Genomic DNA, 57,671 nt, shown 5'->3' with positions numbered 1-57,671 from the left:
TCCCTCCGCATCCGCGTACACCAGCTCGCCCGGCTCCACCGCTTCGGCTTCGGTCTCCCCGAAGGGGATGAACCGGTCTCCGGCACGGCTGAAGCGCACCTCCAGGTCGCCCTCCACCGTGTCCAGGTCGTGGGCCCCCATAGGCACCAGATACCGCAGGCAAAGGGCGTTCACCACGTTTACCACCGGATTGACGTCCGGAAGCTCTCCCCCCTTCACCACCCGGTTCACCAGCGCCTCGATGGAGCTGGGGAACCTGTTGGGGTTAAGACCCAGCTGCCGAAAGGCCTCCCGGTAGGGGACGAGCCCGGGGTGCTCCTTGGGTCTGACGTCCGCCATGCGGACCCGCACCTCTTCGGCGGCCAGCCGCAGCAGGGCCACCGACCTCTCGCCCAGACCGTCCTGATTTATCCCTTCCCCTACTACCACGCCGAAGCATACGGTCGGCAGGGCGGCAAACACTTCCTCGACTATCCGGAAGCGCAAAGTTCACCCTCTCCCTTGGCCCATCTCCTGCAGGCATTCTTCCACCAGGGCGATAAACTCGGGATGTACGTCCACCACCGTGATCTCGAGATCCGTGACCGGGCCCAGGATGCGGGCAAAGGCCCGGGCCACCTCCTCCCGCGGCACCCCGCCCACCCCGGTGGCCAGGGCGGGAAGGGCGATACTGCGCACCCCGTACTGACGGGCCTTTTCCAGCAGGCTCAACAGGCACTTCTCTACCACCGCCAGGCTGGAGCGCTCGGCCGGCCGCTTCATGGTCACGGCGTGGAAGATGTAGCGCGCCCGCAACCGGCCGGCCCCGGTAACGTATACCTCTCCCGGCTGCGGGTCCTCCCGACGGCAGACGGCTATGGCCTCATCCTCGATCTCCCGGCCTCCGGTCCGGCGCAGGGCCCCGGCCACCCCGCCGCCCATGGGCCCCAAACCGTTGGCCGCGTTCACCAACACGTCGGCCTCAACCCGGGTAAGGTCTCCCACCAGGCACTTCATCCCCGCACCTCCTCAAGCCACTCCTTCTTCGGTCACGATCCTGGCGACCAACTCGGCGGGTATGCGCTCAAACCCTTTCTCCAGGACCACTTCGCCCGCACTCCGCTTGAAACCGTCCGCCGCCACCACCAGCGGCACTCCCCGGGCTGCGGCCCGCCGGGCCAGGGAAAGGCTGGGTGCCCCGTTTACCACCGAACCGTCGGGCAGCAGGGCATCCGCTCCCAGCAGCACCATTTCCGCCCCGGCCAGGCAGGCCTCCAGCTCACCGACTCCGAAGACCTGAGCCGAGACTCCCTCTTCTTTCAGAAGCTCGGCCAGCCGCACCCCGTGGCCCTCGCAGTCGGCGACCCGGACGGCAAACTCCCGGCCCTCCTGCCGGGCCCGGCCGGCCGCCTCGATCAGGGCCCGGGCCACGGTGGCACTGAAGCTCGCCGTAGCCACCACCCGGCTGCGGCCCACCACCTCGGCGGCACGCCGGGCCGATCTGACCCGGCAATCCTCCATCTCCTGCGCCAGATCGCGCGTCACCCCGGCGGCCGCCGCCTGGACCTCCTCCGCCTTCGCCGCCCCGCCGGTCCGACGCCGCAATTCCTCCAGCCAGCGCCGCGCCGCCGCCCCCAAAGGCACCATGCTGGGGCGGACCTCTTCCAGGCTCCGGCCAACGCCCTCAAGCTCCTCCCATAGAGACGCCAGGGAAGAGGCGGTACTCAGGACTGCGGCCCGGTCCAGCACTTCCAGGGCCCGGCGGGCCAGGTAGGCGGCGCCGTGCTCGCGGTCTGCCCGGAGGGCCCGAAGGCCGTCCAGCACCTCTGCCCCGTGCGCTACCCGCTCCCAGGTCTGGACCAGTTGCGGCACCGTGTCGTAGGTGCGGATCTCTTCCGGCCGCACCCAGCGCATTTCCGTATGCTCCCAGTCCAGCCGTATCCGCTCCGGCTCCTTAACGGCCAGAAGAAAGGGATGTACCAGCCAGCGACGGCCCGGGCCGGGATCCTCCACCGGCAGAGGCCGGCCTTCAAAGTACGGCCCTATCTGCCCGCGGGAGAGCCCGGTTTCCTCGGCCAACTCCTTCCAAACCTGCTCCCGGGGACCGAGCCCGGGCTCCACCGAACCGCTTATTCCCGCCCACCGCCCCCGGTAGCTGCCCACCGCCTGGCTGCGGCGGAAAAGCGCCACCCGGCCTTCGTACTCCAGGAAGGCCGTAACTACCTCCCGAGGCTGCACTCCCCTTCCCTCCCGGTCAGGACGGCCCCGCCCGGCCGCGGCCCTCCAGATAGGCCACCAGCCAGGCCAGCGCCGCCAGGGCCGCCGCCTGGCGGTTCTGGTGCCGGTCGCCTTCCAGCCGCAGTTCCTGCACCTGGGTGCCCTCCGGGGTGGCCATGCCCAGGTAAAACAGGCCCACCGGTTTGGTCTCCGTGGCTCCGGCAGGCCCGGCAATGCCGGTATCCGCCAGCCCGATATCCGCCCGCAGCAGCCGGCGGACTCCTTCGGCCATCTCTCGCCCTACCTGCGGGCTTACCGCCCCCTGCTCGGCCAGGACTACCGGGCTGACCCCCAGCACCCCCACTTTCACGTCGTTGGCGTAGGCCACCACTCCCCCCCGGAAGTAATCGGAACTACCGGGGACCTCGGTGATGAGGGCGGCGATGAGGCCGCCGGTGGCGGATTCCGCCGTGGCCACGGCAAGCCCCTGCTCCCGCAGGAGACGGCCTGCAGTTTGGGCCAGGGCCAGCGGCGCCACCAACTCTTCGGCTACGGTCATGGTTGTGCTCTCCCCGCCGTGGAATTTCGGTTCAATAGTTTCTCCCTCACCCAAACCATCTCCTGCCCCGGCCGCATCTGTTGGCCGGCTGCACCCCTGCGGCCCGGGTTCCTCCCCGAAGCCCGCCCGCTTCGCCAACCCGCAAATTTCGACAAAGTGGCGAACCGCCGGACCTCTTTCGTCGTCTTACTAAATAGGGGAGGGTTCAGGGCATGACCGGGCAAGGAGCAGGACTATCGGGAGCGTCGGCAGAACCCACGCCGGGAAGCGGCCACCGTTGGGCTCCGGTTTTCGCCCTCGTCGGCCTGATCTTGCTGCTGGTTCTGCCCCTGCCGGCGGGCGCTCCCGGTCTCACCTGGGCCCCGGGCGGCCCGTATTCAAGGGAAACCAACTTTGCCCCCCGCCCCGTGCTGTTTCCCGCCGCCTTCGCGCCCGGACCCGCCGCAACTCGAGGCAGTAATCCCCTGCCGGTGGCCCTCGATGCGGCCGGCAACTACCGCCTGCACCTGCTCCCGAGCGACGAGATACCCGGGCCCGTACTGCCCGGCCTGGCCCTGGCCGCCGAAGGCTCGCAGGCGCCGCCGTCCCCGCCACCCCCGGCAGAACCCGCACCGGCGCCCGTTCGCAAGGTCTTCACCCGCGAGAAGGTCGTCGCCCTCACCTTCGACGACGGTCCTCACCACTTGACCGAAGCCTATCTGGCCGTGCTGTCCCGGGCCGGGGTGCGCGCCACCTTCTTCCTGGTGGGCAGCCGCGTCTCCCGCTATCCGGAACTGGCGAAGCGGATCGCGGAGGCGGGCCACGAAGTGGCCAACCATTCCCTGTACCACGCCCGGGCGGGCGCCAGAACCCAGGAACTCCTCCGCGCGGAGCTCGACGAGGCGAACCTCCTGCTGGAGAAAACCGCCGGCGCAAGGCCGGCTCTGTTCCGGCCGCCCTACGGCGAGAAACCGGAAACCCTGCTGCAGGCGGCCGCGGCCGCCGGCCTGACTACCGTGGCCTGGAGCGTGGACCCTCGCGACTGGGATGACCCGCCCCCCGGGGTCATAGTAGACCGGGTCCTGGAAGAAATACATCCCGGAGCCATCGTCATCCTGCACGAGGGGCATCCGCATACCCTGGAGGCGCTGCCGCAGCTGCTGGGCGCCCTCGGCCAACACGGCTACAGGTTCCTCACCGTTTCCGAACTCATAGCTCTGGGCTCGGCACCGCCTTCCCGGCCCTGAGCCGGGACCGGCACCCGGCGCCGCGCAAGGCCGGCGGCGCGGGCCCCCGCTGCTTCTCAGAGCCCCAGGCGTCGCACCATCCGACACAGCCGGTACAGGCGCCAGGCGTCCGCGCCTGCGGCACTCAACAGCCTCTGCCGCAGGTCGGCCAGCTCCTGCTCCTCCACCTTGGGGTCGGACAGGTAAAGCGACAGCAGCCCCACCACCAGGGTTCGGTGAAACCCCGGGTCCGGCAGTCTGGCCACGCGCCGGCCGGCCTCTTGGGCCAGGTAGAGCAGGCGGTTGGCGGCCTCGCCCCGGTGGCCGTAGCAGGCAACGAAGTTGAGGTCGCCTCCCAACTGGTCCTCGTGCTGATCGATGAGGTAGTCCAGAAGAATGTGCAGGGCGCATACCCAGGGGAAGTAAGCCCCCAGGAAAAGCTCCACCTGCTCCCGGGACGGCGAGGGCCGGCTGGCCAGGGCCATCAGCCCGAAAAGGCCCAGGGTGGAACCGGTCGCGGCCGCAAGCTCCCACCAGGCCAGCCCGGACCGGATTTGCCTCTCCAATTCCGCCAGCCATGCCTTCACCCGGATCTCCCTTTCCTTGGGGCTCAGGTGCTTGGTGGCCTGAAGCTGGTTGTACCAGCCGGCCAGCCGCACCGCCTCCTCCCGAACCATCTCCCAGGAAGGCAGGCGGGACAGGGCTTGCTGGCAGGTCCACACCAGAGACTGCAGATAGCCCCCGTCCTCGCAGTAGGGGTAGGCGGAGTAGTAGTCTTTCGGAGCTTCCCCCGGAAGAAGCGCGTCCACCAGACTATGATGAAGTTGCCGGAAAGCCCGTTCGTCCTCCACTCCCAGCCGGTCGCACAGGTTGTCCAGATAGTCGCTGATGGTCTGAAGGGACACCACCGCCCGCACCAATGGACCACGGTAGGCCGGGCTAACCCACAGGGCAAAGAAGCTCCCGCCCTGACAGTGAAAGCGCTTCTTTTCCAGGCTGGCAAGCGCCATGGCCCGCAGCTCCGGCCGAGGGCAGGCCTCGGCCTGTCGGCGCCAGCCTGACAGCTCCCTGGCCACCTGAGGCAGGACCACCCACAGGTAGCTTCCCATGGCCGGCGCCGAGACGTGGCCGCCGTCCCGGATCCCCGCCGCCGGCAGGCGATATTGCGCCCCCACCCTTGCTCACCTGCTCCGCGTATGGTTACGGCAGTTATATTCTACCTCTATTGCCGGCCGACCTTCCGCGAGTCTTACGGCAGGAATCCCTTCCTTTTTGTCGAAGCGGCAACAATAGCCCGCTTCTAAGCCCGTTATGGTGGAGGATGGAAGTTGCTCGATGCAGTGGTAGCCGGCGCCGGACCGGTAGGGTCCTGGGTGGCCGCCGGTTTGGCGCAGGCAGGTTACGAAGTACTGCTCGTGGAAGAGCATTCCCGGCCGGGCTTTCCCGCCCGCTGCACCGGACTCGTGGGCGAACAGGCCTTCCAAGAGTTCGATCTCCCCGGGGAAGTGACCCAGCGCCGCATTTCTTCCTGTACGGTGCACGGGCCCGCAGGAAGCCGGCTGCGCTGGCAGGCCCAACACCCCGTAGCCAGGGTCGTGGATCGTCCCCGCCTCGACGCCCTGCTGGCCGAGCGCGCCCGCGAGGCCGGGGCGCGTCTGCTGCTGGGCCACCGGGTCAAGGACGCGGCGGTCGGGCCCCGGGCGGTGGAGATAGAACTGGAAGCCCTTCCCCGGCGCCTCGCCGCCCGGGTGCTGGTACTGGCGACCGGAGCCAGGTCAAACCTCCCGGAGAAACTGGGACTGGGCCGCCTGCCCGGCTATGTCTTCGGAGCCCAGGTGGAAGCCGAGGTGGAGGGCCTCGAAGAAGTGGAGGTCTACCTGGGCCGGGACCTGGTACCCGGCTCCTTCGCCTGGGCGGTGCCCGGACAGGAGAAAAGGGCCCGGCTGGGGCTGGTAGCCTACAGCTTCCCCCGCGAACACCTGCAGCGGTTTCTGGACGATCCCCGGTTGAGGCCGCGATTGAAGGGCGCTCCCGCCGCGGAGGCAACCGTGGCCCCCATTCCTCTGGGAGCCCTGGCCCGCACCGTGGGCCACCGGGTACTGGCGGTGGGAGAGGCCGCCGGGCAGGTGAAGACTACCACCGGCGGGGGTGTGTATTACGGATTGGTGGGCGCGCGCACCGCGGTAGAAGTACTGGTCCGGGCCCTGAGGGAAGACCGTCTGGACGAGCAGTCCCTGGCCGAATACGAAATCCGCTGGCGCCGGGTTCTGGGAAGAGAGCTGGAGTACGGCCTCAGGCTGCGAAAGCTGGCCCGGAATCTGGACGACCGCACGCTGGCCCGGTTCCTGCACCTGGCCCAGCAGGACGGGGTGCGCTTAATACTGCGTTCCCTGGGACGGTTCGACTGGCACGCCTCGCTGATAGCCGCGCTCCTAAACGGCCCCCTCGCCCGTACGGAACGACGCCGCTAACCACTTTTCAACCTCGTCGGCCAGAGCCTCCGCCTGGATCCGGTACAGCCTGGCTCCCAGTTCGGCGCTCGCCTTCGCCGGGTCACCCAGATAACCCCTCGTGGCCCCGGCCGCTTTAAAGTCTTTCGCCCCCTCTTGAAACTTCCGGCGGATATCTATCCAGACGGGCGGCAGCTCGCGGAAATTACTCCTGACCATTTCCGGGAACTTCCACAGGTAAAACGCCGTTTCCGTCTCACCGGCGTGAATGTCCAGTTCGGGGTGCTCGCCCTTCAAGAGCGAACCGATCTTGGGAAGCGAGCTGATGATCGCCCTTGACACCAGCACGGAAATGCCGAATTCCCTCGCCGCCTCTGCGGCCGCGCGCAGGGCAGCCAGGTTGGGCACTTCCAGGTGGTGACAGTTGACCACCATCTTCTTGAAGCCATGGCGGGCGAACGACCTGGCGATATCCAGAACCAGTGAGGTCACCGTTTCCCGCGCGAGCGTGACCGTACCGGCAAAGGGCATGGCCACATCGGCCAGGGCGTAGGGAACGGCAGGGGCGATGGCCACGTTGATGCCCCTCTGGGCGATGAGTTCCGCGGCCAGGTCGCAAAGCACCACCGCTCCGTCAAAGTCTACGCCTAAGGGGAGGTGAGGACCGTGGGCCTCGAGCGGTCCCATGGGCAGCATGATTACCGTCTCGTCTCGGGGCAGCCGGTCGATTTCTTCATAGGTAAGCTTCGCCAAGTAGTATACTCCGGCCATTACGCCTCTCCTTTCTCCGGCATGCGAACAGTCCCGCCTGAAACCGTTTCCGGCAATGCGAGCCGGCAGGATCATCGTCTGGCCGGGTCGGCCATCCTTAGGGCTAGGAACGGCTATAGGGCTCCACTGTCTTTAGCCCCTCAATATCCCGGTAGTGCTTGGCGTTGAAGGTGTATAAAGGCGTGCGGAGACCTATGGCGGTCTGAGCGATCAATACATCAAGTACTCCCACATTGCTAGAAAGGTGTAGGCGCGCAAAGGTCGCCAGGGCTTGGTCGCAGCCTTCGGGCTCGGGCCACAGTACCGCGTAGGGCGCTACTCTTTCCTCGAGCCTTCTCTGCTCGTGGCTGTTGCGGCAGCCCTGTATGAGTTCCATAGCTACAGAACCCGGCAGCACAATCTCCGCATCGCCGAGGCTCTCCAGCCAGGCCACTGCCGGCGGGTAACCCCGTAGCACGTCAACCATTACATCGGTGTCCACGACAATCATATTAATCCCTGCCGCGACGTTCGGCCTGCTCTCTCAGTTGCCGGGCATAGGCTGCACTATCGCCAATATCCTCCCGGTCCTTCCACATGCCCACCAGACCGGAGGCCAGAAGGTGGCGCGCCGTAAGCGGTGGCTTCGCTTGGCCCGCCTTGACGGGGCGTACCGTCATTTGCACTTTTTCCCCTTTCCTAAAGGGCAGGTCATGGAGATAAATCTCACCGTCGCGCTCCACCACGGTCTCCAGACGCAGTTCACGGACCACGATGCTCACCTCGCCGGCAGTTTGCACGGTTCGTCGTGTCGGACGCCACCTCCATTATACCCTGCCCAGCCTACCGGTACTAGCAGCATGACCCTCACTGAACGACTGCAGATTTCAGCCGAACACTGGCTGTACTGGTAACCGTCCGGGTGTGCCTGTTTATATTCCATCCACAGAAGCTGTAAGGTGACCCCTTTGCGTGCCAGTTCCCGGTGTATCCACTGCATGTCTATCGGTGGGCGGGCAAATCTGGGCGCGTTGCGTTGAGTATACATCTGCCGTTCCAGTTCCGCTTCGCACAACTCTTGCGGCAAGGGCCAGCTAAGCCCTATGGCCTTGGCCCGGCGGATGACGTCTCCCACGGTGCTGTGCGACATGCCCAGGCTTTTGGCAATATCGCGCCGGCTCATTCCCAGTCCAAAGTGAAGCCGCAGTACTTCCTTGGTCTTGCGCATGGATAACCTCCTGTTGGCCATGGCCTGCCACCCCTCCTCCTGGTCTTGCCAGAGGGGTTCCTCCTAGAGAAGACTAAACCCTTCGGCCGGGCCTGGGTTTGCCGACGCCTGCCTTACGTGAATCTCGCTAATACATACCCAATTAAACCGCCCGCGACAACCTTTACTATGTCCCATACAGTCGCCTTCAGCCTGCGGGAGCGCTCTTCCTTGATCTCCTTTATGCGGCTCTCGACAAACATATCCACCTCGGTTAGGGCCTTTCTTTGAAGGTCATCAAGGATCCGCTTGACTTCTTCCATGGGATATTTCCCAGGGTCCCACCGGCGGCACGCGTCCGTGTACAGCCTCTTACTTTCGGAATCCACGAACTGCTCAATGGAACTGCGCACGTGTTGCCAATCCGCAATTCCCGGCTTCAGCGCAGCCACTTTCTCGAGCAAACCCATGATTTCCGCCTGAAGGGCTGTCATCCCGGTTTCGGCGTAGGCCTTCATGGCGATGCCGCTGTGTAGCGCGCCTCTGCGTATCATTTCCTCCATCTTATCTTCTATCGCCTGTTTCACTGCATCCCTTGCGCTCGGATATAGCCTATCGAGCTTGTTAAGAATGGATTCCTCCAACAGGAATCACTCCTCCGACCGGTATGGATAAGGGTAGAGAACCACGGCCCCTGTTCGATGAGATCGAAAGCGCCTCGTCTTGGCGAGTGCCTCCCACAGGAGGCACGCGGTTGCCGCGCCCCTGACCGCACTCCGCTGCTTCCTCAACCCAGGATCAGATTCTTGGTAGCACTGAATCACAACCTACTTCCCTAAAGATCTTGCCTACGGGACAGTTGAAGCATGCGGTAGGCGTGACCTCGTTGGTAGAGTCCCTACCCTCGCGCCGGGCCGCCCGGCACACCAGCGTTCCCATTCCCTGCTGCTGAAGGTGGCAACTGATGTCGTCTCCTTCGCGCGGCACCGTCAGTCCCATGATAGACCACCCCACAAGAATGGTTTCACAAACATTTATTTCCACATACGCCAACCCACTTCCTTCAACGACCGGTCGGCAGTCTGACCAGCCTTTGTTAGAACCCTTTAAAAGTGGCCTTTGCCGCCACGGCGATCCCTCGCCGAGCTGCGGCGGAACTCTGCCTGCGCCAGCAGGCCTGCGTCGACCTGAGTCCCTGGGTCATCTGGACATGGGCGCTCTAGGAGCCACGTCCTCGTAGCCGCCATAACGCGATAACGGCGCTCCTTCACCCCGATCAAGGCAGCCGTGACAAGCAAGCAGGTGGCAAACTCCCGGTGAACGGCCGTGAGCAGGGTTTCCCTGATCAAAGTAGAACCCAATCCACATCCGGATACCGAAAAGCACGTAGGCGGAGGGAGGAGTATGAACGCCTTTGAGGACATAGTAGCTTGCCATCTGGAGGAACAGGGCTACTGGGTCAGAAAGTCGGTTAAGCTCAACATCTCAAAAGAGGAGAAGAAGCGCATCGGCCTCCCTTCCATGCCAAGGCCGGAAATAGACATTGTGGCCCTGAAAGTCAGGGACGGGGAGTTGTTGCTGGTAGAAGCGAAGTCCTATATTGATTCGCTAGGCGTTCGCTACGCCGATGTGACTGGGGCAAACCCCGCCTGGGCCAAGCGTTATAGACTGTTTACAGATGACACGTTTCGTCGCATAGTCACTGAGAATATCACTAAAGAGTTTCTCAACAGGGGGCTGATCAGCGTGGGAACCCGCATAAACTACGCCCTGGCCGCCGGCAATGTCTATTCTACGATGAACCCAAGATCAGGGACTACTTCCTGGAAAGGGGCTGGATTTTCATTTCCCCTTCAGAGATTAGGGAGACAATAAGAAAACTGGCGGAGAAAGGGTGGGAGGACAACCTGATCACCATTGCCGCGAAGCTCCTAAGCAAGTAGGTGCAACAACTGTTGCAGAACCTCGTCGTCTACAGCAACCTGGCAGTGGGCCAGCCTTTATCCCTCCCGGCAGCGTTGGGGTTAACGACTTCTTATCTACCAGAGGGTGGGTGGCCCCATAATCCCGCCTAACTCTTTAACTGCTTAATCACCGTTTGTACCTGCTCCCCTAAAAGGGCCAGATCTTCCTGAACAATTTCCCAGACCACATCGAGATCAAGATTGAAGTAATCGTGGACAATACGGTTCCGCAGAGCAATAATCTGCGTCCACGGTATCTCCGGCCACTGGGCCCGCAGCTTTTCGGAAATGTTACGGCCAGCCTCTCCAATTATTTCTAGCCGACGCACCACAGCGTCCTGCAGCACGGGTTTTCGGAGAAACTCCTCTTTTGTTACTCCGGCCAAGTATTCCCGGATGTGCTCGATGGCCTCTGTAATATGTTGCAGGTATACCGTATCATCTCTCTTCATAGAGGATCACCATTTCGCTATAAACGTGGGAACGAATGAAGGGACTCAGAGCGCTTTCGCTGACCAGATCCACCTTTCGTCCCACCATCTGGCTCAGCCTTTCCTCCAGGCTAAACCACCTCAGGCCCAACCGCGGGCGTTCTTCAGGCGGTTTGAGCGTCACCAGAAGGTCAATGTCGCTGTCGGGCGTCAGATCATCTCGTACGAATGAGCCAAACACGGCAACGCGCTTGGCATATGGCTTCAGCTCAGGCACTACCTTTGCGCGCAGCCGATTAAACCGTTCTTGATAAGCCGCGGTGTCCATCAATGCCACACCTCGAACACTCTTCACAAAGAGTATACCATTCTCTGGGGCATGGGACAATTTTGGAGTGGTCACCGGCTGTGTCAACCTTTAGTAGGTGACACGTATTCCGGTCCCAATCAGGAGGACTGATTACTGCCTACCCGAGTTCTAGGGAGCAATGGGTCAGCGGCCTTGGCACGCGTTTGACCCAGGGCTGCCCGCTGGAGGCGCCGTTATAAGGCCAGTACCCGGGCCAAGAGCCAATGCCGTAGCCCATGCATGACCTTGAGGTCATCCACCCGTAGCACGACCGCCGCCTTTTCCTTTACCGTTTCTTTGAACCGCCCGGACACGATTATATAACGGGCCATCTCACCATTGGCCCGCCTGGCTACGCATCTGGCCATGGGGCCGTCTCGTTTTGGGCCGGTGCTCCTGAGTCCTTCATCCGCCGGGCTGTGTGGCGCTAGACCCGGGCGCATTCTTGGCAGCCGGGCCGCGACTTCCTTATGCACCTTCTCCTCACGCCTTCACAAAGGAACTCATCTTGCACCTCCCGGGGCCGAGCCCGGCCTCCGCAGAGGCCCTGACCTCAGGGGCACCAGCATCCTCGCCCGCGCTTGCTCCGGCCGTGCTGAAGGCACCGCGAGGAGACCGCGGTCCACCGATACCTGCTGCCGGCCCTCTACGCCCCCTGCCGGAAGTTCGCTGCAAACCGCCAGTCCTCCTGGCCGTCCGCGCCCGATCCCTGATCCTGCGCAGTTGCCGGGCGAGCCCGGGCCGCCCGCCGCATTTCCCCACCGTGACGACTATGCCTTTGATCCGCTCCTGCCACCGCACGTAGAACTCCGGGGCCTCGAGGAGCCGCTTCCACCTTTCCTCCGGATCCTTGGGTTGCCAGATCCAGTGGTCTCTGTGAATGCATACCCTCAACTGCGGCCTGGACGGGTAAATACCCCTCAGAGCTGCCCTCCGGGAGGGGGGCTCTCCCTCACAGCCTTGCAGCACAAGGCCTTGAGCCCTCTCAAGAGCCCTTCCTGAGCTCAGGGAGCAATTTCCAACCTACAGGGGAGCTCTCCCTGGATGGATTGTCGGCCTCAAACCGTTGTGGCTTAGGGGCTTAGCCCTGAGCTTCCCCACCCTTCACCGAGGTAGCGGTCTGGGACCTAACGCAACTGGGTCGCTGCGGCCCGCGCCCTTCTGTGCATTTTGATTTCGTTCGCCTGTATTGGCGGGAACATTGAGCCAGATTGACGTCGGCGCCGAATCTTGCTACTACCGCCACTCTACAGCCTGAGGAGCATCGGACGTGGAAGCCCCCCTTCTCTGCCGGCAAACCTAAGTCTCTGACTTCGCAGGAGCCGCTAACAAGGCAGGAATGCCCCCGGCACGTTTGGCCATGTTAAGGAAGGCTGAAACGGCCATATCGATCGATCCCTCTATCGTCTCCTCCACTTTCTCGAGCGGAATATCTGAACTCATGGAGGCCATAGGGGCAGAAACATGCACCTCATACGGCCAACCGGGTGCTTTCTCTATCTTTACCCCCTGGCCAATCTCACCGGCAGCTACGGACAGGAGGTTCCTGAGTACGTTATCCTGTTTATATGCGGCGCTTACACGCACGCCAATAAAGGCTCCCAACTGGGCGGACCTAGGGGGCTGCGGTGGGATCCACTTTATTCCCCATCTAATGCCCCATGTTTCAGGGGCTCCGTATGCCGCTCCAACTCCGAGGGCCGGCGCCGGCACAAGATCCTTTTCTGCCTTGATATCCTGATCGGTAAGACCGGGCTGCCCAGCCGCGTCTCTCAGATCATCCAGGTGTCTAACCATCACCTGCCGGGCAAGCTCCTCAACCAGTTCCTCGAAGGCCCTCATCGCTTCCCTCGCTGCCGGGTAGCTCTTCAAACCTTCGGCAAGCAGCTCTAACCTCGGGTCAACGTCGGTCATTGTCGTACCCCCCCCATCACAATAGTTGTCTGAAGTAGTTGGTGGCCGCCATTACTTCACTCCTTCGCACCAGCGCCGTGAGACTTTCATCACCTCTTTCAAGCCAGACTAAGGAGGGGAGACCAAGCAGGTTCTGCTCTACCGCTCCCACGAAACCACCGGTAAGCGCGGCGAGAGTCGGCCGCCCTTCAGCAGCCAGTTCAGGTATCAGGCGGCGCAGACGGCGGCAGATGGCACCCCAGGTGACGAGTTCGAAATCTCCTTCATAGAGGTGCCTGTCTCCGCCGGTCGCCAACAGATACGCTTTCCGGATAGGGAATGGCTGGCTGTCCAACCACTGTCTGTACCCTCGGTTCTTGCCCAAGTCTGCCCACTCGGCCCAGACCACCTTCACCTCGACGAGGATAATCGCCTCCTCTCCGATACGAATGACGCAGTCAAGCCGGCCGGAGCGGCCGGGATGCCCCTCAGGTACCCACACCTCGCGTTCAACTGAGCACCGCTGGTCGGAAAGTGAGAATCCCGGCATCTCCTCCCCCCATAGAACATAGCCGACGTGACGGGCCGAACCCAGTTGTTCCAGGATCCACACCAACCAGTCGGAATAAGCTTCCTCCCTGTCCTCGGCAAGCCACCTGTGTAAGGGAAAGGCCATTTTCAAAGGTTCCTCAAGGGGATGCAGCATCTCCTCCGACCGTCTGACAAGCGCTTGCAGTCGCCGAGCCTGTGCGGCCGCATAGCTGGTGGCCGGACGTATCAGGTGGTGAAGGGCATCCCATGTTGCACCAAGGCCCCTTTTTCCGGGCCACCTGCCCAGTGTGGCCCACCTCCCGAGGAGCTTGGCGGAGGATGTTTGACCAATCGCTGAACTCCAAGTGTGTTCGGCCAGAGACGCCCACTGCGCCATTATCGTCGCCGCAGACGGTGGTGTAGGGTATTGGCCGCGCATGATTGCCTCACCCTTCCGCAAGTTAGGAAATATTGCCGCCATTTAACAGGAGCCATTAGCCGAAGCCGGAAGAGACACCAGTTGCAACCCGGTCGGGGCTAGGGCTCCTACAACGCTGCATTGGCGTAGAGCCCAACCACCTCCTCAAGTCGCTGTCGCAGCCCCTCTTCGGGGTTCGGCGGCCGCTGCGGCGGCTTTCGGTCGGTGATGATGTAGCTCAGAGATAAGATCACTCTCTCTCCCGACAGGTTGCCCTTCTTCGCACCACTCAGCCCGATAGGGGTATTCCCCTCCCTGACCATCTCCAGCGTCAGCTCAAACTTGTTAATGTCTACTATGCCTAGCTTAGTACTACGTTGCGGCCATCCAGAATCCTTCCTCTCTGGAAAACATCGTGCCAAAAACTGGTCAGGATCCCGAGCTGAGGTATGTCCTTCATGAAGGTTACCAGCACAAAGGGTGATAGCGCTTTATCCCAGTTTGGGTCGATCTACAGCCTGGCCTGGCCTTGCCCCGTCCACCGGCTCCCGTGTTCCAGCAGAAACACCATGCAGTAGTACACCCGCTGCGGGCGAAAGGCCACCAGTTCGCCTTTTGGGGGCGCGAACCTCGGCCTAGGCGGAGTAACGCTCCACGACGGGACCCACCTTGGAGTACCCACAGCCCTCAATAACGCTAAGACTGCAATCCTCAGGAAGGAGGACGCCCCTGTGGTAGGCCAGACAGTACTGCTCACCTATCAGCCGTGGCCCATACGCCTTCTGCTAGTTACTCACCTGAACTCGGAACTGTCGATCTGTACAGGCTCAGACCTCAGCTTCTTCCAGGGCCCTGAATAGCTCTCTCCTTCAAACAGGTCCACCTGCCACTTCTTTTCGTAGGCAGTTAATATGGCGATCGCATTAGAACTTGTATACCCCACGCTACCCCTCAAGATAACGGGGCCCCTGGTGTACCCGGCGGGGATAGATTCCAACACCTCTATGGCCTCGTCGGTAATGACCCCCTCTTCGTCAAGGAAGAGGGCCTTAAGGTATAGCTTCTCGATCTCCTGCTGCCCTGTGTTCTTGATATTCATTTTGATTGCGGGCACCCATAAGACTCCTTCGAGGGCCGTTGCTCCCCGCGAGGTCTTCGTCCAGTAGGCCTTGAGTTCGGTAATCTCGTAACTCGCCGACACCTGTGGCACGGTATCGGAAGCGCCTGGCTCGGACTGAGGGCGTTCCGGCACCGGCTCAGGGGCAGGTTGCGGTTCTTCAACTTGTGCCGGTAGCTCGCTCACTTGGCCTTGTTGTTCTGATTGATTATCCGCCGCTACCTGTGCCGCTGGCTGAACAACCGTAGGTTGCTCTCCAGCAAAGAGGCCTATCAACAAAAAGAAAAGGAACAGGTACCCCACTACGGCAACCACCATTTTCCACCGCTTCCCAGAACGAAACCCCGGTATTCTTCTCAAGAAGGGCTTGCGAAACCCCTCCCCTGTGGGCCCGGCGCTGTTCATACCTCTCCTCTTCCTCCTTTGGCCATAGTCCTCACGCCATCAACAACCAGGGACCAAACGGAACACGTTACCCTCCCCGCAATAGGGCGGCCCGCTATCCAGGCTAGCCGCACCTCATTCGCAGGCCATGTACAGCAGCGCCTCCTTCGCCCCCTGGCAGCCGAGCACCGGGTAGGCGTCGCGCATCCTGGTCAGGTTGAGGTAGGCGTCAGGTTTCTCGGCGAAGGCGCCGTCCTTTTTGAGATACACTCCATACAGCCACCCGTTGGTAACGATCAGCCTGGTACAGGCTTCCCCTCTCCCCCGCCGACCACGGATTCCAGCTTCGCCTGAGCGCATGGCCAGGGAAAATTCTCCGCACGGTTTCACTTCCACCACTGCCGTGAGTCCTCTTTCCTCCCGTGGCAGGCAGGCGAAGAGGGCCACGTCGGCGCCGTTCCAGTCCACAGCCATCTTCTCCGGTGTCCAGCCCAGGGCGGTAAGGAGCGGCACCACCAGGCGGGCGGTAACCTCGGCCTTCGAGGGGCAACGCGTACGCTGATACCACCCGGCGAGCCGGGCCACCTTACCCGTCCGTCCCTCCAGGTTTTCGACGACCCCCTGGGCTACCCCGCGTTCGAATAGATAGCCCGAGATCTCCGCCCAGCTACTGTCCCTAGAGGCTGCAGGCAACTCCCGCAGCGGCCGCCGCCACGTCTCCGGGTCGACGGCCAGGCTCTGGAGCCACTCCAGGACCGGTTCCACGTCCGTAACCTGCGCGGTCCAGCCGGGCTGGAAGGTACGGCGGGCAAAGCGCCGGGGAGCGCCATCGTATTTCCACAGCCAGCGTACCCGCCTCACGTGCTGGTAGTCCCAGCCGTCGATGTCGCCGAACTCCTCGTTCCAGGTGTAGCCGCCGACCACGACCCCCACGCCGTACACGTTGCTGGTACCCGCCTGCAGCACCACTATATCGCCTTCCCGCAGCTCTTCGCAGAAACGGCGGAGGTCGCCAAGCTTGCGCTCGACGTATGCCGTAGGCAAAGGTGAGGCTTCCTAGGCGGACCGTAAGCGTTCCAGGCAGGCGGGCCACGGCCCTTCCGAGCCCGGGCCGTTCAGGACCACGTCCCATTCCAGGCATAGGTCCGCCCAATGGCAGTCCTCGTCCCCTGCGCTGACCTGCCAGATCTTCCGGCCAAAGACGTCCATAGGAGGCCGACCCCCTCGCTCACCTGCAATAGTCTTTGTAATCTGCCGGGGCTCTCGCGGGCCCGCGCGGGGGCAACGGAACCTTCCTCACCGGTGGGTTCCTCCGCCGATGGGTTGCCGTCACCTTCGCCGCTTTACGCCGCACTCTCCAGGGCGCGAACCCCGAGGCAACTCCGGCAGCGGACACGACAGCCTTCTCCTCGTGACGTACCCCAAGTTCGGTTTCTCCTTCCTCGAGAATAGCCAGGCACGTGGACACTAATGTGTCCTCCAGTTGGGCGGTGCGAAAAGTTGTTCCCCGCGCAGTGAAAACGGCTCCCTGCGCCTCCCCACCCCTACTTCACCCGCCGCAGTTAGCGCCGGGGGCGCGGGCCGTCCCCGGTTTGGCCGCCATCTCGCGCCTCACTTCTTCCGCCAGGCCAGCAGGGCGACCGCAAAGTAAGCGGAGCGAGCGGGGAGAACCGAACGCCGATTTCGGTGGAGAAACCTTCTCGGAGGGCTGGGAGCAGGTCCTCAAGGACACCTCCGCCCCTCACGTCAGGTAGACGAGGTGCTCGCCGTCGCAGGCGAAGCCGCGCCCCGTTTTTCGCCACGCTTCATGCCCCGCCCACGCCCTGCGGCGCCGAGCCGGCAGGTCCGGGAGCCTTCCGGTAAAGGCCTAGGGTTTCCTCCAGGACCGCGGCCAGTTCCTCCCTCAGCCACCCGGGCTCAAGGACTTCCAGGGAGGCGCCCCAACCCAAAAGCCAGGGAATCATCTCCGCCGCGCCGCTCACCTCAAAGCGCACCTCCAGGCCCCCGCCGGGCAGCTCCGCCACGGTCTGGCTCTCGTGGTACCTGGTGACGCGGAACTTGTGGGCGAGTCCCGGGCTCACCCGCAGCCGCACCGTCTCCGGCGGGCCGGGCTCTTCCTCCGTCCAGACGCCCCAGGCGTGGGCGTAGGCGTCCCGCAGTGAAAAGCCTTCGGGGATAGCATAGGTGCTGTTCTCGACCAGGTCGAGGCGCTCCATGTGGTCCAGGCGGAAGACCCGCCTCTCCCCGGCGGCGAGGCAGCGGCCCGCCAGGTACCAAACCCCGTGCCGGCAGAGAAGGCCGTACGGCTCCACCTCGCGCTCGGTCACCTGCCCGTCCGAGGCGCGGCGGTAGGAGAAACGGACCCTCTTGGCCAGGCGGATGGCCTGGAGGATCCCCTCCACCAGGCGGGCGTTGCGGTGCGGGCTGGCCGGGCCGTAGCCCGAGACGTACACGTAGCGATCCATTTCCCGCCTGAGGCGCCGCCACTCGGCCAGGCGCTGGAGCACCGTCTCAAAGACGAGCTTCATCAGCACCTCGAACTGGTCCGGCAGGAGGTGGCGCTGCTGCGGGTACAGGCTTAAGGCGAGCAGGAGCGCCAGCCCCGGGTCCAGGCGCGGGGCGGCCAGATCGCGGGTGAATACGTAGACGCGGCGGCCGTCCTTCTCGCGGGCCTCGATGGCGCGCGGCTCCCGCGGGAGGTCCTCCTCTTCTTCATCGTAGGCCAGCGGGTCGAAGAGAAGATTGATGCGACGGATAATGCGCCGGATGGTCCTCTCGCTCGGCTCCTGGTCCTTCACCTCCCGGTAGGCCTCCTTGAGCTCCTCCATGGTGGCACCGCCTTCGGGCGTCTTCTCGATCACGGCGAGCAGGACCTTAATCACTGCCTCCGGGTGGTCGCGGCTGCGCGGGTAGGGCATGGCGGCTGACCTCCTTTCCGTTCTCCAGAGGAAACATGCCACGCGATTCCTTCGCCTGACGGCAGCGCTCTCAGGCCCTGCCTGGCGACTGGCCGCTAATCGGAGAGTACTCTAGAGTGCGGACACCAGTGTGTCCGGCCGATGGGGAACCGTTGCTGAAGGGGGTGACGACCATCGCCTTCGCGGGAGTCCGCCAAACGCCTGAATGCCCACCTGATCCGGGAGGGCACTTCTCGGCCGTACTGATGTCCGCCCCGGCTATTACTTCAGCTTTACCAGCCCCGTCTGGGGATCCAGAAAGAAGAACTGCACGTCGCCAGCCAGACGGCCGTACCTCGCCAGCCACTCCTCGGGCACGCGCCGGTCATTGCCGAAAACAAGAAACTTGATCTCGCTGTTTGTCTTCTCCAGCAGCCACACATGCTCGGAGATGGTGGCGAATTTTGCCGGCGGTATCTGGGTGCCGCGCACGAGGGTGTAATACTTCGCGTCGCCGACGATCTTGCCGTCCGGGGACACCATGTCAAACTTCTTCGGCACATTCGGGAGCGTTCCCGGGTTCAACTCCACGCCGAAGAATTCGCTCATTCTCCTGCGGGCCTGGGCCTCGAAGTCCTGCGCCCCGCCGGCCACCGAGTATTCGGAACCGTAGGCCCCATGCCCGCCGGGGTAATGACTGGCCACACTGTTCTCATCCCGTGTGGGCGCCACCGGGGGCGACAGCGTCGCCGCATTTTCTCGGGTGCAAGCACCCACGGACGCAGAGCCTGTCCCGGCACCCGCGGTCCACTCCCGGTACCACTCAAATAAGAAATGGTACCTAACAGGAATATCAGAAGCGTCCGGGCAGGTCTTACCGGATGCCCTGGACGGGTGGAAATCGTCCCCGGGCCGCCACAGTCTCCTGTAGCCTGGCCGGGTTTCGTAAAGCATCCGGTACTTAGCAGGATTTGGCGGCCTGTTGGCAACACAGTGCTGATCAACGTGAACCCTTACGCCGGGGCGCAGCTCTCCATAGATGTTTTCCCGAGCCACCCTGTTGACAATTTCTCCTGTGGAAAAATCTATACGATGTGGATTCTCATAGTGAAGCAAGGCACAGCCAATCCATACTTCGTCTGCCACCTTAATCGAATTAGCCAACCTGACCACCCCTTTGAACTAGCAAGGTTCTGCACAGGCCCATGGATGACGAACCTCTCGGAACCGCTCAACGTTTTCGACTAGCAGCACTCAGAAGGGGCTTGCTCCAGCGACAGCGGGTCGATTGTCGCCGGGACGTCTCTGAACGACCTGCGTATCCTCTCCGCATAGGCTGCCCCACCCACGTAGAATATTGTCCTGAAATCCCTGAGGGACACCTGGCCGCGCCAGCGTTTCTGAAACATGACCTGAGAATAGAGAGTTTCATCCGAGATCGGCCCGCTCTGCGGGTCATCAAAGGTAACATCGTAGTCGGCTATCGGTTGCCAGGGCTCAAGATACCCGTACCTGGCGCTCAGGATGAGCCACCGAAAGCCTCGGGACTCAATGCTGTTGTCCTCCAGCCACCGGACAAAGCGCTTGAATTCTGGCCCACAGTACGCGAATTGCGCCGGCACGTACGGCGGGGCTTCTGGATCCATTGACCAGACCTTGGTCCTCGTACAGGAAACAATCAGCAATGTTTTTGACGGGTCACATTCCCTGAGCCCTGGCGGACCTCCTCCCGCTTCACCCGCAGCCCATTTCGACCCCTCACGCCTCGACCTCACCCTATCTAGACCTGCCTGGGCCCTCATCTTGAACTGGGGCAGAGGAAACCGCTCACGAGCCACGCTGTACCAGTGCTCCGCCTCTTCATAGAGGCCACGCGACTCATACTCCTCGCCAATCGCATAGGCAACCATCCCGTCCTGCGTGTACTCGAATAACTTCTGAAGGCACTCGAGTACCTCTTCGGGACTTGATAGCCCCCGGCACCTAGCAATCTGCTGGTTAATGTCCTGCCAGCGCACTTTACGCTCCCCTCCCAATCCAGACCGCAAGATCCGTCAATGTTGTACGGGGCTCATGGCGCGGTCATCTCGGCGCCACCTTTTCCTATCTCCAGTAGTTGTAGGGCCTTCCCTGACCGCCGGTTGTACCTCTGCCCGGAGCAAACTCACCCTTAAGCCACCTGACAAAATTGTTGGCATGCACGATATAGGTCCTCTTGGTGGACGGCCTCAGTTTAGACTGCTCCACTTCGCGTTCATACCGTTTTAGGGCTTCTGTTACCTGATGTAGTGCTTCCGCCGGGATTTGCCTCATACGGACACCCCCCGTTCATATTCCAACCCTCTCTCGACCCTGCCTATCGGCAGGACCGTGGCTCCCCCGCTAGCCGGCGCTGCCCCTCAACGGGACCGCCTTTGAGGCAACCGACGCCAGATCGATAAGGTTCCGGGTTATTCCCGAATACCTCGCCGGATGGCAGGTGAGGAGAATCAGCTGAACCCTCTGTGAGGCTTCTTGGAGTATGAAACGGAATTCGCGAAGCCGTCCGGCGTCGGTGTTTACCAGACGGTCGTCAAGGACCACCACCTGGGGCTCGCGCTCGGATATTACCCAGCCGATGGCAAGACGCACCAGCACATTCAGCTGCTCCCGCGTGCCGTACGAAAGCTCCTGCAGGGGGACGCGAACCTCCCAGGGAAGGGCTCTCACCCGTACCGGAATGAGCTCCTCCGAGAATTCAACCCCCGCGTACGCGGTGCCGGTAACGCGGCTGAGCCAGGCATCTACCTGCCGCTTGACCGGCGTCACCAGAACCTGAAGCTGCGCATTCTTGTGGTCGGCAACCAGGTTGTCCAAAAGCCTCCATGCCTGCGCGTCCCGGTTGAGGCGTTCCACTCTCTGCCTGAGGCAGTTGAGTTCCGCCTCTAGGTTGCCTTCCTTCTGGTATAAGTCGAGACCGCCGGCATCCACCAGGGCCCCCTGGATCTTGGCGGCCTCCACGTTCGCCCTGTTCAGCTGCTCCTGGAGGGTCTCAACCTGCCTCTTAAGGGCCTCGTGCCGCTTCCTGGGCTGATCTTCCTTTTCTTCTTTCTCCCCTTCAAGGACTTCGTAAGCCCTTCGCTTTTTCTCCAGCTCGGCGGCAGCCTGCGAGAGAGCTTTATCCCGGGCCGCATCCGATTCGAAGCCGTCTTCGGCCCTGAGCCGGGTCAGTTCCTCCTGCTTTTGCTGCACGACCTGGGCCAGACCGGAGATCTCCGCCCTTACCCCGCTGAGCTCCTCGCTCAGGTCGTCAATTCTCTGCGCCGAGGCCTTCTCTTCCAGGTCCGCGATGGCTTCGTCCAGTTCTTTCAGCCGCTGTTCAAGCGAAGCCAGGACCTCGCGCAGGTATTCGGAAGCCCGGCCTTCCCATTCCGGTCTTGCCGGGGCTGACTCCAGCCGCTCTTCCAGGACCGCCAGTTCGCCCTTCAGACTGGAAATCTCCTGGCGTAGCTGCTCAGGGTTCCCCCCGTGACGCAAGCCCTCCAGACGCGCCCTGAGGTTATGGATGCGGTTCTGGTAGTTCTGGCGCTCCCGGTGTTTTTCTTCCAGTTCGTCCGGACTGGTGACGCCAAACCGGGCCAGCAGCTGCCTGAGACTCTCGCGGTTACTCTCCAGCTCCTCCAGTGCCTGCCGCGCCTGCTCGCTTCCGCTGGTGATGGTGAAACTTATCAGATCGGGCAGCTCTACCTCCAGCCTCGTTCCCGCGTGGAAACGGTGCGGCAGGTCTTTATCCAGGGTGACCGTTTCCGCATGGCGATCGTCCAGGGCAAGCCGTAAGGCTACCTGCTGTTTGGCAGCGAATTCCACGGTCAGGCCCTGGGCCTGCAGGATCGCCTCCCCTTCCCGCACCTTTCTATCCAGTTCGCGCGCCCGTCGCACGTTTTCCTCGCCGGGGCATACCGAGGCAGCCAGAGTCTCCTCGATCTTGCCGATCTCAGCCAGGGTAGCTTCGGCACTTTGGAGATCCCTGCACAGGCCCTCAATCTGGCCCTTTACCTCGCGCGCGCGGAGGATATCGCGCAACGTGCCGGCTTCCTTCCCCACTCCCCGGCGTTCGGTTCGCTTGCCTTCCAGGGCCCTTACCAATTGCTCCCGGGCGGACTTTTCCGCCGCAATCTCCCTTTCCAGTTCCTTTAAGCAGGCTTCAAGGGTTTCTTTATCCTTCCGGGCTGCCTCGATGGCCTCGCCGGCCTCCTTTACGGCCTTTACCCGCCTGGAAAGGGCGGCATAGTCCCTTTCGGCGCGGTCGACCTGGTTTTTGAGGTCCAGCCGCAGCTGCATGTGCTCCTGAGCTGCCTTGAGTTCTTCTTCCGATTGCTTGAGGCCCTCAGTAGCCTCCAGGTAGCCGGCCTCTATCTCCCGGATCTCCTCCTGCCGCCTGGCAAGCTCCTGGATTTTATCTTCCAGTCTCTGCCGCTGCTCCCTTACCTCCCGGTAGCGTTCCTCCGTATCCCGGAGCTCGCTTATGGCTCTGTCCAGTTCCCCGCCCGTCCTGGGATCTCCCCTAACCTCGGTGAGGAGCTGGTGGTGCTCCTCGCGGATGCGGAGCTCAAGAGCGGTCGTCTCCGCCGTCTGGGTCGCCGTTCCCAGGACGGCCTCGAGGGTGTCGGTGACTTCGCGGTTCCAGGCCGAGGGAAGCTCTTCACTGCCTTGGGGAACCCACAGAGCCTGAATGATGCCGTGGTGCTGCGATTTGCTGAGCCCGGCGCCGGGCATTCTTCCGCCGATCAGTTCCAGTACCCTGCGGTCGGCCGCGTCGCCTTCGGCAATCAGCTGCCACTGTCCGTTTACCAGCTGCGACAGCTGGCTGGAAGGTTGGGCCAGGAACCGCTTGCGGATCCGGTAGTATCGGTCACGGGTCCTAAAAGTGACGCATACCTCGGGCGCCAGGCTGCTGCCCCAGGGCTGCAGGGCTTCGACCGCCTGCCCGCCCGCGGTGTGCCTGTCGAACAGGCCCCGGATGGCGGCTTCTATCAGGGTCGATTTGCCGGACTCGTTGGGGCCGACGATTACGGTGATGTCGGCGTCGAAGTTGAGCTCTACTTCGCCCCTGAAACCCCGCCAGTTTCTCAGAGCAAGCCTGGTGAGCCTCACCTTGACCCCTCCTTTCCCAGAACGTAGAGAAGCTCAAGTGCCCGCCGCGCCACCGACGGGTCGATCTGGGCGTACTTGCGCGCTATGTCGTTACGGATCCTGCCTTCGGAAAGCTCCAGGAGGTCCAGCGCCGCCTCGGCCACGGGGCCAGCGGGAAGGAGTCCCTCCAACTCTTGGACTGAGGCGGCAGGCCTCAACTCCGAGCGGAGGTCGACGAAGTAGAGGAGGCTGGCGAGTTGGTCCTCGAATTCCCTCACCGCAGAGTAGGTGTCGAGGTCGGTGACCCCCTTGAGTTCCAGCCTCCACAGGGTGCTGGCGGGAGCGGGCAGTGCCACGGCTTGCCGCAGAAGGCGGTCGAGATCGTCTCTGGTGGCTACACTACACTCCTGCTGCTCCCAGGTGAGGGTCGCCACCCGGTGCGGGGTAACCTTCGGGGTTTCTCCCGGCCCGGCGATTTCGACCTCCAGCACCTGACCGGCGTCTTTCTCCTCAAAGCCGGTTGGCTCGGGTGTGCCGCTGTAAAAGGTCCGGTCGCCATAGGGGAAGTAGGAGTGCCAGTCGCCCAGGGCCAGGTAGTCCAGGTCGGATGCCGCCGCACGGTCGGGAAGAATGGGAAAGTTGACCTGGCGGCCCAGGATGTCGAGGCTCCCGTGGGCCACGCCAATACGGATGCTTCCCTCCGTTTCTTGATCCCGTTTCGGTATCCAGGCAGTGGGATCCATATTGCTGACTTTCTGTCCCAGGGGACAGGGATAGAGCAGGACGTCTCTCGCCGGCGATACCGGTACAACGTCCTTTTTGTCCAGGAAATGAATGTTGGGCGGCCGGTTCTTCCAGTCCGGTCTGTCCCAGACCCCGCCGCGAAGCAGGGGGTCGTGGTTTCCGGGCAAGACGAATACGTAAGGTAGAGTCTTCAAGAATACCGATTGCTTCCCTTACGACACTGGAGCCGACGGAATGGTCCTCGAAAAGGTCCCCGGCTATGACCACAAACTCGACCTTAAGCCTCCCGGCCAGTTCCATGATCCTGCGCGCCGTCTCCAACCGCACCTTCCTGGCATCCTCGGCCTTGTCCCCCAGGAAGGCGAGCTTCGCTCCCAACTGCCAGTCGGCCGTATGAATGAAGCGTACCACCAGCAACCACCCCCATTCAGAAAGCAAAATCTAACTGTTCAGCCAGAATAGCCGCTAACCAAACGCTACAGGTCACCGGATCCAACCTCAAAGAAATAATCGGAACACCCACACGCGATACTTCAGAACGCAATGTGATGTCAACTTGCCGCCTTAGTAGACCCCGGTACCGGCGCCGAAGGCTACACTTGCTGGAAAACATAGAACTCCGCCAGCCGACACCGACAGTACTAGATCGCGCGCTTCACGCCTTCTCAGATTTGGCCTGCCGGGTAGCAGCAGGAAATCGTGGCTGCTAATGCGCCCCATGCCTTGCACAAACCAAGCCCAAGGTTTAGAAAGGTCACCTCCCCGGAAGGCGTCCAGTTTCGACCTTAGTTAAGCGTTCAAGACCACTGGGGCTTCGCTGCAGATGCTGACGGAATCCACCTCGAAGACGTAGGAGAATCTTTTGGGATCCTTTACCAGCGGGTGGCGTCTCTGCACTAGGGGCGATTCTACCCTGGCGTGGGCGACCACCCCGGTTGCCGTGGCATAAACCCAGTCGCCCGCCTTGACTTTTCGGCCGAGGGATTTTTCGCTAACGGCGTAAACCCCCGCGCCGAGAAGTCGCCTTATCCATTCTTCTGCTGTGCCGGCGGCATCCGAAGCCACTGGCGCCAGGTAGTACTCCGTACTGGCACTTCCGGGCTCAAGTGCAGAATCGGTAGCGGACTGTTCAACGGATTCTTCCCCTGGCGGCTCCGCCCGCTCGCTGACGGCGCGGATTTCCTTCGCGACTAGGCCGGCCATGAGTTCGATCAGGGGATCTACCACCGGACCCGTCGACCGGAGGACGGTCAGAACGGCCTGGTGTTCCACTTCGTAATCAGCCAGCAATTCAGCCAGGGCGAGCAGCTAGTTGAAGATACGTCTGTGAAATCAAAGGCGTCCTGGAGCTTTGCCTGCGCGACTACCAGTGCGCTACTGGCCACGGCGAGTACACCTTGTAACTTATCTGCCAAATGCGCGGCTCGGGCGGCCGCGGGTACCGCAGTAGCGAACCGCCTGACGCAGGCCTGCCGAGCCAGGCTGGTCTGGCGGAGACCCAAAACACGAACGCGGTTCGGCTCAGAATCCATATCGCTCCCGGCGCAGCCGGAACGCCTCAGCGCTACCTTCCATAATGGTAGTCACAAGATCCTTGATTTGAGGCTGATCAATGCTCCCTGCTCCGAGGACGTTGCCCATGCGATTCTCGACCCCCAAGGCAACAATAAGTTCGGCGTCGCCGTTTACAGGGATGTTCGCATTGTGCGTTGCGACAATGATTTGGCGCGAGAATTTTCGCCGGCGTAGCAGGTTTACGACCACGTCATAAATGTATTGGTTATCCAAGTCAGCCTCTGGCTGATCAATAATAAGGGGTTCCTTACCCGCTGATAACAAGAGACTCAGAATCGCGGTACTCCGTTGCCCAACGGACCCAGTTATGATCGGCTTAAAGTCTCCCTCATGCCCCCGGACATGAGCCTCCACCGCGTCTTCGGGGAGAAAACGCTCCAATTCATCCAGCCGGATGCGGTCGCGGCGTTCAAGGGCTCGGAAGAAGTGCCCAGTCAATCGCAAGCCAGCGTCCGAGCCCAAGAGCTTTACGACGGCGGAGTCAGCCGCTTCCAGCGTACGCCCCCGCTGTTCCGTGGCTTCAATGTCTGTTCTCAAAGCTTTTACGAGTGCGGCGATTCGGTCTGGAACCTCACCGCCAATGGCGAAGACGTAGTCCACCAAGAGAATCCAGTCCCGCTCCTGCAGACCTGCCCCCGCGAACCACTCGTCGCGGCGGCTTTCAAAGTCGGCGCGATCGCCAAAAGGAATTATTTCAATGCGTATATCACTGTCCAACTCCTCAAGTACCCTTGCTTGCTCTCGTCGAAGAGCAACACGCTCCTCATGGAGTCTAATCAGCTTACTCCGTACCTCACGGATCTCGCGTTCTACTCGGTCGAGTTTCTGCGCGATCAAACGGAGGTTTGCTACTTCACGCTCAAGATCCGCCCGCTGTTGAAGGAGCCTTTCGTGGTGACTGAAGTCAATACCCTGCTCTTGCAGCTCCTCGCGAAGCCCCTCATATTCTTGCCGGATGCGATCGTAATCGGGCTGCCATTTGTCTGCGCGTTCCGTTCGAATCGCCTCTGCCAACTGGCGAAGCGCCACGGCTTGCGTACCGAACGCCTGACTAGTCTTGTTTAATTGTTCACGAATTCGCGCGGACACTTGATGCAGCCACGCAGACGACGGTGTCTGTGTAGGCACTTGAGGAAGACTTGCAGCCACCCGTTCCACACGGGCAGCCTGCTCGTCCAAGAGGTTAGCCTGGTTTGTGAGTTCTTCCAGCGCGGTATCTAGCCAGCGGAGTTCATCCTCGAAGGCCCGGAACTGGCCGATAACATCCTTCCGTCCTTCTTGTTCTAGGAATGCAATCTGATCGTTGACCTTTTGTAGCTCCGTTTCCCGTGCAGGGAGCGTCTTGTGCTGCTCTCTAAGTCGTGAACGCTCGGACTGGAGCTGCTGCATCTGTTCTATAGTCGCACGCCGGTCCTGTTCATTTCCAGCTAGCTGTTCCCTGCCTACGAGAGCGTCCAGCTCGGTACGCTGGGACGCCGGATCCTTGGCGATGCTCGCGATTTGGCCTTGTGAGAACACGTGCGGGGCGATAAGACTGCGTACGTCGAAAGCCACCTTTTGCTCGGATGGCTCGCCGGGATTCTGCACGATTTCAATGCCGGCGTGAGTCCGCCGGACCCTATACCGGCGCTCGGATACCACAATATCCGCCTCAAGCTCGAAATTAGGGAGAAGTGTTCCCTTGGTCTGCCCGAAGTCACGTTCGTCCTTATCTTTGAGGATCTCCAACACCTCGGAACGAACCTTCCGCATCTCTTCGCTCACTGCACCGCTGAAGTCTTCTTCGCGCGCACGATCGAGGGCATGACGCAGATACTCCACTACCGTGGACTTTCCAGTACCCCGCCCACCGATAAGCGTCGTAAGCCAGGGGCTTAACGGGATCTCCACCTCGTCGAGGAAATCTGTGTGTCGGATTCGGATCCGTTCGATGCGCGGATAACGTTGATCCGGAGGCCCGTCGGCCATTCTGCGCAGCCGAGATTCTGGGTCGAGAAGTGCCAGACGAATCCCTTCCAGGTCGGGGACTTCCATCTTGAGCCAGGTATACCGGGAGCCGATAGTTTCATAGCTGTGGGGGTCGGAGCACTCGACAAGCGGCCAGTACTTTTGCTCTCGGTAGCGGGCCTTTTGCTCCTCAGTAAGTTGGTCCCAGTTCTCCCCGCGACGCGCCGCTGTCCAGCGTAACAAAAGCTCCTTGAAGGCTTGTGGAAGCCGGTCATATGGTCTTTTCGTTTGGAAGCCATGCCAATCGCGCCGGGTGACAACCCGCTCCCGCAGGTTGCCTTTCATCTCATTCCAGAGGGTTGGAGCGACACTGGGTTCGGAGTCAGGGCCTGTCGTCTCCCTAATCACTCCTCTATCGTCATCCGCGTGAGCTGGGAGAACAACGAACTCCAGGTTTCGGTCGCCACTAGGTGGCCGACAGAACTCATAAAGCTTTGTCAGGAAATCGGTCACAGATTGTCCCGTGGCTCGGGGTGTACCTGTCTTGGGATCGAACCGATCATTGGGACCAAAAACATGGTGAATTGCGCGATCAATAACCTCAGGGTCGGTGTCGGCCGCAAAGACGACAAGGAAGTGGATCGGCCGCTCGCCGCCTACCGAGAATTCCACGCCTGGGAGAATCACCGGCATCAAGAGGCCCGATTCCCTGGCCTGTTTCGCCAGATCCTCGAAATATGGCTTCAGATACCAATAGCCGTCAACGCTGTTATGGTCCGTAAGCGCCACCAAATCGATCCCCGCGCCGTTCGCCGCTGCTCGGCACGCTTCTACGAAGCGCTCGGCAATTTCGGCAAGGCGTTCGCGTCTTGCCTCCTTGAACGACTCGATAGCCGCACGTAAGTCCTCACCAAACTTCTTCTCAGTGTCAAACGGCGTGTGCACATGCAGGTCACACCGGAACCAGCGTGCACCTGGTAACCTTAGATCACCCACCCATGTCCCCTCCCCTTCGGACCTGACAGTAGATTAAACCGGTACGCGAATTTTAGCGCTACTTAGAACGTACCTCAATTCACCCCTCCCCCGCCTGTGCACACGGTCGGCAGCCGCCGACTTCCCGCCCAGCCGGTGTGCCTCCACAGCCGGCCATGGCGAGACCCACCCCCCTCCCCTACTCGGTTAGGCCCTTGAACACCGCGTCGCTTGGGTCGCTGTAAAACTCGATGCTAATCTTCGTCCACAGTTCATCGGGTAGCTCGTTAAGCGCTCGGCGTGCGGAAATCGGCATCAACAACGTCGTCGCCTGTTTGTCCACGGCGAGTTCTGCGATCGCAACAGGGTTGGGCAGCAACTCGATCGAACCGCCAAGATTGAGAGGCCCGACAATTATGGTCCCTCCGCGGGTGTTTCGCTGGAGCAGTGCCCCGACCAGAGCAACGAGCACCGGCAAGCCGAGGCCTGATCCGCTCTTGTCCGGATCGAATGAGCGCAATTGGATAGAGAACTCGTGGCTCCGGGGATCCCGGTCACCGACGAGTTCTCTCGCCCGTACATAGAGGTTTTGCTCGGCCACCCTGACGCTTTCGCGGAAGGCAGGTGGCTGTGGGTGATTAAGGATGCGAACGCCGCTTCCAGGCCCCACGGTCACTTCAATGCGGTACAGGCCCGGGCCAGAGTCACCGCTCCCGGGCCCCACCGCCCATACTTGGCCGGGAGGCAAGGGGTCGCCTTCAATAGCCTCATCGCTGTGCAATTCGGGCGTGGCCACAAACTTCTCGATTCCTTCGACTCCGAGGGTATAGCTGAAGTGCGTGTTGCGAAATTCGCTTTTAAGACAGCGCTTCTGCTGCTCCTTGACACGCCGGCGGGACTCGAGTGCCAGGCGTACGATCCATTCGAGATCATCATCAGGGATAGGCATCTCGGGGTCGGGGAAGAGCAGCTTCACCAAGCCGCTAACAGTTTTATTGACGGCTTCGATATCACGGCCGCTGAGCGCGCCGCCCCAAAAGACGCGGTTCTGCAGCGCTGAAACACGGCTTGTTTCCCGCAGACGGTGCCAACACTCGCTCAGGAAGTCGCTTACAAGCCCGAAATGGTTTGTTAAGTGTTCGTTCGGGTTGAGCTTGGGAAACTCCCATCCCGGTGCGAAAGCATGGATCCGGTCGTGAAACGCCGTATCATCTCGCATCTCGCCCGGCAACGGGCTCAGCAAATGTCCGACGCGTTGTTGCTGGTTAACATCCACATCGTAATTCCCAACCATTACTATCCCGCCCTCAGCCCGGATGCTATCCTTCCCACGGCTAAACTCGCCTGAGGCCATGTACCCTTTCATGATGTTGACGCCGTCCTTCTGATCGAATGAGATACCGGATATCTCGTCGAAGCAGACCACGTCATACTGGCAGACTAAGCCCCGTTGGCCATTGGCCATGTTTACAAACATCTTCGCCACCGTGGCCTTTCCACCGGATATGAGGTGAGAGTAGGGTGATATCTGCTGGAACAGGTGACTTTTGCCGGTACCTCGCGGTCCGAGCTCGACGAAGTTGTAGTTGCGCTCGACAAACGGCACCATTCGGAGCATGGCGACCATCTTGGCGCGTTCGCTCAGAACCGCTGGCTCCAGCCCGATTGACCGAATGAGAAAGTCGCGCCATTCGCCAGTGGTGAACTTCGTCCGTCCCCTCGCCAATACGTCCAAAACGTTCGGACTGGACATCTGGATAGGCCGCAGTGCCGCAATCCGGAACGGGCGGCCGTTTTTCTCTTGAGCAACGAGTGGGTCGTATTCAAGCGTGATCTCGGCGTAGAACCCGTCCGTCAGCATCCTCTCATTCTCATTCACGAGCGAGTCGCTGATCTGAACGTCTCGCAGGACCAGGCTCGGCAACTCGGCTACGTAACAGTCGTGTCTCGCGTCAAGCTTGGCCTTCACGATGTCGATCAGCTTGACCGAACCCTGCTCCCGTGCCCTCGCCTTGAACAGCTCTTCTTCGCCGGTCCGGACTGTCCGGCCTTTGAGCTGTTTCTCGACAATCTCAAGCCCCTCTTGGATCTCCTCGGCCTTTGTACTCGCGCAGTACCGGCCCAGGAGGAACTCGACCACATAGGTCGGAACCGGGTATTGTCGGGCATACTTTCGCACTAGGTCCTTACGTACGAGGTAACCTTCGAAAACCGACGCCGCAATCTTATCCAGGTGGTCTAGTTCTACAGTGCCAATCATGATGAAACTCCCACCTTAGTCTTTCTCTGAGCGAGAACGTTTCCGTCCTGATCCACGAGGACCAGGACCAGGTTACTATCTTCGTAATCGTCATTGACAACCAGGCTGGTCGTGCCGTCATGATCAAGAGGTTTGGCGGACGCGACTACTGACCTCCCGTTTGCCTGCTCCAGGCGGAGATCGGCAATCACCGTACCCCCTGCGCTTTCCGCCTCAACAAAGCAGCGCATCCGGCGCCAAGTCACCGAACGGATTTCTGCCCGGGGTGTAATTCCGCCCCCGCGCTCGACGAGCATATCGGGAATGAGACATTCCTGGACGCTAATTCCGCCGTGCGCATAGCTCGGCGAAGCGTTAAAGCAGGCAATCCCAGGAGCGGTTGCGAAACGCTCGGTTGCGTTCCAGTGCCAGGGCATACTCAACGCGTCGACCTGTGACTCACCTGCAACGACGGCACACCGTTTCCAGCGGGTGACCGTCAAGTGCTTTGGCAGGTCTACTTTCGGCAGTCCACCCGGCACCAGGAGCCAGCCGTGGTCGGTCACCACGCGCACCGACGTCCAACCGGCATCGAACAATCTCATGATCCGTTCGACCAGGCGCTCAATCTCCGGCTCGATATGCCGGGCCAGCTCTTCACCGAGGTCATGCCCGCGTCGGTCGAGCGCACCCGCCTCGCCCCAACCTAATGCTTCGCCGCCGGGGCACTCATCGTGTTCGCTGTCTAGTACGTGATATCCACCTGCCTCGATCGCGGCTCTAAGCGTTGCCGTATCTGCCGGCTTGCCGCTCTCAAAAAAACTTGGTGTAAAGTCTTCTGGAAGTTGGTCGCCGAAAAGAACGTCAGCGCAAGGGGTGACGGCGGGCTTCGCCGTGGCTGTCACCGTTGGTAACGCTGCCCACCGCCACCCAATGCGGACACGGCAACCACGCTCCTCCAGCCGTTCGGCAAGCCTCCGCCCAACATCATAACGCAAGCCATCGGCGAACAACAGACACATCCCGGGCTTCGCGACGGCAGGTTCTTGTTCCCCCTTCCCGGGGAGGGGATGCGATGCGACTGCTCGCTGGAACGCACGGGCCGACTCGTCCAGCCAGGGTTGGAGCAATACCCGCACAGCATTTCTTACGAGGGCCTCATCGGCGGCTGGAGCAAGGGCCATCGCTTCCCAAGAAGTCGCGTCCGCCTCCCAGGGACCTTCCATGTAAGCTTCCGCGATCTCACCAGGCGTACTGCCCCCAAGAGCGGATCGAGCCGCTCCGGCGAGCCGCGCCAGGGGTTCCAGTACCGCAGCCATCGGCGATAAGCCAAGTCGTGACCAGACCCATCGCCGGCGTTCAGCATGCTGCTGCTCAAGTTCGAGTACCTTCTGGCATGCCTCTGCATGTGAAAGTCCTTGTAGACCAGCCAGCGCGCTCCGCGCAGCGTCTTCATCCTCTTCATTGAAATTGGGCCATCGTGATCGCTCGAGAAAAAGCTCTTGTGGCTTCGACCGGCGCAGTAGATTGGGAATGCCGGGGTACGCGCGCGGAGCTTCTGCGAACCGCTCCCACACATCCGCCCACGGCCCTTCACCCCGGCCCAGCCGTTCACCGGCGGCGATTTCGCCGTCTTTCCCGGGATCCAAACCGAATTGCGCCCGGCATTGGTTGCAGAAGGCTGCCCAGCGCTGGGGGCCCATCTGTTCCTTTGCTGTTGCCGGCTCGCTCATCCAGCGCAATAAATCGCGCACCACATCACTGGACAGCAGCCGGTCGAAGTCCTCGGCTTCGAGCCGCCGGCCGCGAAGTCGCGCCAAGGGCGTCTCCGCAACTTCACGCAGCGCTCGCGTCAGTGCCTCAAGCGTGTCCTGGTCCCTGGCCAGATCAAGTTCGAGCCCCTGGGGCGAAGTCAGAAATGCTGTCACCGTCCAGTCGTGACCGCTGCGCTGCAACCACAACGTTCCCCGGTACATTAACTCGACCAGGGGCCTCAGTGCCGCCGGGCAGTCCTCGCCTGCCCGCAAGTCCTGTCTCGCCACCCCCGGCAGGTAAACGATCGGAGCCCGGTCCTGAGGAAGCTTCGGATTCTCCAAGGTACGTTCAACCACACAGCGGATCCAGATCGCCGGGCCGGTGCGGGAGGCCAGGTCATAGTCTCCCAAAACAATCAGCTCCGGCAACCGCTGCAACAGTACGGACTTCAACGGTAGCCACTGTCGCTTGGGGTCCGTCCAGAGGATCGCCGCCGGGCGCACCATGCCGTCGGGGGCAGTGTCACAGGCACGCAGGGCGGAAACGAGCGCCTCCAAAACCGTCTCCGGTGTCTCACCGCGCGTCCTCACGACTTTACCTCCTTTCCCGCACGCCCTCGCGCGGCCTGTTTCACCGCGTTGCTGTAGTGAAGGTCGTTCCAACGGTTGCCGTCGAAGTCATCCTCGCCTAGAAAGTCGGTACGATGCTCAGGGCGCCTCTCCGGGTCGCAGCCCCAGAACCAGGGGAAGTCGGCCTTGGGCCGAAGGCTCTGCGGCTCCCGGCCACGGTCCTTCTTCCAGTTAATGTTCGGCTTCCACCGTAACACGCCGGCGCCGGCCCGACCGCCCTTGCGCAGTGTCGCCGACATGAACGGGCGAATGTTCAGCCGCACACCGTCGTTAATATCCGGCTCCCAGCCGATAGGCTGTTCGTGTAACGGCTTCCAGCGGACGAAGATGTCGTACGGCGGCTCACCTTCGAGGATCTTCTTGAGCTGCTCCTGCAGGTCGAGCGCCGCGGCCAGCCGGGCGTCGGCACCCTCCTGACCCTCGCGCTGTTCAGCTTTCTGCCGTTCTATCCAGTCGCCCAGGTACGTGTAGGTCAGAGCCTCCAGCGTGCGCCGGGCCTCGCCGTCAGGAGCTGCCAGACGGTGGTAGTTGACCAGGGCGTTGAAGCCGTCTTTGCGGCCGTCCCAGATGTGCCAGACGAACGGGCGGTGGTGAAACAGCTTGCAGTGCTCTTCGAAAAACTTATCTTGCAGCCATTCTTCCAAAGTAGCGGCAGGCCGGTCACCTCCGGCCGCAGCCTGGAGAAGCTGCCGCTCTTTCGCCGGTGACCACTCGCTGCCAAAGGCAGCGGCAAGCAACCGGCGCAGCCTGTTGGCCGCCGGCTCCTCTCCCCGTACGGGTGAGAGGCACACGATACCGTCCGAGTCGGCGTAAGGAAGCAGGTCGTTACACCTAGCCACCCACTCCCGCGCCTCATCGGAAAGCTCCATATCCGCATCCAGCTCGGCAGGCCAGCGGTAGCCGAGCAGCCGCGCCACCGCTACCTGGAGCACAGTAGCATCGGTGCGCAGCGAGCCGTGAGTGGTCCACTTTTTCTCCTCGTCCCAGACCACTGAGCCACAAGGGTGGCCGTGGAAGACCCACTGGGTGGGGTCGTCGGAATAGGGCTTGGGCAGGCCGTTGGGGTATTTCTCGGCAGCGACCCTTTGCCAGTATTCTAGGTCAAACGGGACTTTGACCAGGGTGGCATTAGTAACATTTAACTTCTGGTCGATTCTCCGCACCGCCTCGTTGTACTCAGGAGAGGAACAGAAGCACCAGATGGCGGGGAGGTGGGCTGGGTTATATGGAATTAGTACAGAAGTATTATTATCAAACTTGGTTCCTTCATATAGGTTTACTGTCATACTACGCATTTGGGCACACGCAACACCCTTTTTCCCCCAAGCACTAACACCGCGAAACGTCGCGCCTTCTTGGCAAACTTCAGTGATTTGTCCATGCCCATCTTCCCAAAATAGAATGTTTTGCCTACCACCGAAGGCTATAGTATCTTCCACCGTACTCTGTAGTAAAGTCCAACCGCAGTATATTTGAAGAACTTCCCAGAAAGCCCTCCCAAACCTCGGATAATCACTAGTCGCTATTCCTTGCCATGCATTTGTATATTTTAACAGTAGCTCTTCCTCAACGCCTTCCTCCAGCGCCACTCGCGCGTCCGGATTCTCCAACTGCTTCGCCTGCTTCACCTGCCTGATTTCGCCGGTGCGTAGCAGTTCGGCCTTTTCGGCGGGCTGGCGGGGCTCGGAGGCATCTATGCCTGAGATGAGGTTCTCTGACGTACAGGTATTCTTCATTTTCTGCCCCCGGCTGATGGTGATGAGGATGGTAAAAGCACCTGCCGCTGCCGAACTATCAAATCCTCCCTCCCCCAACCGGGCAACTAGATGCCAGGTATCGCTCTTTAGGAGCTTTTGGCGGAACTTTTTGTAGCTGGTCAGGAAAAGCCAGTTCTGGGGTAGCACGATGGAGGTGGTTCCGCCCTCATAGCAGTGTTCCAAACAACGGTCGAGAAAGACAGTCGCCAGGTCATTCTTGGCCTCGGAGTGGTGCGTTTCACAGAAATCTTTCAGCTTCTCACCCTGCTTGCCCCGGGCGAGGTAAGGCACGTTGGTGATGATCAGGTGGTACTTGCCGGACAGGAGTTCGGCGGCCTTGGCGATGCCCTGAGCCGCAACACCGATTTCTCGTCGCTCGTCATTGCCCGCCACGTCCTCGCGCTTTAGCGCCTGCTCCAGCAGCGGCTGGAGCTTGTGGAACTCGGCGGAGAACAGATCGCCACCCGGGACCGCCCGGCGCGGGTCAATGAGCGAGCCCAGCTCCGGGGCTTGCTCGAACAGGTCGTACATGCGCTCCATGCCGTTCCGCAGGCGGAAATCGTCGCCGGCGAGCTTGAGCCACTCGCTCTTGGGCACACCGACGGACAGGCCGGAGCAGGCGATGTTCAGGGCGGGCAGGTCAATGACGCGGCCTACCGTCTTCCACGCGGCCAGGGCCAGGTTGAACGCCGCGATTTGCGTGCAGCGGGCGTCCAGTTCCAGCCCGAAGAGGTTTTCGGCCAGCACCGCCCCGACCGCTTCCTCGAGCGACAGGCCCTCCTCGACCATCCGCAAGCGCACGAGTAGATCGAACGCGGCGACGAGGAAGTGCCCACTGCCGCAGCAGGGATCGAGCACCTTCAGGTCCTTGGCTTGGCGCGGCCAGGCGTCAAAGGTTCCCGCGGCAGGCCGCCAGGGGCCCTTCGCCTTGCCGCTATCCCCGCCAGCCGGTTCCCGGACAAAGCGAAGGTAATCAAAGCTATAGCCCTCTAGCGCCACGGCTTCGCGGAGTTCCTGCTCGCTGGTCGCTAAGTCTGCGAGCCCGGGCCGGTTAGCGAGAACTTTGCCGGCGTGCCAGGCGCCGACGGAGTTGTGCAGGAGGAAAAGCACCATGTAGTGCTCGGTGAACAACTGGGTGACAGCCGGGAGCGTCCGGCCGGTGATCTTCTCCCCGCTCTTGACGCGGTTATTGACGCGTTCCTTCTCGGCCGACTGCCAGAACTGATAGGTCCAGCCAAGGGAGTCGTCGGCCGTGAACACTACGGATGGGAGTTGTGCCAGCAAACGCTCTAACGCCTGCCGGGTCTCCGGCGGCAACGTAACTTCCAGGACGGGGTCGTCAACCCGGAAAATTTGTGGCAGCATCCGCTGGGCAAAGCGGCTGGCCATTACCCACGGGTCCTCGCCCTGCTCGCGGGCTAGATCCTCGCACTCGGTCATGGTGATGGCCACGCCGGAGTCCGGCTCGACAAGCAGGTTGTTCTCGGCGAGAAACCTGGCGAAGAGCATGCGGTGCCAGTGCTGGTAGGCGCACTCGTGGACCAGCCGCTCGATGTCCTGGGTACCGCGCCTAGCCTCGCGCTGGTCGCCAAGCTGGCGGCCATGGGCGCGGAGCCGGTTGCGCAGGGCGCGCTCCTCAGGCGTCATGGAACCATATGGCTCGTGGTGGTGGACGGCAAGGGCCCGGAGGGCGGAGCGAGCGCCGGCCTCCGCCACTTCGCGAGCGGCAACCATCACCCGGGCGAGAAGGTTGCGAAGTTCGGGCGCTAGTACAGGCACCGGCTTCCCCCCTTAACCAATGATCACCGGGCCCCGCCGGACGGCGTCAAGCAGCTTCCGCTCGTGTTCGGCTAGCCAGGCCTTCACTTCTTCTTCCGTTTCTAGCGTGGCCGGCCGCAGTGAGATGCGCTGGGCCCGCGGCTTCAGCTTGCGGGCGGCCTCTTCGAGGGCCCGGGCAACACGCTCCGGCACTGCGGCCACGGCATCGGCGCGGGCGACAAGCGACTGGCGATCTAGCTCACGCAGCAGGTCGTCATCGCTTTGCATCGTCGGCTCGACTGGCGCTCGGAGCCGAACCTGGTCAAGGATCTGGTTGCGGGTAGCATCATCGAGGGCGGCCCACGACGCATCGGCCTGGAGGGTCTGCATGGCTTCCTCCCAGGCCTTACGCATGGCGTTGGATTGGTCGGTCACCGCGGCGCGGAGGGCGGCGGCGACCTTTATCCGAATGGGCGAGATATGGTCCGCATCCTCCAGAAGGGAACGACCGACGCGGATGGCTTCTGCTTCGGGCTTTACCTCCGTAGCAACCGGGAGTGTTTCGGCGTGGGCCAGCAGGCGCTCCAGCACCTTCCAGTTGGGTAAACGCCTTTCCGCCCGCTGCTTCAAGGAAGTCCACTCGTCAATCCATTTCTCCATCTCGGTCTTGACCTGGAGGATCGCTCCGAGTTGCTCCGTTCCGGTGAGACGTTTCAGTTCTTCCACCTTCGTCGTGTCCGGTCGAGGAGGCAGAGGCGGATCACCCCCGGCGGCTCGGGCGAGTTCCAGGAGCGCGTCCAGGAACTGGGTAGCCTTAAGCTCTTCCTCGCCAGATTTCACTGGCACGCCAGCCCTTTGGTAGAGACCGCGCAAGGCGATCTTGTCCGCGGTCCCGAGACGAACCTTCTCCGGGCGGAACTCGGCGCTCTGAATGCGGTTCTGGTCCAGTTGACCAGGTGGCACCGGCTGGCCGTTCAGTGTGGCGCGGAGCGAGCCGGCGCGGTGCAAAGCCACCAAGGCGGCATCAATGGCGTCCTGTGGCCAGCCGTAAGGAGCCGCTTTCAGGGTCTTGCGCACATCACCGCCCTTGGCGCCATTTCCAATAGTAGCCATGACTTCTCGGGCCACCGGGTGGTCTTCCGTGGACTTATCCCAGCCCACCGCAGCGAAGGGCTGGTCGGAGCCCTCACGTGCTCGCCGCAGTGCTACCTCCCAGGCCCGGTGGTCGCCCTCGGCAAAACGTGGAAAGAGGCGCGCCAGGGAAGCTTCCGCAGCCGTTTCGATCTTGGACTTGAGCGAATCACCGAAGACTTCGTTGCCCCCACCCTGGAACACCCTGGCAGAAGCAATCACCTCGCGGATCAAATCGTCACGGGCCACTTCAGCGCTTTGGAGCCGGCTGTTCATGCTTTCGCGGGCCTCTTGGCCCTCCCGCGTGCTGGGAACGCCCTTGGAGTCGAGCACCTGTCGCGCGGCCTCCACTTCAATAATGCGCGCCCGGAGGTCGTCAGCAGCGGCGCGAGGCACGAAGACGTGGATGACGGGATCGTCCTGTCCACGGCGACGCGCTTCGTTCTCTACGTCCTTTTGGCTTGTGGACCAACCGTCGCGCATCCAGACAACAATCTGATCGTCGGCGGCGGAAGGCTCATCTAAGCGGGCATGTAACACCAAGGAACGACGAAGCTTTGATTCGCCATGAACAAGGCGAATCTCGCTCACGACCTTCTGCACGGCGCTCGCCAGAAGCTGGTCACGCTTGGAGGCAATCTCAGCTTCCTTCTGCCGCAACGCCGCAACCTTCTCCCGGAAAGCACGGTCCCACTCCGCACCCTCTGTAGTCTGCAGCCGGTACTCGTCACCAACTTTCATCAGCGTGCCGTCGTTGGCCAGGGATTCCAGAACCGCCTCCACTGTCTTGCGGAACGGGCCGGAGTCGGTATCCAGGTCTTCGACTACCAGATCGGCGAGCATCTTCGCTGTCGCCCGCACGCCGGCATCAACACCCGCTTCGCGCGGCAACTTGTTGATGAGGAAAACGAGCCCGCAAAGCCGCTTCTTCAACCGACCCTCGTCGCTGCCATCATCGAGCGCCCGGATTCTCAGGTCTATCTCGTTGAGAAGAACTCCAGTATTCACAAGGTCGGGGGCGATTGCCTCAAACATGGAGTCGGCGGGAATAACAGCGCCGAGGTCGCGCGGGGCAATATCCTTCAGCGCATCGTCCAGAATCCGCAGTTGTGACCGCAACTGGCTGTGAGTACCAGCGGCATCCACCACCCGAAAGCACTCTTCCCAGAACCGGCGCCGGGTCGGTAAGAGAGGATAGTCCTCGACAATGACCTTCTGATCCTCAGCCCTCTCCGCCAGGCGGGTTCCCTGCAGGTGTTTGGAGATCTCGCCGGCGTTCCGGTCAAGCGTGTGGCGAACAGCATCGACAGCGCTAGGCTTCTTGCGGAGCAGGACCTGGCGGGTCACGGTTTCGACGTCCGTATCTGATAGTTGGATATTAATGCGGAAACGATCGCGGAGTTTCTGAAGCAAAGGAGTTCCCGAGAGCGCTGACTGCCCCGACGCCACGAGCATGACGCGGCTATCCATCTGCGTCTGGATGGCCTCGGCGATCTCAGTGAACGTCACCGCACGATCCGTGGAGTCCCCAATGTACTGCTGGGCCTCGTCTAGAATAAGAATGGTCAGCGGGAGTTCCCCATCGAAGGCCAGGGCCTTGCGTGCTGCTTCGATGAACTCGGCGGTAGAGATATCGACCGCGGAGACCGGGAATTGCTCCCGGAGGACCTGGCGCGCCTGACGCTCGTCAACGGCAAAGTTCGGCTCACAAGCTAGAACAGCCTGTGCGATCGGGCCGCTAACGTACATATTGTTTAGTTCGCGCAGCCAGTTCTTGCCGGCTGCTTCAACGGCAGCACGCACCTGTTCCAAATAGCCCCGGTCTTGTAGCCAGAAACAGAACTGGGCCTGTGGGTATTGCTCAGGTAGTCCGCAGGCACGCAGAATGATCGAGAGGACCGTGAGCCGAACGTGGTCTCCACTCCCGGAAGGTAGCGTCCCGGCTGCAGCAACGGCCGGCTTTCCACTACGAGCGACCCGAGTATCCAACTCGCGGAGCAGGGCCACAATTTCATCAGAAAGCTGAGGAACAAGAGAACGTGCCGTGGAGCCATCGGCAAAAGCCGTGTTGACCCACAGGTGGCCCAGCATTTTCAGCAGGTGGGATTTCCCGCTGCCGAAGAACCCGCTCACCCAGGCCGCAAGCTGGCGGGGCCGATCAAGTTGGGTCAGGTAGCTGCGCAGGACGCGCTCGATGGCGTCCCCGTACTGTCCGTCGCAGACGAACGTCTCGAGTTCGGCCCGAAGCTCACGGAGCGCGCGGTCATCTTGCTCCGCCCTAATGCGTGCTTGGCCTTCGTTCACCAGGGAGCTCGTCCGTGGGTCGCGATCCAACACCTCAAAGATTTTCATAAGGCACCTCCAGGACCGTTTAGCGTGATGCTATAAGCAAGGTAGTTCCAACCGTCGCGGGCATCGAGGAGCCGGTAATTGTTGCCATCCTTGGTCCCGGGGAAGAAAACGACAAGTCTGCCCTTAATGTCCGGCTCTACGGCCCGAATAAGATCGGACACCCGCACAAAACCGTAGAGGCTGGCAACACCCGTCACGGCCACAACCGTATTGTCATCGGAGGTACGAAGCAGTTCGCGAAGAGAACCGGCGACGTACTCGGTGAACTCGCCCGCCAGCTTCATCGCCAGATCACCAGGATATTCAAAATATGCTTCCCGATACTCGTCTTGAGCCATCCACTCCGCGAAGCACCGCGTGCAGTCATACTCTACCCACGCATGCCCGGCCGCGCGCGTCCGTTGCTCAAACTCGCCTTTCCGGGCCCGAAAGGCCCTCTCGAGTTCCTTATCGTAAACCACCATCACTACGCGCTGGGCGCCCGCAACGGTGCGTTGCCAGGGCAAGCTGATGTGCCGCTCGTAGAGTGACGCCAGATCTTCGATCTTGCCCATCGTCAGCGTACCTCCGCCTCCGGATCCAAAGTAGTTGGATCAATCTCAATAACTCCGCCTCCGATTCGGGCGTGAAGAAGCCGCAATTGCTTGGCCCGAAGTACCAGGTCGAGCAATTCTGGTGGGGTGCGATCAAGCACGCTGGTCCAAGGCGTTACCAGTAGTTCTTCTCCGGAAAGTGAATAAAGTGATCCGAGCCACAGCGCGAATGCCACCGCGCCTGGTGTTGGTTCTACGCGCTTCCTGATCTTCCTTACCCGTCCCTCGAGGTGTCCGGACTGGGTCCACGAGCTTCCAGCATTGCGGGCGACCTTATCCAGAATCGATTCATTAAGTCGATCTCCGGTAGAATGCTCGATTGCTTCTATGAAGGTTGATCGCACAAGCTCCTCTCCCACCGCGAGCGAAAGAACAGTCCGCGCAGTCGCTCGCAGTAACGGATCGCGCCCCAACGCGCAAAGCAGCGCCAAAAGCGGCCGCCCAGTCTCATCGACTCCCCAAAGGCGACGAAGTACACGAAAGATAGCGATCCGAGGGTCAAGACCGTAGAGTTCGCCTAGACGTTGATTGGTAAGCCGCCGCGTCGATGCTGTCTGTTTACCGAGTACATTGTTGCTGATGATAGCAGCCGCATAATCCTCGCGAGTAGCAGTCTCCGGTAGGGCAGCCAGTAGGTCGCTGAGTTCACTAAACATGATAGTACGGCTCGTGTGCGTCCCTTTGTCACCAAATCGGAGCCCGGCTTGGAGCGCTGTTTCACATGGCCCTATATTGGTCCAAGCTACAGGGAGGGAAACCGTCATTTATCACATCCATCCCCTTCGCCACCAAGTCTGGCGGCATGTTTCTGGGTAGTAGAACTTGTCGAACTCCGCGCCAGCGCTTTCCTGCGCAGCCCCTTCCGTGGCCGCGGCCTCTTCCCCGGGCAAGCAGGGCCCGCAGCCTCCTCCCGGCCTCCCTCCAGCCTCCCACCCGGACCCCGGCTTGGGGTATCCCGCCGCTGCGGCACGAGTCACCCGTAGGTCAGCGCGCAGCCCGCATTTGCCACGCTCACCTACGTCCGGCTCCATTTAGAGCTTTTCCCCGTTCAGGCAGCTTCTGTATATGTGTACATAGCGTACACCCGTCGCGTTCTTGCCGAAGGTCTCCATCTGGGCGGGGAGCAGCTTCACCACTAGTGTCCGACGATCCCTACCCGCCGGAAAACGCTATGAGAAGCGCGGCCAGGAGCAAGAGCGTCGCTGGGACTATGCGGGTAAATTCTACGGGGACAGAGGAAAGTCCTGTCAGAGGGAGGCAAGGGCTCGGTTAGTGCTATACGCTGTAGCACTGGCTCTACGGTGGACCCACCCTGAGCTGAGGGCACTTCCTTGGCTCTTCTCGCTTTGGCGGCCAAAAGGAACAGTAACCGGATAATGTTGACTCAGACTCTCTAGGAAACGGGTCTTAAGCTGTTCCCTGTCCGCGCCTCGAATATGAATTCGTAAACCGCCTGGTCCCCGCCGGAGGCGACGGGACGGGGCGCGAAATGCCGAGAAAGCGGCGGCCCTTCTGGCCCCCCCCCCCCCCCACCCAGCCGGCGTGACCGCCGAAGCAGGCTGGAGCAGGGCTCGAAGAAGTCTCTACCAGGTTCAACCATGACGTCGCAGCCCGGGATAATCATGATTAGTCCCTGCCGCGCCGTTCGGCCTGCTTCCGTAGGTGCCGGGCTCAGGCTAGGCTGTCTCCGATATCCTCCTGGTCCTTCCCCGTACCCATCGCCGGGTGCTACCGCAACTACGCCCTCGCCCTTTGGTGAAATCAAAGACGGGCACTTTTCTCACCGGCTTGAACTCCCGTTGGGCAAACCTGGGCAACTCGTCGGCAACCTCAGCAGAGTAGGTTCTCTCTCCGGCCTTGGTGCAGACTTCGGCCGGGACGTTCTTTACCACCAGGTACTTTCCGTCCTGTTCATGGGTGAAGGTTACCCGCCGCGCTTCTAGCTCGCCCCCGCAGAATACACATGGCACCCAAGCTTACCCCCTAAACCTGCTCCTGTAGTCAACCCACTGCTTAGGGTCGGGCTCGTACACCGTAATAATTACCACGTTGGGTGGCAGTGAAACCTGGACGTGTAGAAACCGCCCCCGCTCCGTTCGGCCCAGGACAAGGCAGCTCGGGGAATAATTGTCTTCCGGATACTACTCGATGATCTCTCCGTTTAGAATGGCTTCCCCGACTAGCACTCCACGCCGAGAGGCTGATGACTCATACTCTTAGCCACTCCTGGCCTCTTATGAGGATTATAGGGAAGGACTTTACTCTGCCCACTTATGATCAGCTACGATTTCGGCCAGTCAACGTCAGGCTTTTTATATAAGCAGCGGCCTCCACCCAGTACCCTTCGTCCCACCACCTCGCGGCTGCCGCGGAGGTAGAGGGAAGGACGAACACCGCTGTGCTGCCGATGGCGGCGGGCTGCCTGCCGTAGTCAAACTGCCCGGTCCCGGCTGAACCGTAATAAGCCTGCGCCGCTCGCTTGCCGTTAAAGCACAGAACCTTGGGTCCGTACCTGATGATCTTCTCTGTGAGGGCATCCCGATCAAAGTGGCGCTCTTGGAGCCGGCTGTCCATCCCTGCCTGGTTCTTGTTCAGGTCGGTAAGCCCTATACCGTAGCGCAAGAGCTCGCGGTATTCTTCCGGTGCGAAACGTGTCGGGGTGAGGCCCACGCGGTGAAGCACATCCCAAAACTTGTTGCCCGGTCCGGCGTAGTAGACGCCGCGCCTGGCGGAAGAGGTGCCGGCAGCCGTACCGCAGAACACGACCTTCAATCCCGGCGCCAGCAGGTCAGGGAGCACCACTCGCAAACCCCTCCCGTAAACGCATTGGGACAGCCGCAAGCCGGGCCGGCTACCCGACGGCCGCAGGCGAGCACTTCAGGCAGTTGTACCCGCAGGCGCAGGCGGGGTCAGCCTTCTATCACGGTCCTTGTTTCTAGGTAACCCTTTCCTATTGGAGTTCTTACTGTCGTAGACAGTAAGCAGGCGGGCGTCCAGATCTATATGCGTCCAGTCGAGTTTCAAAAGCTCGGAGCAGCGGAGCCCAGTGAACACCAGGAGTAACCGGAGTGCGTCTACCACTTCGGCCGCGACCGTGCGGTAGCTCACGTCTGCCCGCAGGAACGCGCGCACCTCCTCGCCGCTAAGCACCACCTCCCGCCCAGCGCGCGGCCGGGGCTGCAGCCTGGCAGCGGACACCGGGTTCCTCCCAACCCAGCCCTGCTCCTCGGCAAACCGAAAGAGGGAACTCAGCGCGTTCCGCCGACGATGCAGGGTGGCTAGCTTCAGGCCCCGGCGCCGCAACCCAAGAAGATACTCGTTTACGTGGGCCGTGGTGACGTCCGCGACTTCCCGCAAGCCCAGGCTAGAGGCGAAGCGGAGAAAGTCACGAAAATCGGCCCTGTAGGCCTCCACGGTACCAGCTGCCATGCCCCGGAGGCCGACCGCAACCTCGAAGTATTTCTCGATTGCCTTGTCTAGCGTCACCAGGCCCACCTGCCCTAAAAGTACAAAGGCCGAGACAGACAACGGCAAAAGCCGTTACTGTCTCGGCCCCTCGATCGCGCCGCAAGGACCGCCGTACTTTACTTCACCCCGTCCCTCAGTCGGACCAAGGGACGACCATTCGCACCTTCGATTCCAAATTAGCACCGCTTCGGAGAAAAATCAAGTACCGTGCACCCGCACCGCCCTACTTTTTTCTGTCCGGCCGGCAGGAATAAGGACAGCGGCACCGAATATAGGCACCAAGACAACTTCATCGACATAACTTCCCGGGTGTAACTCCGCTGTAACCTACCTCAAATGCAGGAATCAGAAGGCCCAACCGCGGGTTAGGCTGCGGTTGGGCGCGACCGAGCAGGCCTGTAAGCCGAGTTCTGTCGAGGATGGTCATCTATCTGGGACGGCAGTTGCCTGCCGCCTCCGGCGACCTGACCCGGGAACGGAGCGGGCCACTCCATTATTCCCCTATTCGGTCTTGCTCCGGGTGGGGTTTACCGAGCCGGCGGATCGCTCTCGCCGCTGGTGAGCTCTTGCCTCACCTTTCCACCCTTACCGGCGGCATTGGGGCCGCCGGCGGTCTGTTTCTGTGGCACTTTCCTTGGGGTCGCCCCCACTGGGCGTTACCCAGCACCCTGCCCTGCGGAGCTCGGACTTTCCTCAGGCTCCGGCACCACGCCGAAGCCCGCGACCACCCGGCCTACTCGGCTTTCCGCTCTCTTAGGGCCAATCTCGATGCCGTAGGTTATTGTAGCACCGACGACGCCTCCCGTCAACCGACCAGGATCCTGGTCACCACGCGCTCCAGAACCGGGAGCTTGTTCTCAAGCACGTCCCACACTATCTCTATATCGACACTAAAGTAGTCGTGTACCAAAATATCACGCATACCGGCGATTTTGCGCCATTCGGCCTCCGGGAAGCGAACCCGAACCCCTTCTGGAACCTTCTTGGCGGCCTCACCGATAACACTGAGGTTTCTCAGGACCGCATCCTGCACCAAGAGGTTGCGACGGAAATCGTCAAATGAGTAGCCATCGGTATATCGCCTTATTCGTCGGATCGCTTCCAAAATATCCTCTAGGTACACCCTAAAATCCCTGGGCATACTCAACCTCTCTTAGTATCTGGGGCTTCAGCCGCGGCTTAACGTCCTCGGCAATAACCAGGTCTACCCGCCTTCCCAGCAGGGTTTCCAGAAACCACTTAAGGTCATAGTAGTTATCAAACGTCTTTTCCGAGAACTCAACCAGTACGTCTACGTCGCTGGTTCTCCCAGCTTGCCCGCGCACTACCGACCCGAAGATCCCTATTCGGCGGACACCGTAGCTTCTTATTAGCGGTGCCGCGTCCCCCAACTTTTTCAGCACCTCTTCCTTGGTCAGACTTCCGGTGCCCGGGTCAAACACCTGCCGATCCCACCTTACCCGCCCTTACTAAGGCCATTCTCACCTACATTAAATCATACGCCAATACCCGGCTCTCCGCAACCCGCCGTCAGGCCAGGATAGTTATTTATTTGGAACCCTCTTGGCGGCCTCACCGATAAGACTGAGGTTTCTCAGGACCACATTCTGCACCAAGGTTCTTCAAAAGAGGCGCAGCTGGCGGTAACCCGGCGGGCGGGCCACCCGTTCGGCGCCGTCCACCCGAACACGCTCCAGGCATTCGCCCGGAATCTCTCTCAAGAAGGGTGAGGGCCGGGTTTCGACCCGGCTCCCCCGGCGGGTACGCGTGCGGCACGACACCAGTACCACCGCCTCCTGCGCCCGGGTGAGGCCCACGTAGAACAGGCGCCTCTCCTCGTCCGGGTCCGCACCCCCTCTGCCCTCGTCGCCCCGCTCCGGCAAGGGAATGAGCCCTTCCTCCACACCCGCTATGAACACAACGGGAAACTCCAGGCCCTTGGCGGCATGCAGGGTCATCAGGCTGACCGCGTCCGGACCGGTCCTGGCGCCCGGCCGCTCCCAGTCGCCCTCCTGGGCCAGGGCCAGGCCGCGCAGAAACGACCTCAGATCGGCGAAGCGGCCGGCTACCCGGCACAACCGGGCCAGGGATTCGGCCGCCGCCTCCGCCACCTCCTCCTCCCGCTGCCAGCGGAGCAAGAGTTCCTCCGCCCCCACTCCGGCCGCCATTTCCCGGTAGGCTTCTACCGCCTCCCGGAAGCGGGCCAGTCGCTCCCGGTCCTGTGCCCGCAAGGCCCCGCCGTCCGAAACCAGCTCCTCCACCGCCGGCCACAGACCGCCCCACTCCGCCCCTGCCTCCCGCAGCCGCTGCCGGGCCGAGCCGCTCAGGCCGAAGCGGCCTTCGCTCAGGCAGCGCCAGAGGTGGTACTCGTCCTGCGGGTCGGCCAGAAAGCGCATGAAGGCCAGGGCCCGCCGCACCGGGGGCTCCTCAAGGAAGCTTTCGCGCCCCACCAGACGGTAGGGCAGGCCCTCGCGCAAAAAGCACTCTTCCAGCAGTTCCCCCTGGCGGCCGGTGCGGAAGAGCACCGCCACGTCGGCAAAGCCCCATCTTCCCTCTCCCAGCCTCCCGGCCAGAAGCCCGGCAGGAGCCGTATCGGCGGCCAGCAGGCTGGCTCCCCCCACCAGGCCGCCTATTTCCCGCACCACGGCGATACCCTCGGCGAGTTCCGAGGCCACCTCCAGGCACAGCAGCTTCGGCCCGCCCTCACGAACGGCCGCCAGTTCTTCTCCGGCGGCGTCGCCCATGAGCGACCGGGCGGCACGAACGATCACCGCCCGGGAGCGAAAATTGGTGCGCAGGCGTAACACCCGGGCGTGCGGATAATCCCTTTGTAGCCGCTCGAAAAGCCGGCGGTCTGCTCCCCGGAAACCGTATATGGCCTGGTCGGGGTCGCCGATCACAAACAGGTTCCTGCCTTCTCCGGCCCAGAGCCGCACCAGCCGGTACTGCACCGGGTTGAGGTCCTGGAACTCGTCCACCAGAAGATGGGGATAGCCTTCTACCCGCCCGCCCGCAGCCGCCCGCGCCTCAAGCAGTTCCACCGCCTTCAGCAGCAGGTCGTCGTAATCCAGGGCGCGGTAGGCCGCGAGTTTCTCCAGATAGGCCCGATAGGCGGGCCGCAGTTCGGCCGGTACCTCGTCCGCGTCCGGGCCCAGACCCCGGCTCTTGTAGAAGGAGATTCTCTCCGCCAGCCGTCGGACCTCCGCCGGTCTCCCGCCGGTTTCGGCCAGGGCCTCGGCCAGTACCCGGCGGGCCTCCGGCTCGTCCAGCAGGGTGAAGCCGAGGTGGCGCCGCAGCAAGTCCAGGCACAGGCTGTGAAAGGTGCCCACGGTCAGGCCCCGTATTTCCTCCTCCGCGCCCAGCAACCCGGCCACCCGCTCCCGGATCTCCCGGGCCGCCTTGTTGGTGAAGGTAACCGCGGCGATCTCCCGGGCGGGCACGCCGCGCTCGCGGATGAGGTGGGCGATACGGTATACCAAGGTCCGGGTCTTCCCGGTGCCCGGTCCGGCCACCACTATTATCGGGCCCTCGGCGGCGGTCACCGCCTCCTCCTGCTCCGGAGTCAGCGTTGCCGTCACGTCTGCTTTGGCGGCCTGAAGGAGGCGATTCGATTCCGCCGCCGGGACCGCCCGTACCGTCTTCGGTACCGGGGACCGGGCGCTCTTGGGCTGCGCTCCGCCCGCCGACGGCGAGGCAAAAAGCGACGCCTGCCCGGCCAGGGCCCGGCGCACTTCCGGCCGGAGCACCACGATCTTGCCGTACTGGCCGTCAAAGCCCGGTTCGGCCTCCACTTCCCCCGCCCGCACCCGGCGCACGGCTTCGGCCACCAGCGGTCCGGCCACCCGGGCCACCTCTTCTATGGGTGCCTGCCTCAGCACCACCAGCTCCGGGCCCAAACGGGTCAGGAGGGCAGAGCAGGTCTGCCCCACCGCGCGCGCCGAAGGTCCCGCCCCCAGAGCCGAGGCTATGACCTCCGGGAGGGGAACCAGGCTCTGGTAGGGCCGGGCCCCGTCCGGGCGCGCCCCTTCCTCCCGGTCGGCCAGCTCTTCCACCCGGTGCAGCACCCCGACCGTAACCGGCCGGCCGCACACCGGGCACCTCCCCCCGGCCGCCCGGGTCTGGGCCGGGTGCCACCTCAGGCGGCAGGCCCGGTGACCGTCGTAGTGATACTTGCCCTCTTCGGGGAAGAACTCCAGGGTGCCGGCCAGGCCGTCGCCGTCCGGCTCCCCGAGGGCCCGGTAGAGCCCGGAGTAGGAGAGTTCACTGCGGAAAAGGTTGGCCTCCCGCGCCAGGTTGCGCGGGGAATGGGCGTCGGAATTGGAAACCAGGCGGCAGCGGTCCAGGGCAGAAACCCGCCAGTTCATGGGAGGATCGGAGGAAAGCCCGGTTTCCAGGGCCCATATGTAAGGGCTCAGGTCTTCAAAGCACTCCTCTATAGAATCAAAGCCGGAGTTGGCCCCCAGGAGGGAGAAGTGCGGCGTCCAGATATGGGCGGGGATGAAAATCGCCCGGGAGCAGACCTCCAGGACCGTCTCCAGCAGGCTCCGGCCGTCCAGCCCCAGGATGGGCCGGCCGTCCGACCCCAGGTTGCCGATCCCTTCCAAACGACGGCTTAGGGCTTCCGCCGCCTCCAGATCGGGAAGCAGGATCAGGTGGTGTACCTTGCGCACCCGGCCGCCCTTCTTGTAGATGGTGCTGATCTCCCCGGAAACCACGAACCGTACCGCCGGCCTCCCGTCTTCTTCCCTGGGGCCGGACCATGAGAAGCTTTCGGGGTAAAGCTCCCCCGGCCAGTGGGCCTCCGCCTCCCGCAGGCGGTAGAGCCCCTCTTCCGCCGGCTCCAGCTTCCGGCGCAGTTCCTCGCGCCAGCCCGGGTGGGTGAAATCGCCCGTGCCCACCAGGGTCACGCCCTTGTATAGTGCCCAGCGGTAATAGCTTTCCGGCGTGGCGTCCGGACTGGTCGCCCGCGAATACCGGGAGTGCACGTGCAGGTCGGCTACGAATTCCATCGGCCCACCCCAAGGTCAGTATAACACGAGCCGGATGGGCGGGCAACGAGCCAAAAAAAGAGCGGCCCCGAACGGCCGCCCGCAAAACCGGCATCCAAGCGCCTTTTGGGAGGTTGAAACCTTTGCCTATATCCTAACCCCGCTCCCCTCGGTCGCCAATCGGCCCGCAGCCTCATTTTTCCTGGGACCCGGTCCTAGACCAACCGGGCCCTTACCGCCCACACCGCCGCCTGGGTCCGGTCCTCCAATTCCAGCTTGCGCAGGATGCTGGTTATGTGGTTCTTTACCGTCTTCTGGCTTATGTAAAGTTCGGCGGCTATGGCCTTGTTGGAATACCCCCGGGCTACCAGCTTCAGCACCTCCACCTCGCGTGGGGTGAGCGGAACGGGCAGCGACTGCCTTCCGGAGAGACGGTTAAACTCGCGCATGATCTTCCCCGTCACCCGGGGGTGCATGACCCCCTCCCCGTCGGCCACCGCCCGGACGGCCCGGGCCAGCTCGTCCGGGCTGACGTCCTTCAGCAGGTAGCCGGCGGCACCGGCCCTCACCGCGGCAAACACGTGTTCGTCGTCGTCGTATACCGTCAGGGCAATCACCCGGCAGCGGCCGTTGCCGGTCAGGACCCGGCACACCTCCACCCCGTCCATGCCGGGCAGGTTCAAGTCCAGCAGCACCACGTCCGGCTCCAACTCCGACGCCCGCTGCAGGGCTTCTTCCCCCGTGGCCGCCTCGCCCACCACCTGGATTTCCGGGTGCAGGGCCAGCACCTTCGTCAAGCCTTCACGTATCAGTTGGTGGTCGTCCACTATCAGTACCCGTACGCTTTTCATGTGGCCTGCGCCTCCACCCAAACCTTCACCCTCGTCCCCGCGCCGGGCCGAGAGTCCACCTTCAGGTGAGCGTTTACCAGCCGGGCCCATTCCTCCATGCTGGTCAGGCCGTAGGTTCGGCGTTCGGGCGCGGGAGACAAGTCGAAGCCCCGGCCGTCATCCTCCACCGAAACCGCCAGGGACTTGCCCTGCGCCTCCACCACCACCCGGACCGAGCGGGCCTCGGCGTGCTTGTAGACGTTGTTCAGAGCCTCCTGCAGGATCCGGAAAAGCGTTACCTCCACCTGGGGCCGGCAGGCCACCCGGCCTCCCCGGGTTTCAAAGTGCACCGCAAGCCCCGTGCGCTCTCGAAAATCGGCCAGATACTTCTCCACCGCCCTGACCAGGCCCTGGGAGAGATCTACCGGACGGAGGTCAAAGATAATCTTCCTAAGCTCTGCCAGACAATCGCGGGCCTGCTCCTTGAGCACGTTCAGCTCCACCGGCAGGGCCTCGGGCTTGACTTCCCCCAGCTTCTGGCAGTATTCCGCCTGCATGACCACCCGGGTGAGGATCTGGGCCGGGCCGTCGTGGATGCCCCGGGCGATCCGGCGCCGCTCCTCCTCCTGGGCCTGGATCACGGCCAGCGTTGCCTGCGGGTCGCCCCGCAGCTGCTCCACCATCTCCCACAGCTGCTGCAGGTTGGAGCCCAGGAAATCCATTACCACCCCTACCCGGGATACAAGGCGCTCCGCCCGCGCCTGGGTCTCCTCCAGCTGGCGGTAGGCTACTTCCAGTTCCCGACGCCGGGCCAAGAGCTGTCTCTCCCTTTCCTGCAGGAGGGTGAGGCGCACCACCACCTCCCGCGCCTCTTCGTAGGCCTGACGGATGTCTTCTTCGGTGTAAAGGTCAAAGCGGCGGCTCACCTCCGCCAGGCGCCTGCGGGCGCGTTGATCCTCTTTCTGACAGCGATCCACCTCCTCCACCATCCGCCGGGCCTGCTCCTTCACTCGCTCCAGCTCCCGCGCCGTGCGCTGCCGCTCTTGCCGGGCGCTTTCGGCAATGGCGAACATCTCCTCCTTGGACTGCTCTATCGCCTGCAGCGTCTGTCGCAGGATGCGTTCCAGCGCAGCGGCGTCCAGCACCTGGCTCACCTGTCCTCCACCTCCGCCGCCCGCGCCCCGCGGCCGGCCAGGGCGTCCGCCGAACGGTTTTCCTCCCGGCCCACGTGCACCACCCGGTAGCTCCGGAATCCCGCCAGGGCGGCCCGGGCCCTCTGATACAGGGGTAGCAGCCGTGGGCTCCTTACCGCGTAGCTGCCGTTGATCTGACGCGCCAGGAGTTCGCTGTCGGTGCGGATCTCCACTTCCTCCGCTCCCCGGGCCCTGGCCTCTTCCAGGGCCTTGAGCAGGGCGGTATACTCGGCCACGTTGTTGGTGGTTACCCCCAGGCTGCCGGAAAGTTCGGCCAAAACCCCGCCCCGCGCGTCCTCGACCACCACGCCGTAGCCGGAAGGACCCGGGTTACCGTGGGAGGCACCGTCTATGTAGAGAATGAGCCTCTTGCTCTTGGCTTCACCGGACGCCATTCGTTACCTCCTACAACATCAGTACCACGACCCGGACCTGCCAGCGCCCTTACCGGTAGTCGCGGTTCCCCCTCCCTCCGGTCGCTTCGTCGACCGACCCAGGCCTAGAAATACCGCCAGGGATCAACGGCGCCCGGCTCCACTGCCACATCCACATCCGGGAGCGCTTGCTGCAGGCGCTCGGCCAGGCAGGGCAGGCTCACCCTCTCCGTGGCCGCGTGCCCGGCATCGATAACCGCCAGGTCCAGGGCCAGCGCGGAAAGCACCTGGTGGTACCTGACGTCCCCGGTGATCAATACCTCTGCCCCCCGGTCCCGCGCCGCCTGAACCAGGGAGCCGCCGCTACCCCCGCATACCGCCACCCGCCGCACCTCCCGTTCCGGATCGCCCGCCAGGCGCACCCCGGTAAGACCCAGGGTATCCTTGACCCGCGTCGCCAGTACGGCCAGACTCTCCGGTGACGGCAGTCGTCCCAAGGCTCCCAGCCCGGCTCCGGAGGGAGAGTTGTCCAGCGGATAAAGGTCGTAGGCCACCTCCTCGTAGGGGTGGGCGGAAAGCAGGGCCTCCAGCGCCCGACCCAGCAGGCGCCGGGGCAGGAGCATCTCCAGGCGTCGCTCCCGCGCCCGCTCCAGATTGCCCGGCCGGCCCAGGAAAGGCCGGGCCCCCTCAAGGGGCAGGAAGGTCCCCGTACCTTCGGCTTCGAACGAACAGTGGCTGTAGGCGCCGATCCGTCCCGCGCCGGCTTCGGCCAGGGCCTGGCGCACCCGATCCTCGTAGCCTTCGGGCACAAAGGTAACCAGCTTGTAGTAGACACCCGCCGGGGCCGGCTGCAGGGGTACGATTTCCTCCAGCCCCAGGGCCTGCGCCAGGCAGTGGCTCACTCCGCCCGGGGCCAGGTCCCAGTTGGTGTGGAGCACGTACACCGCCAGGTCCCGCCGCACCGCCTCGGCCAGCAGGCCCGGTCCCGGCCGATCCAGGCGCAGGGCCGCCAGCGGCTCGTAGATTAGGGGATGATGCACCACCAGCATCTGCGCCCCGCGCTGCGAGGCTTCCTCCAGCAGGTCCGGGTTCACCTCCAGCCCGATGAGAAGCCGCTCCACCGTCCGGTCCGGACGGCCCACCTGCAGCCCGATGTTATCCCCCGCCTCGGCCAGTTCCGGCGGGGCCAATTCCTCCAACACGGCCGCTACTTCCGCACAGGTACGGCCCAAGTTCGGTCTCCCCTTACCGGTCCCGCCCCGCCTCCAGGGCGGCGGCCAGGACTTCCAGTTCCCTCAGCACCGAAAGCACCTTCTCCCGGGCCTCTCCCCGGGCCTCCCGCACCTGGCCCGCCAGGCGGCGGTAGCGGGCGAGCTTCTGCTGCAGGAAGGGCCCGAGCAGCGGGTGCCGTCGGGCAAACGCCAGGGTGCCCACCTCGCCCCCGGCCAGAAGCTTCTCTCCCCCGGCCGGCACTCCGCCGGCCCCGGGAGCGGTTACGACTATCTCGTAGATGCGCCTCCCGTCCTCCACCAGGTCCTCGTCCAGCAGGGCCCAGCCAGCGCGGTAGAGCCACCGGCGCAGGTAGGCGGTGCGGGCCACCGGTTGCAGCACGAAGCAGCGGGGCCGGAGCCCCTGGGGCCGCGCCTCCAGGATACCGGCCATGGTAATCCCGCCCATGCCGGCAATAATTATAACCTCTGCCTCCCCCGGCCGCAACGGCGCCAGTCCACGGCCGAAACGGACCTCCACCCGGCCGGAGAGGGGACGCAGCCTTTCCGACGCCAGGCCGTATCCGGCCAGGCTGGCCTCGGTGGCTATTACCCGGCAGCCCCGTACCGTGGCCAGGTAGGCGGCCAGGCGGCCGTCCCCGCAGCCGATATCCGCCACCTTCTCCCCCGGCCGGACGTAGGCCGCCACCGCCCGCAGCCGGCGAGGCAGAACCGGCCTTGCCCCTCCTTCCCCTACCTTGCCTCGCCCTCCCGAGGCCATACCCGCACCCGATCCCCGCTTCGGACCGCCTTCAGCGCCTGCGGGTCACCGAGTACCCGGCCCACCACCGTAACCGGGCTGTAGGGCCGGATTTCGCCGGGACGCGAAACCGGCGTGGGGCCGAAAAACAGGCACAGGGCACGTCCCGGCGGCCAGTAGCCCACGTCGCCCATCTCGACCAGTTCCCGTGGGTCTTCCAGTTCGGCCTCCACAGGAATGGTGAAGTACACCTCGTCTCCCCAGGTCTGGGCTTCTGCCTGCAGGGGAAGTGCCTTCCAGATCTTGACGGCCGTGGCGCCGGCGTTAAACTCGATCTCTACTTCTGCTCCTCCTGCCCGGAGTACTGCCCGCATTGCGCCACCCCCTGGCATCACTTTTCTTTCATTTTACCCTGCCTCCGCTACCGGGACAATCTCCTTTGGGCCCAACACCCCCTTGACGGAAGCTCGCCGCCGAGGTAGAGTTGAAGTTAAAGTTACGGGTCTTTTGGAGAAGGCGGAAGGGCGCGGCCCTTCCGCCTTGGTGCGGAAAACCCGAAAGGTGGAAGTGGCCCATGCGCATCATCATCGTTGGCGCGGGAAAGGTCGGTTTCAAGCTGGCGGAGATGCTCTCCCAGATGGAGCACGAGGTGGTAATGGTCGACGAGGACCGGGTCCGGTGCCAGGTGGTGGAAAAGCAGCTCGACGTCCAGACCGTGTGCGGGCAGGCTACCAGCCCGCAGCTGCTGCGGGAAATAGGTGCCCCGCAGACCGACCTGCTGGTGGCGGTTACCGGCGACGACGAAACCAACCTGGTGATCGGCACCATCGCCAAGCAGCTCGGCGTGGGCAAGGTGGTGGCCCGGGTGTCCAACCCGGACTATCTGCCCGAGGACGGGCTGAACTTGGGGGCGAACCTGGGTATAGACCTGCTCATCAACCCGGAACAGGTCACCGCTGCGGCTATCGCCAAGCTGCTCCAGTTCCCTGAGGCAGAAGGGGTGGAGTACTGCGCCGGGGGCAGGATTCAGCTTTTGGAGCTGACCCTTACCGCCCGGACGCCGGTGATAAACCGCAAACTGCGCGATCTGCCGCCCAACCCCCCCTACCTGATAGTGGGTATCATCCGGGGCGACAGGGTGATAATTCCCCGTGGCCAGGATGAGCTTCTGGCCGGCGACCGGGTGTTCGTGCTGGCGCCCAGCCGGCAAATGGAGCAGGTGGAGCACTTCTTCGGGCAAAGGCACCGGCGTACCCAGAACGTGATGGTGGTGGGGGGCACGGGCACGGCCCACTACCTGGCCAAAGAACTGGCCGGCAGGCACATCGAGCTCAAGATTATCGATAAGGATCTGGAACAGTGTGAGGCCTTTACCGAAAAGTTCCCCTCCGCCACGGTAATTCACGGCGACGGAACCGACGTCAAGCTGATGGAGGAAGAAGGCGTCGATCGGGCCGACCTGTTCGCCGCCCTGACCCCGGACGACAAGGTCAATCTGCTGGTATGCCTTCTGGCCAAGACCTTGGGCGCCAAGAAGGTCTTGGCGCAGGTCCGCCGGTCGGACTACGCCCACCTGATGCAAAAGGTCGGCGTGGACGTGGTGGTCAGTCCCCGCTTGCTCACCGCCGCCCAAATCCTCCAGTTCATCCACTACAACCAGATCGCCTTCCTCAGCTTCGTGGGCCAAGACAAGGCGGAAATGATAGAATTCCTGGTCACCTCTCGCTGCCCCCTGGTGGGCAAACCGCTTAAGGAGGCGGGCCTTCCCCGCAACACCATAATAGGAGCCATTGTGCGGGGCGAAGAAGTGCTGATACCGCGGGGCAAAGATGCCCTTCTCGCCGGAGACCACGCGGTAGTTCTGGCCCTGCCCGACGCCGTACCCACCCTGGAACGGATCTTCTGCCTGGAGGGGAGCAGGGGGCATGGATTACCGTATCCTGGCCAGTATACTGGGAAGAGTCTTTATTACCGTTAGCGCCGCCCTGATCTTACCCCTGGTGACCGCCCTTTACCACGGTGAGGCCTGGCTCCCCTTCGCCTGCACTTTGCTGATCGGCGTATCCGCCGGACTGCTGCTGGTACGGCTAGGCAAGAAGGGCGGGGGCCTTTACCGACGCGAAGGCTACTACATCGTGGCCCTGGCCTGGTTGGGGGCTTCCCTGCTGGGAAGCCTTCCCTACCTTATGGCCGGCACCTTCACCAGCTTTGCCGACGCCTTTTTCGAGACCGTCTCCGGCTTCACTACCACCGGGGCCAGCGTGATGACCGACGTGGAAGCTCACGGCCGGGCCGTCCTGCTCTGGCGGGCCCTCACCCAGTGGCTGGGCGGCATGGGCATAGTGGTGCTGACTCTGGCCTTCCTTTCCTTTTTGAGGGCCGGCGGCCTGCATGCGCTACACGCCGAGGTGCCGGGGCCCGCAGTGGAAAAACTAAAACCCAAAATGGCCGCTACCGCCCGGGTGCTGTGGCTGATCTACAGCTCCCTGACCGGGGCGGAGATGCTGCTTCTTTGGGCCCTGGGCATGCCCCTCTTCGACGCCGTGGCCCACTCCTTCACCACCATGGCCACCGGCGGCTTTTCCCCCAAGAACGCCAGCATCGGCTACTACCAAGACCCTTTAATCCACTGGGCCATTACCGGCTTCATGTTCCTGGCCGGCGCCAATTTCGCCCTCTGCCATTCGGCCCTCCGGCGCCGCAGCCTGGCCACCTTCTGGAAAGACCCTGAGTTCCGCTTCTATGCGGGGATAGTATTTGCCGCCGGCTCGGCGGTGGCGGTAGAACTCTACGCACAAGGACGATATTCGGGCGAACCGCTGGTCCGGGCGGCCTTTTTCCAGGTGGTTTCGGTGATGACCACCACCGGTTACGCCACCACCAATTTTGACCTTTGGCCCTCTTTCTCGCGCACCCTCTTGCTGCTGCTGATGTTTGTCGGCGGCTGCTACGGATCCACCGGCGGCGCCATCAAGGTCGGGAGGATCCTGCTTCTGGCCAAGCACACCCTGGCGGAAATAAGAAGGATAATCCACCCTCACGCGGTGCTGCGCGTAACCTGGGGCCGGGAGCAGACGGTGGCCAACGAAGTGGTGGTGGCGGTGCTCAACTACGTCGGCCTCTACCTCTTCCTGGCCGGAATGGGAGTGCTGGCCCTGAGCGCCCTTACCGAGGCCAATTTGGACACCACTTTGAGCGCCGTGGCCACCACCCTGGGCAACGTAGGTCCCGGCCTGGGGGCGGTAGGGCCGGCGGCGAACTTCGCCCACCTTCCCGACGCCGCCAAGTACCTCCTGTCTCTCCTCATGCTGCTGGGAAGGCTTGAGATTTACCCGTTGCTGGCCCTGCTCAGCCGGGAAGGCTGGAGCCGGTAGTAAAGAACCGTGCCGGCCTGACGGTTGCATGCGGGCGAAGAATAGGGGTACAATTCTTGCAGGAGCTGCTTTCCCTGGAGAAAACCGGCTCCGCCAACATCCTCCGGCTCGCCGGCAGCGGTGCGCCGGGCCCTCAGAAAGGAGAATCGGGCTGTGAGGCTCAACGGATCAGAACGAAGAAGGGGGTTCGCGGGCCGTTTGCCGGCCGTGGCGGTGGGGCTGCTGCTCCTGGGACTGGCCGCCTGCACGACTCCCGGTACCGGCACCTCGGAACTGGAAAGCCGCAACCAGGAGCTGGAACGGCAGGTGGAGGAATTGGAGCAGCGTCTCCGGGCGGTCCAGCAGCAGGAGGAAACCATAACCCTTTATCGGCTGGAAAGTTCCCCCACCGAGTTCTGGCTGGTTCCCGAACTGCACCGCCTTCCCCGGCAGTCGAACATGCTCAAGGCGGCCCTGGAAGAACTGATAAAACTGCCTTCCCTGCCCATTCCCAAAGAAACCCGGGTTCTGAACGTTAGCGTGAAGGACTTCGTCGCCTACCCCGATTTCTCCGCGGAA

At 62.5% G+C, this 57,671-nt stretch carries 49 protein-coding genes, 1 other RNA gene and 6 pseudogenes (2 of these 56 running past the window's edge); 9 read left to right on the top strand and 47 right to left on the bottom strand.

Going from position 1 to position 57,671, the window contains the following annotated elements; all coding sequences use genetic code 11:
- The 4 genes in view from NUV99_01130 to NUV99_01115 are tightly spaced (at most 16 nt apart) and all read right to left on the bottom strand, a layout consistent with a single transcriptional unit that may run on beyond the window.
- A protein-coding gene (locus NUV99_01130; GenBank protein MCR4418744.1) for a phenylalanine--tRNA ligase beta subunit-related protein crosses the window boundary here: on the bottom strand, positions 1-486 show its 5' portion. 219 nt of this gene lie to the left of the window's left edge; only the first 486 of its 705 coding nucleotides appear in the window; the start codon lies at positions 484-486; its stop codon lies beyond the left edge, outside the window.
- A gap of 3 nt (positions 487-489) precedes the next feature.
- Positions 490-996 (bottom strand): macro domain-containing protein, encoded by a 507-nt coding sequence (locus NUV99_01125; protein ID MCR4418743.1) that lies wholly within the window; start codon positions 994-996, stop codon positions 490-492.
- A 12-nt stretch (positions 997-1,008) separates the two neighbouring features.
- Positions 1,009-2,217 carry an NUDIX domain-containing protein gene (locus NUV99_01120; protein ID MCR4418742.1) on the bottom strand — a complete coding sequence of 403 codons (1,209 nt, stop codon included), beginning with the start codon at positions 2,215-2,217 and terminating at the stop codon, positions 1,009-1,011.
- A gap of 16 nt (positions 2,218-2,233) precedes the next feature.
- Positions 2,234-2,755 (bottom strand): nicotinamide-nucleotide amidohydrolase family protein, encoded by a 522-nt coding sequence (locus tag NUV99_01115; protein ID MCR4418741.1) that lies wholly within the window; start codon positions 2,753-2,755, stop codon positions 2,234-2,236.
- A gap of 212 nt (positions 2,756-2,967) precedes the next feature.
- On the opposite strand from NUV99_01115, the gene NUV99_01110 reads away from it, so the two are divergent.
- On the top strand, positions 2,968-3,981 hold the full coding sequence (locus NUV99_01110; GenBank protein ID MCR4418740.1) for a polysaccharide deacetylase family protein: 1,014 nt from the start codon (positions 2,968-2,970) through the stop codon (positions 3,979-3,981).
- Positions 3,982-4,037: 56 nt separating this feature from the next.
- On the opposite strand, the gene NUV99_01105 is transcribed toward NUV99_01110, so the two are convergent.
- The gene (locus NUV99_01105) at positions 4,038-5,135 is read right to left on the bottom strand and encodes a tetraprenyl-beta-curcumene synthase family protein (protein ID MCR4418739.1); all 1,098 of its coding nucleotides are present in this window, start codon (positions 5,133-5,135) and stop codon (positions 4,038-4,040) included.
- A 153-nt stretch (positions 5,136-5,288) separates the two neighbouring features.
- Between NUV99_01105 and NUV99_01100 the strand changes: the two genes are divergently transcribed.
- Positions 5,289-6,431, top strand: a complete 1,143-nt coding sequence (locus tag NUV99_01100) for an NAD(P)/FAD-dependent oxidoreductase (protein ID MCR4418738.1) — start codon at positions 5,289-5,291, stop codon at positions 6,429-6,431.
- On the opposite strand, the gene NUV99_01095 is transcribed toward NUV99_01100, so the two are convergent.
- The 6 genes from NUV99_01095 to NUV99_01070 all read right to left on the bottom strand — a co-directional run bounded on the left by NUV99_01095 (position 6,393) and on the right by NUV99_01070 (position 9,420).
- On the bottom strand, positions 6,393-7,181 hold the full coding sequence (locus tag NUV99_01095) for a creatininase family protein (protein MCR4418737.1): 789 nt from the start codon (positions 7,179-7,181) through the stop codon (positions 6,393-6,395). The two genes, NUV99_01100 and NUV99_01095, sit on opposite strands and share 39 nt — an antisense overlap.
- Positions 7,182-7,284: 103 nt before the next feature.
- Positions 7,285-7,671: a PIN domain-containing protein gene (locus NUV99_01090; GenBank protein MCR4418736.1), complete on the bottom strand. Its 387-nt coding sequence runs from the start codon at positions 7,669-7,671 to the stop codon at positions 7,285-7,287.
- A 1-nt stretch (position 7,672) separates the two neighbouring features.
- Positions 7,673-7,933 carry a hypothetical protein gene (locus NUV99_01085; GenBank protein ID MCR4418735.1) on the bottom strand — a complete coding sequence of 87 codons (261 nt, stop codon included), beginning with the start codon at positions 7,931-7,933 and terminating at the stop codon, positions 7,673-7,675.
- Positions 7,934-7,938: 5 nt separating this feature from the next.
- Complete coding sequence (locus NUV99_01080; GenBank protein ID MCR4418734.1) at positions 7,939-8,388, bottom strand: hypothetical protein; 450 nt, start codon at positions 8,386-8,388, stop codon at positions 7,939-7,941.
- A 113-nt stretch (positions 8,389-8,501) separates the two neighbouring features.
- A complete protein-coding gene (locus NUV99_01075) occupies positions 8,502-9,011 on the bottom strand; it encodes a hypothetical protein (GenBank protein ID MCR4418733.1) in 510 nt (169 codons plus the stop codon).
- A gap of 154 nt (positions 9,012-9,165) precedes the next feature.
- Positions 9,166-9,420, bottom strand: coding sequence for a hypothetical protein (locus NUV99_01070; protein MCR4418732.1), 255 nt, complete (start codon positions 9,418-9,420; stop codon positions 9,166-9,168).
- A 351-nt stretch (positions 9,421-9,771) separates the two neighbouring features.
- On the opposite strand from NUV99_01070, the gene NUV99_01065 reads away from it, so the two are divergent.
- Entirely contained in the window at positions 9,772-10,242 is a 471-nt protein-coding gene (locus NUV99_01065) for a hypothetical protein (GenBank protein MCR4418731.1), read from the top strand.
- A 196-nt stretch (positions 10,243-10,438) separates the two neighbouring features.
- On the opposite strand, the gene NUV99_01060 is transcribed toward NUV99_01065, so the two are convergent.
- The 14 genes from NUV99_01060 to NUV99_00995 all read right to left on the bottom strand — a co-directional run bounded on the left by NUV99_01060 (position 10,439) and on the right by NUV99_00995 (position 24,401).
- Complete coding sequence (locus NUV99_01060) at positions 10,439-10,783, bottom strand: DUF86 domain-containing protein (GenBank protein ID MCR4418730.1); 345 nt, start codon at positions 10,781-10,783, stop codon at positions 10,439-10,441.
- A complete protein-coding gene (locus tag NUV99_01055; GenBank protein ID MCR4418729.1) occupies positions 10,770-11,039 on the bottom strand; it encodes a nucleotidyltransferase family protein in 270 nt (89 codons plus the stop codon). Before NUV99_01055 ends, NUV99_01060 begins: the two co-directional genes overlap by 14 nt.
- 266 nt (positions 11,040-11,305) lie before the next feature.
- Positions 11,306-11,479: a hypothetical protein gene (locus NUV99_01050; protein MCR4418728.1), complete on the bottom strand. Its 174-nt coding sequence runs from the start codon at positions 11,477-11,479 to the stop codon at positions 11,306-11,308.
- A gap of 931 nt (positions 11,480-12,410) precedes the next feature.
- Entirely contained in the window at positions 12,411-13,025 is a 615-nt protein-coding gene (locus NUV99_01045) for a hypothetical protein (GenBank protein MCR4418727.1), read from the bottom strand.
- A gap of 16 nt (positions 13,026-13,041) precedes the next feature.
- Positions 13,042-13,710 (bottom strand): hypothetical protein, encoded by a 669-nt coding sequence (locus tag NUV99_01040; protein MCR4418726.1) that lies wholly within the window; start codon positions 13,708-13,710, stop codon positions 13,042-13,044.
- Positions 13,711-14,081: 371 nt separating this feature from the next.
- Entirely contained in the window at positions 14,082-14,207 is a 126-nt protein-coding gene (locus NUV99_01035) for a hypothetical protein (GenBank protein MCR4418725.1), read from the bottom strand.
- Between the two features lie 539 nt (positions 14,208-14,746).
- The gene (locus NUV99_01030) at positions 14,747-15,475 is read right to left on the bottom strand and encodes a hypothetical protein (GenBank protein ID MCR4418724.1); all 729 of its coding nucleotides are present in this window, start codon (positions 15,473-15,475) and stop codon (positions 14,747-14,749) included.
- Between the two features lie 114 nt (positions 15,476-15,589).
- Positions 15,590-16,498 carry a hypothetical protein gene (locus NUV99_01025; protein MCR4418723.1) on the bottom strand — a complete coding sequence of 303 codons (909 nt, stop codon included), beginning with the start codon at positions 16,496-16,498 and terminating at the stop codon, positions 15,590-15,592.
- A gap of 12 nt (positions 16,499-16,510) precedes the next feature.
- On the bottom strand, positions 16,511-16,663 hold the full coding sequence (locus tag NUV99_01020; GenBank protein ID MCR4418722.1) for a hypothetical protein: 153 nt from the start codon (positions 16,661-16,663) through the stop codon (positions 16,511-16,513).
- A gap of 596 nt (positions 16,664-17,259) precedes the next feature.
- Positions 17,260-17,919, bottom strand: a complete 660-nt coding sequence (locus NUV99_01015; GenBank protein MCR4418721.1) for a WYL domain-containing protein — start codon at positions 17,917-17,919, stop codon at positions 17,260-17,262.
- A gap of 714 nt (positions 17,920-18,633) precedes the next feature.
- Positions 18,634-19,056, bottom strand: coding sequence for a hypothetical protein (locus tag NUV99_01010; protein ID MCR4418720.1), 423 nt, complete (start codon positions 19,054-19,056; stop codon positions 18,634-18,636).
- Between the two features lie 539 nt (positions 19,057-19,595).
- Complete coding sequence (locus tag NUV99_01005) at positions 19,596-20,369, bottom strand: hypothetical protein (GenBank protein ID MCR4418719.1); 774 nt, start codon at positions 20,367-20,369, stop codon at positions 19,596-19,598.
- Between the two features lie 364 nt (positions 20,370-20,733).
- Positions 20,734-23,484, bottom strand: a complete 2,751-nt coding sequence (locus tag NUV99_01000) for an AAA family ATPase (protein MCR4418718.1) — start codon at positions 23,482-23,484, stop codon at positions 20,734-20,736.
- A complete protein-coding gene (locus NUV99_00995; GenBank protein MCR4418717.1) occupies positions 23,481-24,401 on the bottom strand; it encodes a hypothetical protein in 921 nt (306 codons plus the stop codon). The genes NUV99_01000 and NUV99_00995 overlap by 4 nt, the downstream gene beginning before the upstream one ends.
- 65 nt (positions 24,402-24,466) lie before the next feature.
- Here NUV99_00995 and NUV99_00990 point away from each other — a divergent pair, with 65 nt between their 5' ends.
- A complete protein-coding gene (locus NUV99_00990) occupies positions 24,467-24,604 on the top strand; it encodes a hypothetical protein (GenBank protein ID MCR4418716.1) in 138 nt (45 codons plus the stop codon).
- Positions 24,605-24,996: 392 nt separating this feature from the next.
- Here NUV99_00990 and NUV99_00985 read toward each other — a convergent pair whose 3' ends face one another.
- The 18 genes and pseudogenes from NUV99_00985 to NUV99_00900 form a co-directional block, all read right to left on the bottom strand.
- Entirely contained in the window at positions 24,997-25,497 is a 501-nt protein-coding gene (locus NUV99_00985) for a hypothetical protein (protein MCR4418715.1), read from the bottom strand.
- Positions 25,498-25,728: 231 nt separating this feature from the next.
- Positions 25,729-28,725 carry a hypothetical protein gene (locus tag NUV99_00980; protein ID MCR4418714.1) on the bottom strand — a complete coding sequence of 999 codons (2,997 nt, stop codon included), beginning with the start codon at positions 28,723-28,725 and terminating at the stop codon, positions 25,729-25,731.
- A gap of 178 nt (positions 28,726-28,903) precedes the next feature.
- Positions 28,904-30,964: a BREX system Lon protease-like protein BrxL gene (gene brxL / locus NUV99_00975; GenBank protein MCR4418713.1), complete on the bottom strand. Its 2,061-nt coding sequence runs from the start codon at positions 30,962-30,964 to the stop codon at positions 28,904-28,906.
- Positions 30,961-33,288, bottom strand: a complete 2,328-nt coding sequence (gene pglZ, locus NUV99_00970; GenBank protein MCR4418712.1) for a BREX-1 system phosphatase PglZ type B — start codon at positions 33,286-33,288, stop codon at positions 30,961-30,963. The genes brxL and pglZ overlap by 4 nt, the downstream gene beginning before the upstream one ends.
- A complete protein-coding gene (locus NUV99_00965; protein MCR4418711.1) occupies positions 33,285-36,731 on the bottom strand; it encodes a BREX-1 system adenine-specific DNA-methyltransferase PglX in 3,447 nt (1,148 codons plus the stop codon). The genes pglZ and NUV99_00965 overlap by 4 nt, the downstream gene beginning before the upstream one ends.
- Positions 36,732-36,875: 144 nt before the next feature.
- The gene (brxC, locus tag NUV99_00960; protein MCR4418710.1) at positions 36,876-40,325 is read right to left on the bottom strand and encodes a BREX system P-loop protein BrxC; all 3,450 of its coding nucleotides are present in this window, start codon (positions 40,323-40,325) and stop codon (positions 36,876-36,878) included.
- Positions 40,322-40,879: a DUF1788 domain-containing protein gene (locus tag NUV99_00955; GenBank protein MCR4418709.1), complete on the bottom strand. Its 558-nt coding sequence runs from the start codon at positions 40,877-40,879 to the stop codon at positions 40,322-40,324. The genes brxC and NUV99_00955 overlap by 4 nt, the downstream gene beginning before the upstream one ends.
- Positions 40,880-42,594: 1,715 nt before the next feature.
- A complete protein-coding gene (locus NUV99_00950) occupies positions 42,595-42,888 on the bottom strand; it encodes a type II toxin-antitoxin system MqsA family antitoxin (protein ID MCR4418708.1) in 294 nt (97 codons plus the stop codon).
- Positions 42,889-43,195: 307 nt separating this feature from the next.
- Positions 43,196-43,720 (bottom strand): mismatch-specific DNA-glycosylase, encoded by a 525-nt coding sequence (locus tag NUV99_00945; protein ID MCR4418707.1) that lies wholly within the window; start codon positions 43,718-43,720, stop codon positions 43,196-43,198.
- A 75-nt stretch (positions 43,721-43,795) separates the two neighbouring features.
- On the bottom strand, positions 43,796-44,404 hold the full coding sequence (locus NUV99_00940; protein MCR4418706.1) for a site-specific integrase: 609 nt from the start codon (positions 44,402-44,404) through the stop codon (positions 43,796-43,798).
- Positions 44,405-44,769: 365 nt separating this feature from the next.
- Positions 44,770-45,126: RNase P RNA component class A (gene rnpB / locus NUV99_00935), an RNA gene on the bottom strand.
- Positions 45,127-45,191: 65 nt separating this feature from the next.
- On the bottom strand, positions 45,192-45,527 hold the full coding sequence (locus NUV99_00930) for a DUF86 domain-containing protein (protein ID MCR4418705.1): 336 nt from the start codon (positions 45,525-45,527) through the stop codon (positions 45,192-45,194).
- A complete protein-coding gene (locus NUV99_00925) occupies positions 45,511-45,828 on the bottom strand; it encodes a nucleotidyltransferase family protein (protein ID MCR4418704.1) in 318 nt (105 codons plus the stop codon). The genes NUV99_00930 and NUV99_00925 overlap by 17 nt, the downstream gene beginning before the upstream one ends.
- 180 nt (positions 45,829-46,008) lie before the next feature.
- The gene (locus NUV99_00920; protein MCR4418703.1) at positions 46,009-46,554 is read right to left on the bottom strand and encodes an ATP-dependent helicase; all 546 of its coding nucleotides are present in this window, start codon (positions 46,552-46,554) and stop codon (positions 46,009-46,011) included.
- A pseudogene (locus NUV99_00915) lies at positions 46,484-46,687 on the bottom strand (PE family protein). Before NUV99_00915 ends, NUV99_00920 begins: the two are co-directional and overlap by 71 nt.
- 59 nt (positions 46,688-46,746) lie before the next feature.
- Positions 46,747-48,750: pseudogene (locus tag NUV99_00910) on the bottom strand (UvrD-helicase domain-containing protein).
- 839 nt (positions 48,751-49,589) lie between these two features.
- Positions 49,590-50,225: a response regulator transcription factor gene (locus tag NUV99_00905; protein MCR4418702.1), complete on the bottom strand. Its 636-nt coding sequence runs from the start codon at positions 50,223-50,225 to the stop codon at positions 49,590-49,592.
- A complete protein-coding gene (locus tag NUV99_00900; GenBank protein ID MCR4418701.1) occupies positions 50,222-51,358 on the bottom strand; it encodes a sensor histidine kinase in 1,137 nt (378 codons plus the stop codon). The genes NUV99_00905 and NUV99_00900 overlap by 4 nt, the downstream gene beginning before the upstream one ends.
- 25 nt (positions 51,359-51,383) lie before the next feature.
- Here NUV99_00900 and NUV99_00895 point away from each other — a divergent pair.
- Positions 51,384-51,479, top strand: a pseudogene (locus NUV99_00895) (collagen-like protein).
- Here NUV99_00895 and NUV99_00890 read toward each other — a convergent pair.
- A pseudogene (locus NUV99_00890) lies at positions 51,451-51,792 on the bottom strand (ribonuclease HI family protein). The pseudogenes NUV99_00895 and NUV99_00890 sit on opposite strands and share 29 nt — an antisense overlap.
- 104 nt (positions 51,793-51,896) lie before the next feature.
- Entirely contained in the window at positions 51,897-53,003 is a 1,107-nt protein-coding gene (locus NUV99_00885; protein ID MCR4418700.1) for a Nif3-like dinuclear metal center hexameric protein, read from the bottom strand.
- 21 nt (positions 53,004-53,024) lie between these two features.
- Here NUV99_00885 and NUV99_00880 point away from each other — a divergent pair.
- Positions 53,025-53,123: pseudogene (locus NUV99_00880) on the top strand (energy transducer TonB).
- A gap of 13 nt (positions 53,124-53,136) precedes the next feature.
- Here NUV99_00880 and NUV99_00875 read toward each other — a convergent pair.
- Together NUV99_00875 and NUV99_00870 are read right to left on the bottom strand one after the other, a co-directional pair.
- Positions 53,137-53,760: pseudogene (locus NUV99_00875) on the bottom strand (class I SAM-dependent methyltransferase).
- Positions 53,733-54,113, bottom strand: coding sequence for a cyclophilin-like fold protein (locus tag NUV99_00870; GenBank protein MCR4418699.1), 381 nt, complete (start codon positions 54,111-54,113; stop codon positions 53,733-53,735). The pseudogene NUV99_00875 and the gene NUV99_00870 overlap by 28 nt, the downstream one beginning before the upstream one ends.
- 200 nt (positions 54,114-54,313) lie before the next feature.
- Here NUV99_00870 and trkA point away from each other — a divergent pair, with 200 nt between their 5' ends.
- The 3 genes from trkA to NUV99_00855 all read left to right on the top strand — a co-directional run.
- Entirely contained in the window at positions 54,314-55,717 is a 1,404-nt protein-coding gene (gene trkA, locus NUV99_00865; GenBank protein ID MCR4418698.1) for a Trk system potassium transporter TrkA, read from the top strand.
- Positions 55,665-57,113 carry a TrkH family potassium uptake protein gene (locus tag NUV99_00860; GenBank protein ID MCR4418697.1) on the top strand — a complete coding sequence of 483 codons (1,449 nt, stop codon included), beginning with the start codon at positions 55,665-55,667 and terminating at the stop codon, positions 57,111-57,113. The genes trkA and NUV99_00860 overlap by 53 nt, the downstream gene beginning before the upstream one ends.
- Before the next feature lie 207 nt (positions 57,114-57,320).
- Positions 57,321-57,671: the 5' portion of a GerMN domain-containing protein gene (locus NUV99_00855; protein MCR4418696.1), read on the top strand. The gene runs 201 nt beyond the window's last position; the window shows 351 of its 552 coding nt (coding positions 1-351); the start codon lies at positions 57,321-57,323; its stop codon lies beyond the right edge, outside the window.

Source organism: Clostridia bacterium (genome assembly GCA_024653205.1).
GTDB lineage: Bacteria > Bacillota > DSM-521 > Neomoorellales > SLTJ01 > JANLFO01.
Note: the sequence above shows the minus strand (reverse complement) of the source record. Positions and strands in the feature narration are given on the sequence as shown.

What these genes read in the sequence shown, in the direction of transcription:
- NUV99_00955 (MCR4418709.1), bottom strand. Translation starts at nt 40,879, where the DNA reads ATGGGCAAGATCGAAGATCTGGCGTCACTCTACGAGCGGCACATCAGC.
- NUV99_01080 (MCR4418734.1), bottom strand. Translation starts at nt 8,388, where the DNA reads ATGCGCAAGACCAAGGAAGTACTGCGGCTTCACTTTGGACTGGGAATG.
- NUV99_01060 (MCR4418730.1), bottom strand. Translation starts at nt 10,783, where the DNA reads ATGAAGAGAGATGATACGGTATACCTGCAACATATTACAGAGGCCATC.
- NUV99_01095 (MCR4418737.1), bottom strand. Translation starts at nt 7,181, where the DNA reads ATGGCCGGAGTATACTACTTGGCGAAGCTTACCTATGAAGAAATCGAC.
- trkA (MCR4418698.1), top strand. Translation starts at nt 54,314, where the DNA reads ATGCGCATCATCATCGTTGGCGCGGGAAAGGTCGGTTTCAAGCTGGCG.
- NUV99_00905 (MCR4418702.1), bottom strand. Translation starts at nt 50,225, where the DNA reads ATGAAAAGCGTACGGGTACTGATAGTGGACGACCACCAACTGATACGT.
- NUV99_01040 (MCR4418726.1), bottom strand. Translation starts at nt 13,710, where the DNA reads ATGCTGCATCCCCTTGAGGAACCTTTGAAAATGGCCTTTCCCTTACAC.
- NUV99_01090 (MCR4418736.1), bottom strand. Translation starts at nt 7,671, where the DNA reads ATGATTGTCGTGGACACCGATGTAATGGTTGACGTGCTACGGGGTTAC.
- NUV99_01110 (MCR4418740.1), top strand. Translation starts at nt 2,968, where the DNA reads ATGACCGGGCAAGGAGCAGGACTATCGGGAGCGTCGGCAGAACCCACG.
- NUV99_00990 (MCR4418716.1), top strand. Translation starts at nt 24,467, where the DNA reads ATGACCACAAACTCGACCTTAAGCCTCCCGGCCAGTTCCATGATCCTG.
- NUV99_01015 (MCR4418721.1), bottom strand. Translation starts at nt 17,919, where the DNA reads ATGGATCGCTACGTGTACGTCTCGGGCTACGGCCCGGCCAGCCCGCAC.
- NUV99_01045 (MCR4418727.1), bottom strand. Translation starts at nt 13,025, where the DNA reads ATGACCGACGTTGACCCGAGGTTAGAGCTGCTTGCCGAAGGTTTGAAG.
- NUV99_01115 (MCR4418741.1), bottom strand. Translation starts at nt 2,755, where the DNA reads ATGACCGTAGCCGAAGAGTTGGTGGCGCCGCTGGCCCTGGCCCAAACT.
- NUV99_01065 (MCR4418731.1), top strand. Translation starts at nt 9,772, where the DNA reads ATGAACGCCTTTGAGGACATAGTAGCTTGCCATCTGGAGGAACAGGGC.
- NUV99_00965 (MCR4418711.1), bottom strand. Translation starts at nt 36,731, where the DNA reads ATGACGCCTGAGGAGCGCGCCCTGCGCAACCGGCTCCGCGCCCATGGC.
- NUV99_00870 (MCR4418699.1), bottom strand. Translation starts at nt 54,113, where the DNA reads ATGCGGGCAGTACTCCGGGCAGGAGGAGCAGAAGTAGAGATCGAGTTT.
- NUV99_00860 (MCR4418697.1), top strand. Translation starts at nt 55,665, where the DNA reads ATGGATTACCGTATCCTGGCCAGTATACTGGGAAGAGTCTTTATTACC.
- NUV99_00930 (MCR4418705.1), bottom strand. Translation starts at nt 45,527, where the DNA reads ATGCCCAGGGATTTTAGGGTGTACCTAGAGGATATTTTGGAAGCGATC.
- NUV99_01030 (MCR4418724.1), bottom strand. Translation starts at nt 15,475, where the DNA reads ATGAACAGCGCCGGGCCCACAGGGGAGGGGTTTCGCAAGCCCTTCTTG.
- NUV99_01020 (MCR4418722.1), bottom strand. Translation starts at nt 16,663, where the DNA reads ATGGACGTCTTTGGCCGGAAGATCTGGCAGGTCAGCGCAGGGGACGAG.
- NUV99_01050 (MCR4418728.1), bottom strand. Translation starts at nt 11,479, where the DNA reads ATGGCCAGATGCGTAGCCAGGCGGGCCAATGGTGAGATGGCCCGTTAT.
- NUV99_01125 (MCR4418743.1), bottom strand. Translation starts at nt 996, where the DNA reads ATGAAGTGCCTGGTGGGAGACCTTACCCGGGTTGAGGCCGACGTGTTG.
- brxL (MCR4418713.1), bottom strand. Translation starts at nt 30,964, where the DNA reads ATGATTGGCACTGTAGAACTAGACCACCTGGATAAGATTGCGGCGTCG.
- brxC (MCR4418710.1), bottom strand. Translation starts at nt 40,325, where the DNA reads ATGAAAATCTTTGAGGTGTTGGATCGCGACCCACGGACGAGCTCCCTG.
- NUV99_00920 (MCR4418703.1), bottom strand. Translation starts at nt 46,554, where the DNA reads ATGGCGGCCGGAGTGGGGGCGGAGGAACTCTTGCTCCGCTGGCAGCGG.